49 protein-coding genes (2 of these 49 cut by a window edge) are annotated in these 57671 nt (G+C 55.2%); 24 read left to right on the plus strand and 25 right to left on the minus strand.

Features of this window, described 5'->3' with window-relative positions; translation table 11 throughout:
* Together O5O45_RS30905 and hrpB are read left to right on the plus strand one after the other, a co-directional pair.
* Positions 1-31 carry the 3' end of a dihydrofolate reductase gene (locus O5O45_RS30905; RefSeq protein WP_305903084.1) on the plus strand. Its footprint begins 467 nt before the window's first position, so only the last 31 of its 498 coding nucleotides appear in the window; its start codon lies off the left edge, out of view; the stop codon is at positions 29-31.
* A gap of 11 nt (positions 32-42) precedes the next feature.
* Positions 43-2508, plus strand: a complete 2466-nt coding sequence (gene hrpB, locus O5O45_RS30910) for an ATP-dependent helicase HrpB (protein ID WP_305903085.1) — start codon at positions 43-45, stop codon at positions 2506-2508.
* 114 nt (positions 2509-2622) lie between these two features.
* Here hrpB and ilvD read toward each other — a convergent pair whose 3' ends face one another.
* The gene (gene ilvD / locus O5O45_RS30915) at positions 2623-4467 is read right to left on the minus strand and encodes a dihydroxy-acid dehydratase (protein WP_305903086.1); all 1845 of its coding nucleotides are present in this window, start codon (positions 4465-4467) and stop codon (positions 2623-2625) included.
* Between the two features lie 167 nt (positions 4468-4634).
* Between ilvD and O5O45_RS30920 the strand changes: the two genes are divergently transcribed.
* Complete coding sequence (locus tag O5O45_RS30920; RefSeq protein ID WP_305903087.1) at positions 4635-5900, plus strand: HDOD domain-containing protein; 1266 nt, start codon at positions 4635-4637, stop codon at positions 5898-5900.
* On the opposite strand, the gene O5O45_RS30925 is transcribed toward O5O45_RS30920, so the two are convergent.
* Positions 5897-6754, minus strand: a complete 858-nt coding sequence (locus O5O45_RS30925) for a potassium channel family protein (protein WP_305903088.1) — start codon at positions 6752-6754, stop codon at positions 5897-5899. The genes O5O45_RS30920 and O5O45_RS30925 overlap by 4 nt on opposite strands.
* Positions 6755-6972: 218 nt before the next feature.
* Here O5O45_RS30925 and O5O45_RS30930 point away from each other — a divergent pair, with 218 nt between their 5' ends.
* The gene (locus O5O45_RS30930) at positions 6973-7554 is read left to right on the plus strand and encodes an LON peptidase substrate-binding domain-containing protein (RefSeq protein ID WP_305903089.1); all 582 of its coding nucleotides are present in this window, start codon (positions 6973-6975) and stop codon (positions 7552-7554) included.
* Between the two features lie 25 nt (positions 7555-7579).
* On the opposite strand, the gene O5O45_RS30935 is transcribed toward O5O45_RS30930, so the two are convergent.
* The 3 genes from O5O45_RS30935 to O5O45_RS30945 form a co-directional block, all read right to left on the minus strand.
* On the minus strand, positions 7580-9013 hold the full coding sequence (locus O5O45_RS30935) for a bifunctional DedA family/phosphatase PAP2 family protein (RefSeq protein ID WP_305903090.1): 1434 nt from the start codon (positions 9011-9013) through the stop codon (positions 7580-7582).
* A 212-nt stretch (positions 9014-9225) separates the two neighbouring features.
* Positions 9226-10212: a GGDEF domain-containing protein gene (locus O5O45_RS30940; protein ID WP_305903091.1), complete on the minus strand. Its 987-nt coding sequence runs from the start codon at positions 10210-10212 to the stop codon at positions 9226-9228.
* Entirely contained in the window at positions 10202-11206 is a 1005-nt protein-coding gene (locus tag O5O45_RS30945) for a GGDEF domain-containing protein (protein ID WP_305903092.1), read from the minus strand. The genes O5O45_RS30940 and O5O45_RS30945 overlap by 11 nt, the downstream gene beginning before the upstream one ends.
* Positions 11207-11328: 122 nt before the next feature.
* Here O5O45_RS30945 and O5O45_RS30950 point away from each other — a divergent pair, with 122 nt between their 5' ends.
* The 13 genes from O5O45_RS30950 to O5O45_RS31010 all read left to right on the plus strand — a co-directional run bounded on the left by O5O45_RS30950 (position 11329) and on the right by O5O45_RS31010 (position 24445).
* Entirely contained in the window at positions 11329-12585 is a 1257-nt protein-coding gene (locus O5O45_RS30950) for a glutamate-5-semialdehyde dehydrogenase (RefSeq protein ID WP_305903093.1), read from the plus strand.
* A 30-nt stretch (positions 12586-12615) separates the two neighbouring features.
* Positions 12616-13275: a nicotinate-nucleotide adenylyltransferase gene (gene nadD, locus O5O45_RS30955; protein WP_305903094.1), complete on the plus strand. Its 660-nt coding sequence runs from the start codon at positions 12616-12618 to the stop codon at positions 13273-13275.
* Between the two features lie 106 nt (positions 13276-13381).
* On the plus strand, positions 13382-13735 hold the full coding sequence (rsfS, locus tag O5O45_RS30960) for a ribosome silencing factor (protein WP_305903095.1): 354 nt from the start codon (positions 13382-13384) through the stop codon (positions 13733-13735).
* Positions 13736-13775: 40 nt separating this feature from the next.
* Positions 13776-14246, plus strand: coding sequence for a 23S rRNA (pseudouridine(1915)-N(3))-methyltransferase RlmH (gene rlmH, locus O5O45_RS30965; protein WP_305903096.1), 471 nt, complete (start codon positions 13776-13778; stop codon positions 14244-14246).
* A 284-nt stretch (positions 14247-14530) separates the two neighbouring features.
* A complete protein-coding gene (gene mrdA / locus O5O45_RS30970; RefSeq protein WP_305903097.1) occupies positions 14531-16396 on the plus strand; it encodes a penicillin-binding protein 2 in 1866 nt (621 codons plus the stop codon).
* A gap of 98 nt (positions 16397-16494) precedes the next feature.
* Positions 16495-17646 (plus strand): rod shape-determining protein RodA, encoded by a 1152-nt coding sequence (gene rodA, locus O5O45_RS30975; protein ID WP_305903098.1) that lies wholly within the window; start codon positions 16495-16497, stop codon positions 17644-17646.
* Positions 17647-17698: 52 nt separating this feature from the next.
* Entirely contained in the window at positions 17699-18757 is a 1059-nt protein-coding gene (mltB, locus tag O5O45_RS30980; protein ID WP_305903099.1) for a lytic murein transglycosylase B, read from the plus strand.
* A complete protein-coding gene (locus O5O45_RS30985) occupies positions 18711-19592 on the plus strand; it encodes a septal ring lytic transglycosylase RlpA family protein (protein WP_305903100.1) in 882 nt (293 codons plus the stop codon). Before mltB ends, O5O45_RS30985 begins: the two co-directional genes overlap by 47 nt.
* 139 nt (positions 19593-19731) lie before the next feature.
* Positions 19732-20892, plus strand: a complete 1161-nt coding sequence (locus O5O45_RS30990; RefSeq protein WP_305903101.1) for a D-alanyl-D-alanine carboxypeptidase family protein — start codon at positions 19732-19734, stop codon at positions 20890-20892.
* Between the two features lie 138 nt (positions 20893-21030).
* Positions 21031-21306: an HP0495 family protein gene (locus O5O45_RS30995; RefSeq protein WP_127968676.1), complete on the plus strand. Its 276-nt coding sequence runs from the start codon at positions 21031-21033 to the stop codon at positions 21304-21306.
* A gap of 27 nt (positions 21307-21333) precedes the next feature.
* Positions 21334-22002 (plus strand): lipoyl(octanoyl) transferase LipB, encoded by a 669-nt coding sequence (lipB, locus tag O5O45_RS31000; RefSeq protein WP_305906263.1) that lies wholly within the window; start codon positions 21334-21336, stop codon positions 22000-22002.
* Positions 21995-22993 (plus strand): lipoyl synthase, encoded by a 999-nt coding sequence (gene lipA, locus O5O45_RS31005; protein WP_305903102.1) that lies wholly within the window; start codon positions 21995-21997, stop codon positions 22991-22993. Before lipB ends, lipA begins: the two co-directional genes overlap by 8 nt.
* Before the next feature lie 33 nt (positions 22994-23026).
* The gene (locus O5O45_RS31010) at positions 23027-24445 is read left to right on the plus strand and encodes an ABC1 kinase family protein (RefSeq protein WP_305903103.1); all 1419 of its coding nucleotides are present in this window, start codon (positions 23027-23029) and stop codon (positions 24443-24445) included.
* 90 nt (positions 24446-24535) lie between these two features.
* Here the strand turns inward: O5O45_RS31010 and O5O45_RS31015 are convergent, their stop codons facing one another.
* The 10 genes from O5O45_RS31015 to O5O45_RS31060 all read right to left on the minus strand — a co-directional run bounded on the left by O5O45_RS31015 (position 24536) and on the right by O5O45_RS31060 (position 37375).
* Positions 24536-25027, minus strand: a complete 492-nt coding sequence (locus O5O45_RS31015) for a chemotaxis protein CheW (RefSeq protein WP_305903104.1) — start codon at positions 25025-25027, stop codon at positions 24536-24538.
* A complete protein-coding gene (locus tag O5O45_RS31020) occupies positions 24981-25466 on the minus strand; it encodes a hypothetical protein (RefSeq protein ID WP_305903105.1) in 486 nt (161 codons plus the stop codon). The genes O5O45_RS31015 and O5O45_RS31020 overlap by 47 nt, the downstream gene beginning before the upstream one ends.
* The gene (locus tag O5O45_RS31025; RefSeq protein WP_305903106.1) at positions 25463-28918 is read right to left on the minus strand and encodes a hybrid sensor histidine kinase/response regulator; all 3456 of its coding nucleotides are present in this window, start codon (positions 28916-28918) and stop codon (positions 25463-25465) included. Before O5O45_RS31025 ends, O5O45_RS31020 begins: the two co-directional genes overlap by 4 nt.
* A gap of 131 nt (positions 28919-29049) precedes the next feature.
* Positions 29050-31011: a methyl-accepting chemotaxis protein gene (locus O5O45_RS31030; RefSeq protein ID WP_305903107.1), complete on the minus strand. Its 1962-nt coding sequence runs from the start codon at positions 31009-31011 to the stop codon at positions 29050-29052.
* A 49-nt stretch (positions 31012-31060) separates the two neighbouring features.
* Positions 31061-32272, minus strand: coding sequence for an ABC transporter substrate-binding protein (locus tag O5O45_RS31035; RefSeq protein ID WP_305903108.1), 1212 nt, complete (start codon positions 32270-32272; stop codon positions 31061-31063).
* A gap of 178 nt (positions 32273-32450) precedes the next feature.
* On the minus strand, positions 32451-33071 hold the full coding sequence (locus O5O45_RS31040) for a chemotaxis protein CheW (protein ID WP_305903109.1): 621 nt from the start codon (positions 33069-33071) through the stop codon (positions 32451-32453).
* Between the two features lie 28 nt (positions 33072-33099).
* Positions 33100-33462: a response regulator gene (locus tag O5O45_RS31045; RefSeq protein WP_305903110.1), complete on the minus strand. Its 363-nt coding sequence runs from the start codon at positions 33460-33462 to the stop codon at positions 33100-33102.
* Between the two features lie 3 nt (positions 33463-33465).
* Positions 33466-34227: a response regulator gene (locus O5O45_RS31050; RefSeq protein ID WP_305903111.1), complete on the minus strand. Its 762-nt coding sequence runs from the start codon at positions 34225-34227 to the stop codon at positions 33466-33468.
* Positions 34228-34808: 581 nt separating this feature from the next.
* On the minus strand, positions 34809-36422 hold the full coding sequence (locus tag O5O45_RS31055) for an alkaline phosphatase (RefSeq protein ID WP_305903112.1): 1614 nt from the start codon (positions 36420-36422) through the stop codon (positions 34809-34811).
* Between the two features lie 164 nt (positions 36423-36586).
* Positions 36587-37375, minus strand: coding sequence for a substrate-binding periplasmic protein (locus O5O45_RS31060; protein ID WP_305903113.1), 789 nt, complete (start codon positions 37373-37375; stop codon positions 36587-36589).
* 336 nt (positions 37376-37711) lie between these two features.
* Between O5O45_RS31060 and gloA2 the strand changes: the two genes are divergently transcribed.
* Positions 37712-38098: an SMU1112c/YaeR family gloxylase I-like metalloprotein gene (gloA2, locus tag O5O45_RS31065; protein ID WP_305903114.1), complete on the plus strand. Its 387-nt coding sequence runs from the start codon at positions 37712-37714 to the stop codon at positions 38096-38098.
* A 183-nt stretch (positions 38099-38281) separates the two neighbouring features.
* Here the strand turns inward: gloA2 and O5O45_RS31070 are convergent, their stop codons facing one another.
* The 3 genes from O5O45_RS31070 to nirB all read right to left on the minus strand — a co-directional run bounded on the left by O5O45_RS31070 (position 38282) and on the right by nirB (position 43891).
* A complete protein-coding gene (locus tag O5O45_RS31070; RefSeq protein WP_305903115.1) occupies positions 38282-40951 on the minus strand; it encodes a nitrate reductase in 2670 nt (889 codons plus the stop codon).
* A gap of 99 nt (positions 40952-41050) precedes the next feature.
* Complete coding sequence (gene nirD, locus O5O45_RS31075; protein WP_127968691.1) at positions 41051-41380, minus strand: nitrite reductase small subunit NirD; 330 nt, start codon at positions 41378-41380, stop codon at positions 41051-41053.
* 60 nt (positions 41381-41440) lie between these two features.
* Positions 41441-43891 carry a nitrite reductase large subunit NirB gene (gene nirB / locus O5O45_RS31080; protein WP_305903116.1) on the minus strand — a complete coding sequence of 817 codons (2451 nt, stop codon included), beginning with the start codon at positions 43889-43891 and terminating at the stop codon, positions 41441-41443.
* 479 nt (positions 43892-44370) lie between these two features.
* On the opposite strand from nirB, the gene O5O45_RS31085 reads away from it, so the two are divergent.
* Both O5O45_RS31085 and O5O45_RS31090 read left to right on the plus strand, forming a co-directional pair.
* Entirely contained in the window at positions 44371-45843 is a 1473-nt protein-coding gene (locus O5O45_RS31085) for a NarK family nitrate/nitrite MFS transporter (protein WP_305903117.1), read from the plus strand.
* 61 nt (positions 45844-45904) lie between these two features.
* Positions 45905-47644, plus strand: coding sequence for a bifunctional protein-serine/threonine kinase/phosphatase (locus O5O45_RS31090; RefSeq protein WP_305903118.1), 1740 nt, complete (start codon positions 45905-45907; stop codon positions 47642-47644).
* A gap of 3 nt (positions 47645-47647) precedes the next feature.
* Here O5O45_RS31090 and O5O45_RS31095 read toward each other — a convergent pair whose 3' ends face one another.
* A complete protein-coding gene (locus O5O45_RS31095; RefSeq protein WP_305903119.1) occupies positions 47648-48622 on the minus strand; it encodes an SGNH/GDSL hydrolase family protein in 975 nt (324 codons plus the stop codon).
* A gap of 433 nt (positions 48623-49055) precedes the next feature.
* Between O5O45_RS31095 and O5O45_RS31100 the strand changes: the two genes are divergently transcribed.
* On the plus strand, positions 49056-49601 hold the full coding sequence (locus O5O45_RS31100; RefSeq protein ID WP_305903120.1) for a hypothetical protein: 546 nt from the start codon (positions 49056-49058) through the stop codon (positions 49599-49601).
* Positions 49601-50257, plus strand: coding sequence for a hypothetical protein (locus tag O5O45_RS31105; protein ID WP_305903121.1), 657 nt, complete (start codon positions 49601-49603; stop codon positions 50255-50257). Before O5O45_RS31100 ends, O5O45_RS31105 begins: the two co-directional genes overlap by 1 nt.
* Positions 50258-50308: 51 nt before the next feature.
* On the opposite strand, the gene O5O45_RS31110 is transcribed toward O5O45_RS31105, so the two are convergent.
* The 6 genes from O5O45_RS31110 to O5O45_RS31135 all read right to left on the minus strand — a co-directional run bounded on the left by O5O45_RS31110 (position 50309) and on the right by O5O45_RS31135 (position 55744).
* Positions 50309-51109, minus strand: a complete 801-nt coding sequence (locus O5O45_RS31110; RefSeq protein WP_305903122.1) for a PhzF family phenazine biosynthesis protein — start codon at positions 51107-51109, stop codon at positions 50309-50311.
* On the minus strand, positions 51106-51540 hold the full coding sequence (locus O5O45_RS31115) for a GNAT family N-acetyltransferase (protein WP_305903123.1): 435 nt from the start codon (positions 51538-51540) through the stop codon (positions 51106-51108). Before O5O45_RS31115 ends, O5O45_RS31110 begins: the two co-directional genes overlap by 4 nt.
* 9 nt (positions 51541-51549) lie before the next feature.
* Complete coding sequence (locus O5O45_RS31120; RefSeq protein WP_305903124.1) at positions 51550-52317, minus strand: amino acid ABC transporter ATP-binding protein; 768 nt, start codon at positions 52315-52317, stop codon at positions 51550-51552.
* Between the two features lie 21 nt (positions 52318-52338).
* The gene (locus tag O5O45_RS31125; RefSeq protein ID WP_305903125.1) at positions 52339-53436 is read right to left on the minus strand and encodes an amino acid ABC transporter permease; all 1098 of its coding nucleotides are present in this window, start codon (positions 53434-53436) and stop codon (positions 52339-52341) included.
* A gap of 5 nt (positions 53437-53441) precedes the next feature.
* Positions 53442-54629, minus strand: a complete 1188-nt coding sequence (locus O5O45_RS31130) for an amino acid ABC transporter permease (protein WP_305903126.1) — start codon at positions 54627-54629, stop codon at positions 53442-53444.
* A gap of 95 nt (positions 54630-54724) precedes the next feature.
* Positions 54725-55744: an amino acid ABC transporter substrate-binding protein gene (locus O5O45_RS31135; RefSeq protein ID WP_305903127.1), complete on the minus strand. Its 1020-nt coding sequence runs from the start codon at positions 55742-55744 to the stop codon at positions 54725-54727.
* Between the two features lie 388 nt (positions 55745-56132).
* Here O5O45_RS31135 and O5O45_RS31140 point away from each other — a divergent pair, with 388 nt between their 5' ends.
* Both O5O45_RS31140 and glcE read left to right on the plus strand, forming a co-directional pair.
* Positions 56133-57584: an FAD-linked oxidase C-terminal domain-containing protein gene (locus O5O45_RS31140; protein WP_305903128.1), complete on the plus strand. Its 1452-nt coding sequence runs from the start codon at positions 56133-56135 to the stop codon at positions 57582-57584.
* Between the two features lie 40 nt (positions 57585-57624).
* Positions 57625-57671 carry the start of a glycolate oxidase subunit GlcE gene (gene glcE, locus O5O45_RS31145; RefSeq protein WP_305903129.1) on the plus strand. It continues 1012 nt past the right edge of the window, so the window shows 47 of its 1059 coding nt (coding positions 1-47); it begins with the start codon at positions 57625-57627; the stop codon falls past the right edge of the window.

A 57671-nucleotide genomic window follows, 5' to 3' on the forward strand; every position in this document is an offset into this window, starting at 1 on the left:
CCATGATTTTGTTGTCTTTGAGCGATCATAACGCCTCAGTCCATGCTCCCTATCGACCACATTATCCCCGAGCTTCTAACCACCCTGGAAGCTCACTCCACTGTTCTGTTGCAGGCTCCTCCAGGGGCCGGTAAGACCACTCGGGTTCCTCTGGCGCTGCTGGATTCGCCCTGGCGCGATGAGCGCAAAATTCTAATACTGGAGCCTCGCCGGTTGGCGGCGCGCTCCGCCGCTCGCTTTATGGCGAAACAGCTGGGGGAGCCGGTTGGACGCCGAGTCGGTTATCGCACTCGCCAGGACACCAAAGTCTCCGCAGACACCTGTATCGAGGTGGTGACGGAAGGTATTTTGACTCGCCTGATTCAATCCGATCCTGCACTGGAAGACTATGCGGCGGTGCTGTTCGATGAATTTCACGAACGCTCTTTGCAAGCGGACCTGGGTTTGGCTTTAGTGCGAGAGAGCCAACAGGCGCTGCGCGAAGATCTGAGGGTGCTGGTCATGTCCGCGACCTTGGATACTGCGCCTCTGGCCAAGTTGCTGGAAAATGCGCCAGTGCTGACCAGTGAAGGGCGCGCCTATCCTGTGGAGGTGCGCTATCGCCCCTTGCAGCGGGAGCAGCGACCGGTGGAGAAAGCCGTCGCCGTGGTGCGTGAAGCGCTGGCGGAGGAAAGTGGCTCGCTGCTTGTGTTTTTACCCGGCGTGGGCGAGATCCGACGGGTCCATGATGCTTTGGTGGAGCATTTGCCAGGCGGGGTGCGATTAGCGCCTTTGTACGGCAATCTCAAAGCGGAAGAACAGGATCAGGCGATTCTGCCCTGCGTGGAGGGCGAACGAAAGGTGGTTCTCGCTACGGCTATAGCGGAAACCAGTTTGACCATTGAGGGCGTGCGCGTGGTGATTGACGCGGGTCTGCAGCGTCGCGCGGTCTTTGACGCCAATAGCGGCATGACTCGGCTTACGACGGGTAGAGTGTCGAAAGCGTCGGCGGAGCAGCGCAAAGGACGCGCAGGCAGGTTAGAGCCCGGCATATGTTATCGCCTCTGGTCGGAGACGGAGCAGCAAGGATTGGCGCCTTTTACCCCGGCGGAAATACTGGAAGCCGATTTGGCCCCTTTGGTGCTGGAATTGGCCCAATGGGGGGCGCGTCAGCCACAGGATTTGGTCTGGCTGGACCCGCCGCCGATGGCGCACTGGCGACAGGCGGTCGACACGCTGCAATGGCTGGACGCTTTGGACGACGCCGGCGCCATCACGACCCATGGGGAAAGCCTGCGTAAACTGGGTTTGCACCCCCGTCTGGCCCATATGGTGTTGATGGGGAAAGCGATTGGCGCGCCGGTGCTTGCTGCAGAAGTGGCTGCGCTTCTGGGCGAGCGCGATCTGCTGGGTCGCGATGCAGGCGCGGATCTGCAGCAGCGTGTGCGGGCTCTGCGTGGGGAATACAAGGGCGCCGGGCTGGATCGCCGGCGTTTGGAAAGCGTGCGTCAGGATGCGCGCAAGCTCATAGACGGCAAAGCCTCTGACGAGCTGGGGCTGGATGCGGTCGGCCGTTTGCTGGCGTTCGCTTATCCAGACCGCATCGCCCGGCGGCGCGCTGGCTCAACTCCCCGTTATCAACTCAGCAACGGGCGTGGAGCTGCGTTGGCGGAAGAAGACCCGTTGGGCCGAGAGGCCTGGTTGGTGGCGGCCGATCTTGATGGTCAGGCGAGGGAGTCGCGAATATTCCTGGCGGCGGCGCTGAGCCCTGTCGACTTTGCAGAGGACTTGAGCGCCCATATCGTTACGGAAGAGCAAGCGGATTGGGATGATCAGCGAGGCGCGGTGGTGGCGCGCCGAGTCAAACGGCTGGGCGCTTTGATTCTGGAAGAGCGGCCGGTTGCGGTGGGCCCTGAACTGGTGCGGGAAGCGCTGCTGACCGCCGTGCGCCGCAAAGGCCTGGACAGCATGCCATGGAGCGATGCCTCCCGGCAGTGGCGCGCCCGTGTGACATTAATGCGCAGGCTACAACCGGATGCATGGCCGGAGTTGAGCGATGACGCCTTATTGGCGGAGCTGGAAAACTGGCTTGGTCCTTTTCTCAACGGTGTCTCCAACTGGGCTGGGCTGCAAAAGCTGGACTTGCTATCGGCCCTGAAAACATTGATTGACTACGCCGCGCAACAAACGCTCGACGCCCAGGCGCCGGTTGCGTTGACTATCCCTACCGGACAAAAAGTCACGCTGGATTATCTCCCTGAGAGCGGCCCCGTGCTTGCGGCCAAACTGCAGGCGCTGTTCGGCTGGACGGAAACGCCGCGGGTGGCCGGAGGGCGAGTGCCTGTGGTGATTCATTTACTGTCGCCTTCACAAAGGCCGCTGGCGGTGACCAGCGATTTAGCCAGCTTCTGGCGCAACAGCTACCCGGATGTGCGTAAAGACATGCGCGGCCGTTACCCCAAACATCCCTGGCCGGAAGATCCTCTGACGGCGGAAGCCAAGCAGGGAACCAAGAAGCAACAGTTCTGAAAGGCTGAGCAACAAAGGATGCGTTGGTTGAGGGGAGGCTGCGCTGTATTAGGCGTGAAGTCGAAGTGAAGCCAGTGCGGAGTCAGGCTCCGCACTGGTGAGGACGTTGTCAGATTACTTCAGTAACTCTTTATCGCGCACTGCGCCTTTATCGGCGGATGTCGCCAGCAGTGCATAGGCTTTCAATGCCGTTGTCACTTTACGTGGGCGTGGTTGCGCTGGCTTCCAGGCGTCGTCGCCTTTGGCTTCCATCGCTTGACGACGCTCATTGAGCTGCTCTGGCGTCAGGCTGACATTGATGCTGCGGTTGGGGATATCGATGATGATCTCGTCGCCTTCCTCAATCAGCCCGATGGCGCCGCCCGCCGCTGCTTCTGGAGAGCAATGGCCGATGGATAAACCAGAGGTGCCGCCGGAGAAACGTCCGTCGGTGAGCAGGGCGCAGGCCTTGCCAAGCCCCTTGGACTTCAGGTAGCTGGTGGGATACAGCATTTCCTGCATTCCCGGACCGCCTTTGGGGCCCTCGTAGCGGATGATCACTACATCCCCTTCTTTTACCTGATCGTTCAGAATGCCTTTCACAGCGTCATCCTGGCTCTCGAAGATTCTGGCTTTGCCTTTGAACAGCAGAATGCTTTCGTCGACCCCAGCGGTTTTTACGATACAGCCGTCTTCGGCGATGTTGCCGTACAGTACCGCCAGGCCGCCTTCTTTACTGAACGCATGTTCCGCGCTGCGAATACAGCCGTTCTCGCGATCCAGATCCAGTGAAGACCAACGCGTGGACTGGCTAAAGGCTTGCTGGGTTGGAATGCCCGCCGGACCGGCTTTAAAGAACTTGTGCAGTTCCGGATCGTTGTTGCGCATGACATCCCATTTGTCCAGGGCGTCTTTCATCGTGTCGCTGTGAACTGTGGGAAGGTCGGTATGCAGCAGTCCCGCGCGATCCAGTTCACCCAGAATCGCCATGATGCCGCCGGCGCGATGCACGTCTTCGATATGATATTTGGGCGTGTTGGGGGCGACCTTACAGAACTGGCCGACCTTCCGCGACAGCTGGTCGATGTGGGTCATGCTGAAATCCACCTCGGCTTCCTGGGCCGCCGCCAGCAGATGCAGAATGGTGTTGGTGGAGCCGCCCATGGCGATGTCCAGAGTCATGGCGTTTTCAAAGGCCTTGAAGCTGGCGATGGAGCGCGGCAGGACGGAAGTGTCTTCGTCTTGATAGTAGCGCTTGGTCAAGTCGACGATGCGGCGCGCTGCGGTCAGGAATAGCTGCTCACGATCAGAGTGAGTCGCCAGCGTGGTGCCGTTGCCAGGCAGGGACAGACCGATGGCTTCAGTCAGACAGTTCATGGAGTTCGCCGTGAACATGCCGGAACAGGAGCCGCAAGTTGGGCAAGCGGAGCGTTCGTATTCTTCTGTCAATTCGTCGGAGGCGCTGGAGTCCGCTGCGATGACCATGGCGTCCACCAGATCCAGCTTATGTTCGGACAGCTTGGTTTTACCCGCTTCCATCGGGCCGCCGGAAACGAAAATCGTCGGGATGTTCAGGCGTAGCGCCGCCATCAGCATTCCCGGAGTGATCTTGTCGCAGTTGGAGATGCACACCAGCGCGTCGGCGCAGTGCGCGTTGGCCATATATTCCACGGAGTCGGCGATGATTTCCCGGGAGGGCAGGCTGTACAGCATGCCGTCATGCCCCATGGCGATGCCGTCGTCCACTGCGATGGTGTTGAATTCTTTTGCGACGCCGCCGGCGGCTTCAATTTCCCGGCATACCAACTGGCCCAGGTCTTTCAAATGAACATGCCCGGGGACGAACTGGGTAAAAGAGTTCACAACGGCGATAATGGGTTTGGAAAAATCTTCGGTCTTCATACCGGTGGCGCGCCAAAGAGCGCGAGCCCCAGCCATATTACGGCCTTTGGTAGTGGTACTGGAGCGGTATTCGGGCATGGTTATACTCCGTGGTTATTAAAACAGCTAACGAAAAGCACTCATCGGCTACAGGATAGCAAACTTGCCTGACCCCATAAATTCTTTTGCCGATACAGGTCGCCGCAATCTGGATATAGGTCTAGACTTGCTACTGTAGAGTGTGAGCCAACCGGAATGCGCCTCCCATGTCATCAGAATCCCTTGATCAGGCAAGTTCAGACTTGTCGCGACTGAAGCACTTTTCTCTACTGGCCAAGCTGTCTGACCCGCAGTTGGTGGTTTTGTCCTCCCGAGCGGACTATCGACGCTACTCCAAAGGCGCCAAGATTCTCGACTTGGGAAGTCAGGACAGTTATGACTATTTTCTGTTGGAGGGCGAAGTGGCGCTGACGGCGGAAGATGGGCGTACTGCGTTGATCGCCGCAGCGTCTCAGGCGGCCCGCCAACCCATCGCGCATTTGCAGCCTCGTCGCTATGAGGTCAAAGCCAAGTCGCCCTGTGTGATGCTGGTGGTGGACCAGCCGACCCTGACCCGAATGCTCAAGGACGCGCCGCTGGATTACCAGATTGGCGAAGGCGTGTCGCAGGTGGACCGCACGGAACATCCCGCTTATTCGTTGATCACCTCGTTCTATCAGGACCTGAATGCGCACCGGCTGACCTTGCCAAGTCTGCCCGACATGGCGATGCGTATTCGCCATGTCACCGAACAACCGAATTTTCACCTCAACGATATCTCCAAGGTGATCGTACGAGATCCTGTGCTGACGGCGAAATTGATTCGTTCCGCCAACAGCCCCTTGTACAGAGGCTTCAAGGAAATTGAGTGCTGCGAGGACGCGGTGGTGCGCTTGGGACTGGACACCACGCGGCAGTTGATCACGATTTTCACGCTGCGGGAAATCTTCCGCAGCAAGAACGTCATGCTGCAAAAACGCATGACCAAGCTGTGGCGACACTCCTCCGATGTCGGGGCGATCTCTTTTGTGCTGGCGCGCATGACGCCGGGCATCAAACCGGAGCAGGCGTTGTTGGCGGGTATTCTCCATGACATTGGCGTGGTGCCGGTGATCATGTATGCGGAAGAACATCCGGCGCTGCGGACTCACGAGGATATGCTGGAAACTCTGATTATGGAGCTGCGGCAGGAAATCGGTTGCGCTTTGCTGGAAAGCTGGGAGTTCCCTGACGCTTTCGTGGCGGCGGCGCGTCATGCTGAAGACTACATGTACGACTCCGGCCAGGAAACGCCTACTTATGCGGATCTGGTGATTGTGGCGCAGATACATTCATACATTGGTAAGCCTGAGCATGGCTCCATTCCGCCACTGGACCAGGTTCCCGCCTTCCATAAATTGGCTTTGGGTGAATTATCGCCGCAGCGTAGTCTCCAGGTGCTGCAAATGGCGGAAGAAGAAATAAACAGCGTGAGGCGTTTGTTGACGGACTAAACGTCTGGCGTTTCTTGCGGGTCCGGGTCTTCCGATGCATCGGAACGACCATTGTTTTTGACGTTAACTTCCTCCGCTAACACGGTAATGTGGCGCTCCATCCGCTCCATCTTCATTTCCAGGTCGTTCAGCTTGTTCAGAATTTCCAGGTCGCGGCGTATTTGATCCTTTTCGTCCTGGGAAACGAAAAAGGCGGAAAAACCTGCTGTCAGTAATGAAAACAACGCCATGCCGAGAAGAATCAAAAAGGAGGCGAACAGTCTGCCGACCGTGCTGGTCGGTACGATATCGCCATAGCCGACCGTCGTCACCGTCACCCAGGCCCACCAGACTCCGTCCCAGGGCGTTTCAATGGCCGGGTCCAGTCCCGCGATGATAAACCCCGCCATGACAATCACGATAAAACCAATAAACAGCGTGTTGCCCAGGTTGTGACGAGATAGAAGGCGTCGCGCAGTGCCGGAAATCTGCAGCAACAGGCTGAACATAACCAGCAAACGCAGGGTGCGTAACGCGCCGGCCAGCGGCGAAAACCACCAGATCAGCGGGCAGCCGAACAGAATGATGATCAAATTGACCCAATTATTGCGCAGATAATAGGTTTTTTTGTCCACCAGGGCGGTAAGCAGGAGGGTCTCTACGATAAAGAAAACCCAGATCAGCCAGTCAGTAATGAGCAGCGCGTCGCCGGACAACTCATCGTTGGCCTGTAAATACCACTCGATAATAATCCAGATCGCCAGCATCATCATCGGCCACTCCAGAATCTGCCCCCAGAATCTGGCGCGTGAGTTCTCGGTGGCGGAGACGCCGGCGAGGCCGGTGACGATGGGGAGACGGTCGGATAAAGACATGTTGGATTTGAGTTAACTCTGCTTAGTGCGTTGTTTTCATGATTATGAAACAAATATAGTCAGCGTGGCGATACAAGTCAGGGCCTTTTGTTTCAGTAACTTGCCATTTCACATAGGCGGACTAATATCTGAGATTAGGCCGCTTTGGCGCGTAAGGAGCGACGCAAGGCGAACAGACTGGCGCTGTTCCCCGGCTTAACGGGGTGGATACTGCGATAATGACGAAAGAGTTCCCGATATTTCCGCTGAATTCCGTGCTGTGCCCGAAGGGGCGGTTGCCGCTGCAGATTTTCGAACAACGTTATCTGTCTATGATCAGCCGCTGCCTGAAGTCTCACGAAGGGTTTGTCATTGTGCTGATCAAAAACGGCAAGGAGGCGAGCGGAGAATGCACCTTCTTTGATGTCGGCTCTTACGCTAGAGTCGTCGACTTCCAGCAGCTGCCGAACGGCTTTTTAGGGATTACCGCAGAAGGCGAGTGTAAAGTGAGCATTTCCCACGCGCATCGACAAAGCGATGGTTTATATGTCGCGAAAGTTGAGGCGTTAGGTCTGGAGACGCCGATAGAAACGCCGGATCAATACTCTGAGCTGGCGGATCTTCTGGGAGACCTGTTGCGTCATCCTGTCATTCAGGCGCTGGGCATGAGCGTGGATTTTAATGACGCCCGTGATGTGGGATGGCGTCTGGTGGAGCTGTTGCCGTTGGCGATGGAGGATAAACAGTACCTGTTGACTTTGGATGACCCTGTCTATCGCCTTGAGCAAATCCGTTACCTGATCCATGCCTTGGCGGAGTAGCCCAGGTTGCCCATTTATTTCTGTCTTATCCCCGCATTTGAATGCTGACGGTTTCCGGCATGGTCCAGCCAAGATAGGCGCACGCCGCCATAACAAATCCAAATAGCAGCACATAACGCCAACTGCCTCGCCACATCGGGGTTCTGTCGAAATGGCTCTGCGCCACCCGGGCGAAGCCACAGATTGTCAGACCCAGTAAGGCGCCGCCGACGACATCCGAAAACCAATGTACGCCCAGATACAGACGACTGAACGCTATCAGCAAGGCGGCCATCGCGCCGGAAATATAAATCGGCCAGCGTCGCGGCGGGCTGAACTCCCTCGCCAGCATAGATGTCGCCAGCCCGTAGACCAGTACTGCGCCACTGGTATGGCCGCTTGGATAGGCGAAAGATTCAGGCGCCAACAGCGCCTCCGGCCGTGCAACCTGCAACCAGTGTTTCAGCCCGGTAGTGGCGGCGTGGGTGACCAAGCCCGCGCCAACGCAACACAACATAAGGCGCAGGTTTTTCTGCAGTAGCAACAAGAGGCCGAAGAAGCCGAAGGCGATGTATAGAAATGTGGGATCGCCCAGTAGCGTCAAGCCTATAAAAAGGTAATCCAGAATAGGAGTATGCAGACGCTGCATGTTTTCCGCGATCCAGGCGTTCAAGTGCGACACCGCGTCGGTGTTCATCACCAACAACGTCCACAGTATGAAAAGCAACAATGCGCAGGAGCCCAATAGAAAGGAGCTGATGGGATATTCTTTGACGCCGCTGCGGAGACTGTAGCTGTTGGACCATAAACGACCAACCCCCGGACGCTTAGCGCCGAAACGGAGCAGGGTGCGGTACAGTTTGCCGCTGGGACGCAATTGATAATGAAACTGTGTGAATAAGCTGGCCAGACTCACCAGGACAAGAATGACAACGGTTAATACCGGGTAGAAATGCGGAGGCAATGGCGTGCGCGTATCGATAGCGGCGCCGACCAGAAAGCCGGGCACGACGTAAAAGGGCGCCCAGGCCAGAGCGGACAGCAGATTAAAGGCAAAGAAGCGGCGCGCGCTCATATTGAGCATCCCCGCTACCAGGGGGATGACTGGACGGACAGGGCCTATGAAGCGCCCGATAATGACGCTTTTGCCGCCATGGCGCTGAAAGAAGCTTTCTCCTTGCGTCAGCAGGTCTGGGTATTTCGATAAAGGCCACAGCCCGCGAACGCGGACATCCAGGTATTTACCCAGATAGAAACTCAAGCCATCGCCACAAACTGCGCCTAAAAAGGCCGCGATGATTGTCCATTGCAGCGCCAGCGCGCCGCCGCCGCAAATCGCCGCGAGACCGAACAGCAATACGACACCGGGAATGATAATGCCGGCGATAGCCAGGGATTCCAGAAACGCCACGAGGAAGACGGCGATGGCTAACCAGTCAGGATGTTGTTGCACCCAAATGAGAAGAGAGTTCGGAGACACAGTGTTTCCTTTGCAACTGAATCTATTGGCGCATCGTCCTGTGGCAAGTATCTCCAGGAAAACGCTTTTCGGCGGGCTATTTTAAGCTGCAGGCGGCCGATTTTCTAACTTTCCGCCCTGAAAGACTGGTAATGTTTGGCTTCCTCGCGGCTTGTTTAGCAGACGAGAACAAAGGCCTGTGGCTTAATTGCCTGGCGGCGAAAGGGCCTCGGTTATTTGGACTTGCTTAGCACCACGCGGTTATGGCCAGACTGTTGGGCCTGTTTCAAGGCGGTCAGCGCACGGTCTGTAAGCGCCTGATCATCCGTTTCCCCGGATTTACGCGTCAGGCAGCCTACGCTGACAGTAAGGCTGTCGATGATTGGCCAGGTGCGCTCCTCCACGCTACGGCGTAAGCGCTCCGCGATCACTAGCAACCCCTCTTCCGGCGTCATCGGCAGCATAATGAAAAAACGGCCGTTGTCGACGTAGTAGATGCTGTCGCCAGCCCGGGTCATTTGCAGAAGCTGGGCTCCGAACTGAGAAAGCAGTTCATTAATGAAATTCTGCCCTTGCACTTCCCGTTGCTGGTCGAAAAAGTCGATCTCCAGTACCACCAGAGATAAGGGGTGTGAGGTGGCCTCCGACCGAGAAATCTCCTGCTTGAGCGAAAACTCCAAATGCTTTTGGTTATAGGCTCCGGTGTGCGGGTCCTTGATGGACGCATGCACCAGAAAACGGGATTTATGGTGATACAAATAGGCGTAAACGCCGGCCAAGCCGACTAACAGCGCATAACTGGTGGCGAAACGCAGCGTGCTGTAGAAGGAGTCGCTGTATGACAGGGCGACGCTGCTGATAAGCAGGGTGACGATATTGAAAGTAAAGGCGGGGCGCAGGGGGAGAAGCAGAAAGCTGAACAGCCCGATGCCGTACAGCCAATGAACGATCGCCTTTTGGCCGCTGCTTAGCTGCAGTGCGACTACCACAAGCATGACCGTCAGCACCGCGAGATGGCCGCCATAGGCGTTCAAATCGCTGCGCCGAGCCCAGGCGTAAATGGCTCCGAAAAGCATCGCCGGCGCCAGCAGGATGCTCATATAAAACAGGTCATACAAGCCATAGCGCACATTTTGCACGGACATGAACAACAGCAGGAATAGCGTCGCCAGGTATAAGGCGATGCGCGTACGGGTGCGTAGATAGGACTCAGCCAGCAAGTGTCGCTCCTCCTTCAGATTCCATTTCCAGGAAATCAGTCTGTTGATTCGCGCCTTTATTGCGGGCGAATGTGAGCGCGCGTCGAGCGTTGGCGATTAGGGTTTCCGGAGTATCGCCCACATTGAGCGTCGCCAGCCCAAGGCTGACGGTGACCGTAATCTCACGCGTGCTCAGCGCCTGTTTGGCTTTCACTCTAAGCTGCGACGCCTTCTTCGCCGCCTCTCTGGAGTTGCAGTGGGGCAGCAGGATGATGAAATCCACGTTTTCATAGCGATAATAACTGTCGAACAGGCGCAGGTTTTCGTGCAACATGCGGCCCAGCCTGTGCAGGATGTGATCTTTATCGTCTGTGGAGGCGTGCTCCAGGGAGTTGCTGTCGATGCTCAACGCCAGAATAGACAGGTCGGTGCCTTCCCGCTCGCTGCGCTGAATTTCCTTGTCGAGGTCCTGAGTCAGGTATTCGCGGGTGGAGGCCAGGGTAAGATTATCGGTGCGGCGTAACGGTTTGAGCTGCTGCTCTTTGATTTCTCGCAGATATACAAAAGCCAGAGACATCGCCAGGCTTAATAGATAGATGAAGAAGATCTGCACTTTTTCCGGCCCTTGATAGTAGCCGATAAGCGCCAGCGCCAATGCGATGGAGTAGGCGGAAGTGACAATCGTCGCCACTTGAATCCGATAAATCAGAAAGGCGATCAGCGGCACAATGTAGCACCATTGCTCGGCGGTGCCCGGAAAGCGTACCATCGCCGCCAGGGTGATGAGCACCAGAAATATCACGATGACATGGGACAACCATAACGGGGCAGGCTGCTCTCCATGGCGTTGATTGAGCTTGCCGTTAGCCAGCAACAGACCAGCAAATACGCCGGCGACGCCAGCCATCAACCACTCTGCAAAAAGTGCGGCGCCCAGCGCCAGAAGTGCGGCGACTACCGCTGCGAGAGAATAAGCTTTACTGCGCAGCTGGTTGTTTAGCTCAACGGGCGTCATGTTGTTTTATGTTATGCATCGGGGATTTGAGTATAAGTTGTCAGTATTATTCAGCATTTGCTGATGTATAATAGCCAGTTTACATCATGTTTCGGAAATACCAAGCAGAGGTCTTAGACTGCATGGATATAAATGCCTACATGCACGCAGTGGGGAGCGAAGCCCGCTCGGCGTCCCGTTTGATTGCTAAAGCAGACACCGGCGTCAAGAACAAAGCGCTGATCGCTACTGCGGAAGCTATCGACGCCGCGCGAGAAGAATTGATGGCCGCTAACGGCAAGGATCTGGAATCCGGCCGGGCGAATGGTCTGGACGCAGCGTTGCTGGATCGTCTGGAACTGACGCCAGCCCGTATCGACGCCATGATCGAAGGTTTGCATCAGGTTGCTGCGCTGCCGGACCCAGTAGGCGAAATCACGGGCCTCAACTATCGCCCCAGCGGAATTCAAGTTGGTAAAATGCGCGTGCCGTTGGGTGTAGTGGGCATCATCTATGAGTCTCGTCCCAATGTAACCGTTGAAGCGGCCAGTCTGTGTTTAAAGTCAGGCAACGCCACTATTCTGCGTGGAGGCTCCGAAGCCATTCACTCCAATCAGGCGATCGCTGCTTGCATTGAGAAAGGCCTGAAAGCCGCGGGCTTGCCGGCATCGGTGGTGCAGGTGATCAAAACGACGGACCGGGCCGCGGTGGGCGAACTGATTACCATGCCTGACTATGTAGACGTTATCGTCCCTCGTGGCGGTAAGGGGCTGATCGAACGCATCAGCCGCGAAGCCCGGGTGCCCGTCATCAAACATCTGGATGGCGTCTGCCATGTGTTTATCGACCGCGATGCGGACCTGAATAAAGCCCTGACGATTGCGGTTAACTCGAAAACTCAGCGTTATGGCACTTGTAATACCATGGAGACGCTACTGGTGGATGCGCCTGTCGCTGCTGCCATATTGCCGCAGTTAGCCCAGGCGTACGCCGATAAAGGCGTTGAATTGCGCGGGTGCGAGCGGACCCGGGAAATCCTGCCGCAGGCGCTGAGCGCAGTAGAGACGGACTGGTCCGAGGAATACCTGGCGCCGATTCTGGCGATCAAAGTCGTTGAAGATCTGGACGACGCGATTGCTCATATCAATCACTATGGCTCGCATCATACTGACTCGATTGTGACAGAGAGCTACAGCAAAGGCCGTCGTTTTCTGACGGAAGTGGACTCCAGCTCGGTGATGATCAACGCTTCCACACGATTCGCTGACGGCTTTGAATACGGCTTGGGCGCGGAAATCGGCATTTCCACCGATAAAATTCACGCGCGCGGTCCTGTCGGGTTGGAAGGTCTGACCTCACAAAAATACGTGGTGCTCGGAGATGGCCAAATTCGGCAGTAACGGGCGCGAGGAAAGATTTCCTACCTGATCATGCAGGAACATTCTCCTATAGTGCTGCTCGGCGGCACTTTCGATCCCATACACTTCGGTCACTTGCGTACGGCGCTGGAATTGCAGCAGCACTTCGGCGAGACGGCTGAAGTGCGCCTGATTCCCTGTGGCGATCCGCGTCACCGCGCCGCACCCAAAGCGTCCGGGGAACATCGCCTGGCGATGCTGCGGCTGGCGCTGGAAGGAGAGCCGAGCTTGCGCATTGACGAAATTGAAGTGCGCAGAACCGGCGCCAGCTACACGGTGGATACACTGTTGGAGCTGCGTCAGGAAGTGGGAAATCTACGGCCTTTGATATTCGTTATGGGAACGGATGCCTTCGAATCGTTGCCAAAATGGCGAAGATGGCTGGAAATTATTCAATTAGCCCATATAATGGTGGTTAACAGACCGGGTTGGTCATTTTGTGAGCAAGGTGAGTTGGGAGAATTTTTGCGTCAGCACTCCGCAGAGAGCAATAACGACCTGATACGCCAGCCTGCCGGAAAGGTTGGGTTCATTACGCTTACCCAAATGGGAATCTCCAGTTCCAAGGTGCGTGAGCTGATCGGCTTGCGCCTATCCCCCCGTTTCTTACTACCGGATTCGGTGTGGCGATATATTCGCCAGCATCGTCTGTATGGCGCTGTGAATGCCTAGGGCGCTTTCCTTTAATCTTAGCAACGCGACAGTTATCGGAAACCGCTTGCGGGCGGTGGGCGCCGCATTATTTAAATATTCTTTAACCCCCCCTCTATGAGGCGTTATGGAGACTGAAAATCTGAAAGAGTTAGTCATTAAGGCACTGGAAGATATCAAAGCAAAAGATATTTCCGTGCTGGATGTAAAAGACCGCACTAGCGTAACGGACTACATGGTCATCGCCAGCGGAACTTCGAATCGTCACGTTAAGTCCATCGCGGATAACGTCATTGCTGAAGTCAAAGCCAACGGCGGTCGTCCGCTGGGCTCTGAAGGCGGCTCGGCGTCGGATTGGATCCTGGTGGACCTGGGCGATATCGTTGTTCATGTCATGCTGCCGTCGGCCCGGGAGTTTTATGACCTGGAGCGCTTCTGGCGCGATTCGCCTGTGGCGGAATCCATGTCGCATCACATGTAATTCCGGCAATAAAGTATTTATTGACGATTAAAGAATTACAGTGCGGATAAAGCTAATCGCAGTGGGCGGTAAAATGCCTGGCTGGGTTGAGCAGGGTTATAACGAGTACGTTAAACGTATGCCTCGTGACATGCCCTTGCAGCTCTTCGAAATCCCCATGCCCAGGCGCCAAAAAAACACGGACCCGCAAAAGCTCAAGATCCAGGAAGGAGAGAGCATCCTGCAATCGCTGGGTTCCGGCGATCATGTCGTCGCATTGGAAGTCGAAGGCAAGCCATGGTCCACCCCTCAATTGTCTCAACAAATGGAGCGCTGGCGTATGTCCGGTCAGGATGTCGCTTTGCTAGTGGGGGGACCGGACGGGCTGAGCGATGCGTGTCGAGCGAGAGCGAATCAACAATGGTCGCTGTCGCCGCTGACCTTGCCGCATCCGCTGGTTCGAGTGCTGCTCGCAGAGCAGCTTTACCGGGCCTGGACCATATTGCAAGGGCATCCATACCACCGGGAGTGATCGTCATAGCGACGTCAGACCTGATCAAGGCGGGGGTGATCAAGCGGGCGGGCCGTATCGACGGCCCTGACCCTGATTGGGCTTTAACCCCGAACTAAGGAGATTCCTGGCCTCACCTCGAAAAATGAGAATAAGAGGGTAAGTATGGGAAAAATGGAAAGATAGTAAGTACCGTCCTCGGATAGATAGGACTAAGATAATAGCGCCTGCGTCCGCGATCAGAATAATATCTACCGGCGGAGCCTGACATAACCAGCAACTGACGGTATTGACCACATAGAGCCATGGCTTCCCGAGAGCTGAAAGACCACTTCCGCGAGCAACGCATTTTTTTCCAACGTGCCATCTGGGCTGCTCTGGGAGTGATCGCCCTGAGTCTTGCGCTGTTCGCCCGCTATTACTACCTGCAAATCAGCCAGCACGAAGTCTATAAGACCCTTTCTGACCGTAACCGCATGCAATTGCAGTCCATCACGCCCACTCGCGGTTTGATCTATGACCGCAATGGTGTTTTGCTGGCGGATAATCAGCCCACATTTTCCCTCACATTGGTGAAAGAACGGATAAAAGATCTGGACGCTACAATTGGGGAGTTACAGGACCTCCTTGAGATTACGGAAGATGATGTTGAGTCGTTCCGCAAGCGTATGGGGCAGCGCAGGCGTCCGTATGAGTCAGTGACGCTGAAGTCGCGGCTGACGGAGGAGGAGATCGCTCGCATCGCCGTGAACCGACACCGACTTGCGGGTGTTGAAGTCGAGGCGGAGTTGATCCGCTATTATCCGTTGAGCGACACGCTGGCCCACGTTCTGGGCTATGTCGGCCGCATTAGCGAGCGGGAATTGAAACAGGTCGACCCCGCCAATTACAGCGGCACTCAGTATTACGGTAAGCTTGGCGTGGAGCGCCATTATGAGAGCCTGCTGCATGGTTCCGTTGGCTATCAGACGGTGGAGACTGACGCGCGGGGGCGCGTTCTGAGAGTTCTGGATCGTGTTGCGCCAACCCCTGGCGCGGATATTTCACTGTATCTGGATGTCAATCTGCAACGCGCCGCCATCGAAGCGCTGGATGGCAGACGAGGCGCCGTTGTGGCGATAGAGCCTTCTACTGGCGGAATCCTCGCGCTGGTCAGTACGCCCAGTTTTGATCCTAACCTGTTTGTCACCGGTATCGACTCCGCGACTTATAAAGCGCTGCAGGATTCACCGGACATTCCTCTTTTTAACCGTGCGCTGCGGGGACAGTATCCACCCGGCTCCACCATCAAGCCGTTTCTTGGGTTGGCGGGACTGGATACAGAAATCATCAACGTCAACTCACGGGTATGGGATCCAGGGTGGTACCAACTTAAAAACGACGACCGCAAGTATCGAGACTGGAAGCGCTCCGGGCATGGTTGGGTGGACCTCAATGCGTCTATCGAGCAATCTTGCGATGTCTTTTTCTATGACATGGCCTTCCGTATGGGGGTCGATAATATGTACGCCTATATGGCGAAGTTCGGCTTTGGCGAACAGTTAGTCTACGACATCGACGAAGCTCAGGACGGCATTTTGCCCTCACGGGAATGGAAGCGCGCGGCGCGACGGCTTCCCTGGTTCCCGGGGGATTCGTTGAATATGGGAATTGGTCAGGGCTTTATGCTTTCCACGCCCATGCAGTTGGCCACGGCCACGGCGGTGCTGGCTAATCGAGGCAAGTGGGTGCGTCCCCGTTTGATCAAGACAATTAATGAAAGCGAAGTGACGGATATTGAGTCGCCTCCTGACGTCACGCTCAAGCAGGAGTGGTACTGGAACTATGTAATCAAGGCGATGGAAGGCGTCATGCATGGTCGCCACGGCACCGCCCGCTCCAGCGGTAAGGACGCCTCCTATAAAATGGCCGGGAAAACCGGGACGGCGCAGGTGATCGGCATCAAACAGAATGCCGTGTACGATGCGGAAGCCATCGCTGAACGTCACCGCGACCATGCGCTTTTTGTTGGATTTGCGCCAGTGGATAACCCCAAAATCGCCGTAGCTGTATTGGTTGAAAATGGCGGTGGAGGCAGTGGCGCTGCTGCGCCGGTGGCGCGCAAGATGTTTGACGCTCATCTGGTCGGGCCTGAACTGGAGCCAGGCCAGATGCAGGCGGCCTCGCCCTGAACTAGATTTGTATTGATGCGCGGGTAATTCCCGTAGCGACTATTACTATAAACATTCGTCCCGACCAGTGTCGGGAGACGCAGGTCGATACTTGGGATATGAAAAGCAGCGATTTCGTAAGGCAGTTACCCGGCGGTGAGGCGCATTTCAGCCGACCTCGTACGCTCGCCAGCATTCTTCACATCGACGTTCCGCTATTCACTCTGCTGCTGATTCTGGTGCTTGGCGGTTTGTTCGTGCTGTACAGCGGTAGTGAGAAAAGTATGTCCGATGTGGCCAGGCAAGGCATTCACTTTGCTGTCGCCTCTACTCTGATGCTTATTCTGGCCCGATTTGATCCGCAAGTGTTTCGTCGTTGGGCTCCTTGGGTGTTTTTTCTCGGATTGGCCGGTTTGGTAGCGGTATTGGCGGTCGGTAGCGACGCCAAGGGCGCTCAACGCTGGCTGAAAATTCCAGGCGTCGGCGTACGGGTGCAACCATCTGAATTCATGAAACTGGCGGTGCCGATGATGGTGGCCTGGTATCTGTCGGACCGTATTCTCCCTCCGTCCTTTAAGCATATTATTGGGGCGCTGATTATTATCTTTGTGCCCGCTGCCTTGATCGCTAAACAGCCTGACCTGGGAACGGCCATTCTGATCGCCGCGTCCGGTGTTTTTGTGTTGCTGTTTGCAGGGCTTGGGCTGCGGTGGATTCTCGGTTGTCTGGCGGGCGTTGCGGCGCTGGCGCCGGCGATGTGGTTTTTCGTCATGCACGACTATCAAAAACAGCGGGTGTTGACGTTCCTTGACCCCGAGTCGGACCCTTTACGCACTGGCTGGAATATTATTCAGTCCAAAACGGCGATTGGCTCCGGCGGTTTTGGAGGCAAAGGCTGGCTGGAAGGCACTCAGTCCCATCTGGACTTCCTGCCGGAGAGCCACACGGACTTTATTATCGCAGTACTGGCTGAGGAGTTCGGTTATATCGGCGTGGCGTGTATTCTTACGCTGTACATGATGATTATAGGTCGCGGGCTGTATATTGCAGCTAACGGTCAGGATACGTTTTCCCGTCTGCTGGCGGGATCGCTGATCATGACGTTTTTCGTATATGTTTTCGTCAATATGGGCATGGTGAGCGGTATTCTGCCCGTCGTCGGCGTGCCCTTGCCATTGGTCAGCTATGGCGGTACGTCCGTGCTTACTTTGATGGCGTCGTTCGGCATACTGATGTCGATTCATACTCATAAGAAAATGCTGTCCAGATAAACTCACAAGGCCGTCCCGCGTAGCGGGGGCGCCTCCGAGACGAAGGGGATCTATGCAATCCTGGAATGACATTCCGCAAAGAATAAAAAAGTCCGCGTTGGCGATGCTTATGTTTAGTGCATTGGGGGCAAGCGCAGTGAATGCGGCGGAAGAAAGCGTCGCATATAAATCTCACCCTGAAGCCAAGAAATTTATCGCCAGTATGGCGACCAAACATGGCTTTGATAAAACGCAGCTGCAGCAGATTTTCGCAGGAGCGGAAAAAAAACAGGAAATTATCGACGCAATGAAGCGGCCGGCGGAGAAAGTGCTGGAATGGAAGGATTATCGCCGGATATTTCTCACCGATCAGCGTATTGCAGGCGGTAAGCAGTTTATGAAGGAGAACAAGGACGCGTTGCTTCGGGCTGAAGCGGAATATGGCGTTCCTGCGCAGGTTATTACGGCGATCATCGGCGTAGAAACTCTGTATGGTCGTCATAAGGGGCGTTATCGAGTCATTGACGCCTTGTCGACGCTGGCGTTTGATTACCCGCCACGCAGCAAATTCTTCCGCAGCGAACTGGAGCATTATCTGTTGCTTGGACGGGAGCAGGGCTTCGATATCATGAGCTTGACCGGCTCATACGCGGGAGCGATGGGGTATGGGCAGTTCATACCTAGCAGTTACCGCAGCTATGCCGTTGATTTTAATGACGATAAGATTGCAGATATTCTGACTGACAAGATAGATGCGATTGGCAGCGTGGCGAATTATCTGGCGCGGCACGGCTGGCGTAAGGGGGATGACGTTGCTATGCAGGTCGAGATGAATAAAGCTCCGCCAGCATCGCTGCTGCCGAAGAAGCAGAAACCGGCGCATAGCGTCGGTAAGTTAAAAAAAGCAGGCGTGCCCGTCCCTGCAACATTGGATGATAAAACTCGCGCCAGACTGATGGCGCTGGAGGCGGAATCCGGCAAGGAATATTGGCTGGGGCTACAGAATTTTTATGTGATAACCCGCTATAACCACAGCGATTTATACGCCATGGCGGTGTTCCAACTCAGTGAGGCGATACGAAACGATGATTCGAGCAATACGGACGGGCCGACGGACGCGACTGGGGCTTAACGCCCTGGCGTTGCTGATGGTCTTGCTGGCGGCGGGGTGCTCCACGACGCCTTCCTCCCGCTATCATATTCAACACGACCGGGGACCGGACGGCGACGTGGACCTGAGCCACCTGAAAGAACCGACTCCCCGTAAAGAGCCGCGTAGTCGTGGCGGTAATAAGAGCCCTTATTCTGTTTGGGGTAAAACCTACTATGTAATGAACTCCAGCGACGGCTATGTGGAAGAAGGCGTGGCTTCCTGGTACGGAACCAAGTTTCATGGCTATAAAACGTCCAACGGTGAAACATACAATATGTATGAATATACCGCTGCTCATAAAAGCCTGCCGTTGCCAACTTATGTACGGGTGACCAATCTGGAAAATGGCCGCAGCGTGATTGTGCGGGTGAATGATCGCGGCCCATTCCACGGTGGTAGATTGATTGATTTATCGTACGCAGCGGCGAAAAAACTGGGCTATGACAAGAAAGGCACCGCACGCGTGCGAGTGGAAGTGGTGACGGAAGCGACAACGCCCGCCCAGGTGGCGCACGCGGCGACTTCCAAGCCGGTTGTGACGTCGGCTCCGACGCCGGATGCCGCGGAAGGATACTTTTTGCAGGTAGGGGCGTTCAGCTCGGAGCTGGGGGCAATTAAAGTTCGCAACCATATCAGCTCACTGCTGGATGCGCCGGTCTTTGTCAGCAAACCGGATGCAGGCTCTATTTATCGGGTAAGAGTGGGGCCGTTCGTCAAAGAGAAAGAGGCTGCTCGTTTTCTGGATATTCTGCAGCGCGCGGCCTATCCGGAAACCATGCTGATCAAGCGGGCGCTGAATAATCCCAGCATTTAAAGCCGCGTTACGGGTTACCGCAAGTTAATGCGACAGTGTTTTAGTTCGGGGTGAATTAACCCCGGCTTTCCGTTACTATTCAGCAGCAAAACCGCGACCTAATCACACACAAATCCAAGTAAAAGCCAGAGAACCAATCATGTCATTACCAAGGATGCGAGTTTATATTGCATTTTTCCTGTGCTGGGCCGTCAGCGCAGCCTGGGCGGACCAAGCTTCCCTGATACCCTCGGCGCCGCAAATCGCAGCCTCTTCGTACATTCTGATGGACGCTGAAAGCGGCGCCATTATCGTTGAGAAAAATTCTGAAGAACGTCTTCCCCCCGCCAGTTTGACCAAGATGATGACGTCTTATGTGCTGGATTACGAAGTTGACCAGGGCAACGTCAGCTTCAACGACGAAGCGCCGATCAGCGTCAAAGCATGGAAAACCGGCGGCTCAAAAATGTTTGTGCGCGAAGGCACCAGCGTTCGTCTGGGCGATCTGATCAAGGGCATTATCATTCAGTCCGGTAACGACGCCAGCGTCGCCGTTGCGGAGTTTCTCGCCGGCAGTGAAGACGCGTTTGCTTCCATGATGAACCAGCACGCGCAGCGTCTGGGCATGAACAACACCAATTTTGAAAACGCCACGGGCCTCCCTTCGGAGAATCATTACTCCTCTGCGCATGACTTGGCGAAATTAGCGAAAGCGATTATCAACGACTTTCCTAATCAGTATCCGATCTATTCCGAAAAATACTTTACTTACAACAACATCCGCCAGCCAAACCGCAACCTGTTGCTGTGGCGCGACAAGTCTGTAGACGGTTTGAAAACCGGTCATACGGAAGAGGCTGGATATTGTCTGGTGTCTTCCGCCGTGCGCGACGGCATGCGTCTGATCAGTGTGGTGATGGGCACCAAGAGCGAAGAAGCCCGCGCTCGCGAGACGCTGAAGTTGTTGAATTATGGTTTCCGTTATTTTGAAACCCACAAACTGTATTCCGCCGGACAAAAGCTGGTGGATAGCGATATTTGGGCTGGCTCCGCTGACACGGTTCCGCTTGGCCTGAGCAAAGAAATTGTAGTGACTATTCCACGCGGCAAAAAAGATGCGCTGGAAGCCACCGTCGATATCGATAAAGTTATTAAAGCGCCGATCGAAGTGGGCGCGGAGCTGGGCAAGCTAACTCTTAAGCTGAACGGCGAGTTGCTGCTGGAGAAGCCGGTGGTGGCTCTGGAAGCGGTTGAAGAGGCGGGCTTCTTCAAGCGCATCTGGCACGCTATCGTGCTGTTCTTTATGGGATTATTTGAATAACGCAAACGCCGGGACAAGGGCGAGCCAAAACGCCCTGTAAAAGCGTATAATAAGCAAACCTCTGGCCGCGTGGCGACCAGAGGTTTTGTTCATTTTTAACCCAGGCGGTTTGTCTTGGTTGCTGTTAAAGGTGCTCTCATGACCGATAGCCAAAAAGAGGCTCCCAAAATTGAATTTCCTTGCGACTATCCGTTGAAAGTCATCGGTGTGGCGGGGCCTGATTTTCAGGAAACCGTGGCGACAATTGTACGCGCTCATGCGCCTGAATTTGATGCGTCTTCGATTGACGTGCTCGACAGCCGCAACGGTAAATATCTTTCATTGCGCTTTAGCATTCAGGCCCAGAGCGAAGAGCATATTCGTCGCCTGTTTCTGGATCTGAAAGCGCACAGCGCTGTGCAAATGGTGCTGTAAGTCGTGACGCAGCAGGACCCTGTCGAGATGGAAGCTGTGGCGTCGACACAGACGTTGATCGTGCGGCGTTTTAGTCTGATGCCTTATGAGCCGGTTTGGCGGGCGATGCAGGACTTTACTCAGCAGCGCGACGCTGAGACTACCGACGAAGTCTGGTTGTTGCAGCATGAGTCAGTATTCACCCAGGGACAGGCTGGCGACGCCGAGCATGTGTTGTTTCCCGGCGATATCCCGGTTGTGCAGGTGGATCGCGGTGGCCAGGTGACCTACCACGGTCCCGGCCAACTAATGGTGTATTTACTTTTGGATCTGCGGCGACTCAAAATGGGCGCCCGAGATCTGGTGACAATGATCGAAAACACGCTGGTGGATACGCTGGCGGGATATGGTATCGAAGCCCATGCCCGCAAAGACGCGCCCGGCGTGTATGTGGGAGACGCGAAAATAGCGTCCCTGGGGTTGAGAATTCGGCGCGGTTCCTCATTCCATGGTCTGGCCTTGAATGTGGATATGGATCTGGAGCCCTTTTTGCGCATTAATCCCTGCGGCTATCAGGGATTGCGGATGACGCAGATAAAAGAATTCGTACCGGATGTGAGCTGGGCATCAGTCGCCGATGCGTGGCTGAGCCAATTTGTCCGCGCAGCGGGCTTCCAATCAGTTGTAGAGCAGAGAGGGTTACCCGGAGATGAGTGAAACCAATGTACAAGGTTCTCTGGCTGAGGCGCCGAAAGCGGCGGTCAAGCGGGTGGAGCAGGGCGTCAAACTACGCGGTTACGATAAAGTATCCCGCAATCCCGTCAAGATTATCGCCACTGACGCTGTGCCCAGAAAACCGGACTGGATTCGGGTGCGCCTGTCCTCCTCCCCCAGCGTGGAAGCCATCAAGCAAAAGCTGCGCAAGCTGAATCTGCATTCTGTCTGCGAAGAGGCGTCCTGCCCTAACCTGAGCGAGTGCTTCAGCCATGGCACCGCTACTTTCATGATCATGGGCGACATTTGTACTCGCCGTTGTCCTTTCTGTGACGTCGCCCATGGCCGTCCCAACGCACTGGACGAAAACGAGCCAACACATTTGGCGCAGGCCATTGCTGAAATGAATCTTAAGTACGTGGTCATCACTTCTGTGGACCGCGACGATCTGCGCGATGGCGGTGCAGGGCATTTCGCCCAGTGCATCAGCGAGTCCCGCAAATACAGTCCCAACCTGAAAATTGAGGTGCTGGTGCCTGACTTCCGGGGGCGCATGGACGTGGCGCTGGATATTCTGCGCGAGTCTCCGCCTGACGTGTTCAACCATAACCTGGAGACGGTGCCCCGCTTGTACAAGCAGGCGCGTCCCGGCGCTGATTATGCGTGGTCATTGTTGTTGCTGAAGCGCTTCAAAGAAGCCGCGCCGGATGTGCCGACCAAATCCGGTCTGATGCTGGGTATTGGCGAGGAGATTGAAGAAGTGAAGCAGGTCATGAGAGATCTGCGCGCGCACAATACCGATATGCTGACCTTGGGCCAGTACTTGGCGCCTTCCAAAGACCATCTGCCGGTCGTGCGTTTCGTACATCCTGACGAGTTCAAGGAACTGGCGGATTACGGCTACGAAATCGGCTTTAAACAGGTGGCGAGCGGCCCGTTGGTGAGATCTTCCTATCACGCGGACAAGCAGGCCGCCGGCGAGAAAATCTCCTGACGCGGAACGGTTAAAGGGAATATTGAATGCGGCATGAGTGATAAACCAGACGCCAAGAACAATGCCCGGGAGGTTGATCGTATCAAGACAGGAAGCTTTGAACGACGCCTCAGCCTGACGCGGGCGGGTTTGGTCGCGGGATCGCGGTTGGCGGGCAATATGGCCGCCAATCTGTTCAAGTCCCGTGAAAAACGTGAGGAAAGCCGTCGCGAAGCGCTGTCCCGCCAGGCTCAGTATCTGGTGGAGGAGCTGGGACAGCTTAAAGGCAGCGTCGTTAAAATCGGCCAGGTCATGGCGTTGTACGGCGAACACTTCCTGCCTGTAGAAGTGACCGAAGCCCTGCATACTCTGGAAGACCGCACTACCGCTCTGGGATGGAGCAAAATTCATCAGGTACTGTTACAGGAGTTGGGTGCGGATAAGCTCAAAGAGCTGGACGTTCAGCATGAGCCTATCGGCGCCGCCTCGCTGGGGCAGGTGCATCGGGCGCGACGCAAGTCCGATGGCCGGGAGCTATGTCTAAAAATTCAATACCCCGGCGTTGCGGAGGCGGTGGATTCGGATCTGGATTCCGTCGCCCGCTTGTTGAAGGTCGCCCGCATGGTATCCTTCGGCCCTGACTTCGACGAGTGGCTGGAAGAAGTCCGCGTCATGATGCACCGGGAAGTGAATTACAGTCTTGAGCTGGAAACCACCCGCCGCTTCGGCGAAATGCTCAAAGACGATGACCGCTTTGTCGTTCCCGAGGTGTTCCCCGAATATTCCACTTCCCATGTCATGGCGACATCCTATGAGCCGGGCCTGGGCGTCACCCATGCGCAAGTGCAGGAGTTGTCCCTGGCGCGTCGCAACCATCTGGCGCAGGCGGCTCTGGAATTATTCTTCCGCGAGCTGTTTGTCTGGGGCGAGCTGCAGACTGACCCCAACTTCGGCAATTATCGCATTCGCCTCGGCGCTAACACTGGCGAGCCGGACCGCATCGTATTGCTGGATTTCGGCGCTGTGCAGAAATACCCGGATTCCTTTATCCGTCCTGTGTGCGACATGATCCGGGCCTCCTATGAACGGGATCTTGAACGGGTCATCGAAGGAGCGGTGAAACTGCGCTTCATGCGTCGGGATTGGCCGACCAGCGTGCTTGATGAATTCGGCAAAGTCTGTATGGCGGTGCTGGAGCCGTTGGCGGCGGACGCGGAGGATGTCCCGGATTTCGCTCTGAATGCGGATAAGGAATACTGCTGGCGTCGCAGCGACCTGCCGACCCGTATCGCCAAACGCGCGGCAAAATCGGCGATCAACCGCTATTTCCAGATTCCACCGAAGGAGTTCGTCTTCCTCAATCGCAAGCTGGTAGGGGTTTACACCTTTGTTTCGGTGCTGGATGCGGAGTTCAACGGCAGCGCTATTCTCGAACGTTACCTCTATCCGCATACCGCCGCGCAAGGCGTTTAGTCTTCAACTCTGTTCAGGACGGGTCAAAGGCGTAAAAAAGGCCCCCGCGTCGTCCACCCTGAAAATAGAACGCGGGAGCCAGGAAGCGCATCACGCCGTCAGGCGCAAATGTTTAATGAAGTATGAGTTAGCGGTGCTGACAAAGCCTTTGGCGCATAGCAAATCCGGGTGCACGATGGGAATGGATTCACCGTCGCGGACAAAGCCCGAAATCAGCGCCTCCCGCCACAAAGGGCGTTCGTTGGCGTTAAATGCTTCGAATTGATCGTCGGTGATCTCCACTTTCACCGGCGCGTTACGGGTTTCCAGAGCGATATAGCCGTTTTCATGATTGGCGGCGGCGCGCAGCACCACCACGTTGACATGCTCATTGCTATTGCTGGGTCGAAGACGAAACACCGGCACCACATGCCCCATCCACTCCACTACATGCGAACAACTCGGTGCGGAAGTGGGCAAATCCTGCACTTCCACATCCTGCAGATATTCGCAAAGCGTATCGGCGACGAAGGCGATATTCTGGCGCTCGCCGGCGTCAGCTAACCAAACGAACATTTTGAAATTGGAATTGGGGGAGTTCATAGCGTAATGCCTTCTCAAAGTATTCGATCAGTTGATGGGCGCTGGTGTAGCACTCCCAGCCGGTGTTGTGACGCAGGACGCCTTCGATCGGGCTGGAGCCGACCATGAAGTCCGGCAGGCGACGCGGCCGGTGATTGGCGCGCAGCTTATAAATAGCGCGGCAGGACAGCGCCAGCGCCGGTTCGGTCCCGCTTTCGGGACTGCATATCAGGGCGGCGCGGGAATCGCCGCCCTGTAATCCGGGCTGAGGAATGAACCCTTCGCGAAATCCGTAAACGGGATACAGCTCGCCGTTAAAACGGATGCATGGAATGTGTTCTATATCCAGCACTTCTTCCTTGCCCGCCAGATAAAGAATGTCGCTGGCGGGCAGATACAAGGTCCTGCCCGCGGCGACCAGTGAGTAATACGCGGTTAAGCTCGACTTTTCTCCAATCATGTCAGCAACTCCCTGATGGTATCCATGAGCTCGTTGTCGTTGTAGGGCTTCGTGGCGTAAGCCGTCACCCCGGCCTTGTGGGCCAGACTACGATGTTTTTCGTGGCTGCGTGAGGTCAGCATAACCACAGGCATGTTGGCCCAGTCCTGCTGCTGACGCAGGTGTCGGGTCAACTCCAGTCCGTCCATGCGCGGCATTTCCATATCCACCAACAACAGGTTGGGAGTGATGTGCTGCAGTTTCTCGACTGCGTCGAGGCCATCGCTAGCGGTGACGACTTCAAAGCCGCAGTCCTGCAGCAACTGCTTGAGGGTGCTGCGGACGCTGAGGGAATCGTCTACTACCAGTATTTTCGGGGAATCAACCTGGCTCTCGGTGATGATGTGAGCGGTTTGATACGCCTGCTTGGACTGATTCTGCTGCAACAGATCCGACAGGTTCAGCACGGGCACCAGCGAACCGTCGCCGAGGATGGTCAGGCCGAAAACGCCGCGCAGACCGGGGATCAATTTACCTGGCGTCCGCACGACCAGCTGTTCGCCGGTGAGCAGCATGTCCACGGCGATGGCCACAGTGCGCTCGTTGAGTTCGGCGATCACCACCGGTTTGCCGGCGCCTTCCGGTGCAGGTTGCCCGTAAAGGCGCTGCGCCAGATCGATATAAGGGTAAAGCTGACCGTCGTATTCCAGATAGGGCTTGCCGGCTACTTCTTCCAGTTCGCCAGTGTGCGTCGGCAGAATCTGCTTCAGCACGGCGGTGGGCAGCGCGAAGCGTTGTGCGCCCACCAGCACCAGCAACATGTATTGGGTGATTTCCTTCACCGGCACGCGGATCAGCAGCCGGCAGCCGCCTTCGCTATCGAAGCTGAAGCGAACCGTACCGCCAAGCAGTTCAACCTGGCTGCGTACAGCGTCCATGCCAATGCCGCGACCGGACAATTGGGTGGCTTTGTCTTTGGTGCTGAAACCGGGGAGCCAGACCAGCTGCGCCAATGATTGATTGTCCGGGCGTCCGCCATCGGCGGGCAGCAGACCCCGTTGCTTGGCCTTCTCGTAGATACTGTCGAAGTTGAGGCCGCGGCCGTCATCGTTCAGGCTGATTTCCAGAAAGCGACCGTCCTGACGATAGTTCAGGCTGATCAGGCCTTGCCCGGACTTACCGGCGTCGATGCGTTCTTGTTCGTCTTCGATGCCGTGGTCGACGGCATTACGCAACAAGTGCATCAGCGGGTCGGCCAGCTTCTCTACCAACTCACGGTCCACCTGAATGTCTTCGCCGACAATGGTCAGATCGGCCAGTTTGCCGGCGGCGCGGCAGGCCTGTCGCACACAGCGCTGCAGGCGGCCGCTCAGTACTTGCGCGGCAACCCGTTGGCGCGACAGCAATTGGTGTTGCAAGGTGTCGATGTGGCGATGCTGCTGACGCATCAGGGCGTCCATCATGGCCAGTTGGTCCTGCAGTTTCTGGTTCAGCTCGCGTACGTCGGCGATCGCCTCGAACAGCTGGTGAGAGCAGCGATGCATATCGTCGTAGCGGTCCATCTCCAGTGGGTCGAGATCCAGCGCATGTTCACTGTCCGGGCGCAGTTTGCGCGCCATGCTGCGGCTGTCGATCAGGCCTTCCAGCTCCAGACGGGTCTCGTTCAGACGGGTGTCATGGCCTTTCAGGTCAAAACCGGTGATCTGCACCCGCTTGTACAGTTCCTGCGCCTGTACGGTGTTGATGCTCATCTCTTCCGCCAACTGCAACAGCTGCTCCAGGCCAGCGTTGTCCTGAGGGGCGGCGAACTGTTGCTGCGCGGGCGCCGTTGCTTCTTCCGGCGCAGACTGTACAGGCGCGGCCGGCGCGCGGTCAGCGGTGTTATCGCGAGACGGTAGCGCCACCACTTTGTCATCCACTGGCGTGGCGGCGACGTCCGTTTCCACATGATGCTCCTGCATCGCCGCCCAGGCGGCTTCGGCTTTTTCTGGAGAACGCCAGTGCACCAGCGCGTTGAGCAGGGGCAGGGCGTCTTCCGGCGGCTGATCCCGTCCCAGCAGATGATCGATCATGCTGCTGACGCAATCCGCGGCGCTGAGCAGCATGTCTTTCATTTCTGCGCTCCACTCCGCCTTGCCGTCCGCCAGGGCTTCGAATATTTCCTCCATGGCGTGGCTGATGTTGGCGACGCCTTTGATGCCGATCAGGTTGGCGGCGCCTTTCAATGTGTGGCTGGCGCGCTGAGCCTGCTGTAGAAAGGCTTTCTTGTCCGCCAGATCGCCATGCAGGGAGGACAGCGCGTGGAATAACGCATGAGTATGGTTGGGCGAGTCCAGCAAAAACGCCTGGAATACCTCCTGGTTGGCGCCGTCCGATGGAACCAGGGAGATATCTTCAGGGGTTAACACGGCGTCTTCCGCCGCCTCGTCCATAAACTCGTCGTCGCTGAGCTGGAAGTCCACCAGATTTTCCAGAATCGCTTGCTGCGTCTCTTCGTCCAGACGTTCGCCCCAGGTGGCGTCGTCGATAAACTGCATCAGGCACAGGCAGCTTTCTTCTGAGGCGCCGCTTTGCAGGTATTCGTGCAGCAAGGCGGGCCATTGTTCCAGTAAATCCGCCAATTCAGGATCCACCTGATCGATGGATTGCAGGCGAATCGCCACCATATCGAAAAGCAGCTGCAAGCCGGACAATCCCAGGTAGGCGCAGGTTTCGCCCAGGGTTTGCAGCAGCTCGCAATAGCAATGGCGGGCTTTGATCGAATCCCGCATTTTTACCGCCTGCTTGGCGAACTCCGGCAGCAGGGCGGCGGTTTCTTCCCACAGCGACGCCAGAATTTCCTGGTGAGGTTCGGGGAGGTCAGAGGGGGGCGTGAAATCAGAAAGGTCGAATGTTATTTCCGGTTCGTCTTCCGTGATTTCCGCCACATCCATCGCTGGCAAAGGGGCGCTGAGTTCAGTGGCAATGTCGGCGAAATCTTCTTCATAGACTTCCGCGACCAGCTCGTCGGCGTCGTCTGTTTCCGCTACTTCCATTGAGGGGATAGTCTCGGTGGAGGCGGTTGTGTCCGCAGCGGCGCCCTCAGGTTGCGATGGACCATAGTCATTCCAACTATCGGGGCCGGCGGCGTTTTGCTGCGCTTGCAGTAATAATTGTTCTTCCGCCAGGGGTTCCAGTCTGTGCAGCCAATCGATGATGGACCAGACCTTTTTCGCCTCAACCGGGAAATTCGGCATGGTTTCATTGCTTCGCGGGTCTTTGGGGCCGTCGCTGGCGATGTTCGCATACAGGCGTTGCAGGCGCGCCTGCAATTCCGGCATGGTCGCCATCTCCAAAGCGTCATTGACGTTTTCCAGAGCGGCGAAGACTAATTCCGCATCGACGGTCCGTTGCGTCGCCGCCACGTCCTCCAATTCCGCAGTAAAGGTGCGAATGAGTTCGACGGTGGGTGAAACAGGGTCTTGCTTGTGCATAGACGGAATCCATCCTGGTTAGTGGTTGCGGGCGCTCCCGGGGGAGCGCGCCAAACATCAGGTTTAAACAGCAACCTTTTCCCGGCGGCTGGCGCATCTTGCGAAGGCGTCAGCCGCAATCCTCCTACTTCCTAGCTGGCCTGCTTGAGGCGTCCCGGCTCTTCTTTCGCCGGTGCGCCTGCGCTGGGAATCATCAGCTTGCTTGGCGCGGAGGCGCTGGTTTCCAGCGACTCCGTGGACAGCTCCGGTATCCGGATATTGGTGGAGACGGAAGCCGGCAAGGTGAACAATTCCACCGTTTGTTGCAGTACTCCAGAAGCAGTACGCAGTCTTTCTGTGTGCAAGGACTGGCGTTTCAGCTCCATGTCGGTGACGCGGGTGCTGGCTTCGATTTCGCCGGCCTGTTGACACACATTCTGGGTTTCTTTGGCCTGGGCCAGAGAGTTCTGCGCGATCTTCTCTACCGCTGTTACCAACTCGCGGGTGGTCTTCTGCGTTTCCTGCATCTGAGAACCGGCCTGGGTGGCGCGTTTAGAACCGTTGACCACCTGGGTGATACTGTTGTTCATGGTGTCCACCGCATCCGCCGTTTCGGTCTGGATGTTGCGAATCAAGCTGCTGATCTGGGATGTGGCGTTACGTGAGCTTTCCGCCAGACGCTGCACCTCGTCTGCAACCACCGCAAATCCGCGACCGGCTTCACCTGCTGCCGCCGCCTGCATACTGGCGTTCAAGGCCAGTACGTGAGTACGTTCCGCGATGCTGTTGATGATGTCGATGATGCCGCTGATCTCCAGAGAACGTTCTGACAGACGCTTGATGCGTTTTTCCGTTTCGCTGATGGAGTCGCGAATTTCGTCCATACTCTCGACGGTATTTCCTACCGCCTCATAGGCTTTGTCAGTGGAAGAAGAAGCGCTTTGCGCAATCTGGTTACAGGACTGACACCACTTGGCGATTTGCGCCATGTGTTTGGCCACGCTATCCAGTTTCTGGATAGTTTGCTCGATCAGTTGCCGCTCTTGATCGGCGACGCCGACAACCTTGCGGGTCTGCTCATCCACCATGACGCTGGAGGCGCTGACCAGGTTACTGACGTAACGGATTTTACCCAGTGCTTCGGAGGTTTCCTTGGTAACCAGGTTCAAGGCGTCTGCAACCGGCCCAGTGATGTCTTCGCGTACAGTCAGTTTGGTGGTGAGATCGCGATCGCTGAGTTTGGAGGTGCCTTCCAGCAGTTCGATAACCGAGTTGTTGAGGACATCGTTTTCTCTTTCGATGCGAATCAAGGTCGCCACTTTCTCGTTCAGCAGCTGGTCGAGGGCCTGACCCAGCGTAACCAGCTCGTCGGTGCCGGTGAGGGCGGTGCGGGCTTCGGAATCGCCTTGCTTGACCTTGTCCACGGTTTCCGCGATGACGTTGACCGGACGCAGGATGGAGCGACGAATGTACTGCGATAGACCGATAGCGCCGCCTAAGCTCAGCAGAATAATGGCTGAGCCGGCGATCAGGGCGACATTCAATACGCCTTCGGAGGTTTCAAACGCGACCTGCGCTTGTTGGGTCAATTGGTCCGCGTAAGCGGTGGAAGCGTCGTTGAATGGCCCGATATACTCAGACAAGTCGTTCAACAGGAACAGTTCCAGGTCGGCGCGGGACTGGTTGCCGCCCATGGCTTTGAACTGGTCGAAGGCGGTGAATACGCCGGAAACGGTTTTCTGCATGTCGGCGAAGCCGGACTGCTGTTCACCGCCCTGATTGGACGTGGAGGCGCTCAAAGCCTGCCAGTCCGATTCAAACTGCTTGCGGGCTAACGCCAGTCTGGCGTCAGCATCCGCCCAGGTGACCACACCGGTATTCAGACTGTTGATGGTGTCCACCATGCCTTCCTGCAGGGTGTTGATCAAATGCGTCAATCGTGATGTTTCGTTGACCTGATTATGCAGTTTCTCGGATGAGTTTCTTGCATAGGTCAGGGCGAAGAAGGCCAGTGATCCGATGACCACCAGCGTTAACGCCATAACCAGCGTTTGCGACAACAGTCGTTGTCCGACGCTGAGTTTGCTGAGAGAAAAAGTACGGTTCAATTTCATGATAATGCTCCTGCTTTTCGAGCCTGTATAACCCGTTGCTTCATGCCATTCAGAACAATCTGGCCAACTGCGAGCCTTCTATGGGGAGGTAGGACTTATTGTTGAAATAAGTCATTGTCACCAGGTCCGAGCCCTGATTGTCGCCGCGGAAGTCGAGGGAGACGCCGCCGATGTTGAACTCCGCATTGCGAGTGGCGCGCACAAAGCTTTCCCGGGTCAGGTCGCCTTTAATGCTTTGCATGATGGCTACGAACATCTTGCCGACGATATAGCCTTCCAGGCTCACTACGTTCAGGCGTTCGCCAAGCGCGGATCTGGCTTCTTTTACGAGCGGCAGGTCGGATTCCAGGTCAGGCACCACCTGGGTCAGGATGACTTTGTCCGTTACCCCGAAGCGGTCCAGAGTGTCGCGCAGGTTTTCCGCGCCAGTGAAGGATACCGCGCTGATCAGCCAGTCTTCGCCCCGCTGTTTGGAGTAGGCGGCGAAGCGGCCGATGGCGTTGTAAGTGCCTACAGTAACCACCAGACGGCAGCGGCTGTTGCTGGCTTTTTCCCACTCTTTAAGAGACTCGAAACCGGCGCGGGAAGTCAGAGTATTGCGTTGATAGACGCCGACAGGACCGATGCCGTTGCGCTCAGGGGAGTCCCCGGATTTGGCCAGGATAGTGTCCAGTTTTTCCACGATGTCGCGGGAACGGACGTTGTTTTGCAGGGCCAGTTTGATGCCTTCAACCCCCGCCATGCCATAGGCGTCGTTCTGCACGTAGGCGCAGATTTCGGACGCTTGCAGGCCGGCGCGGAAACCTTGTTCGATTACCTTGGCGGTTTCCTGCACATAGCTGGCGCGGAAGTTGATGACGTCGCCGATGCCGGGACGCAGCAGACCTGCGCCGGTGAAGAAGCCGACGGCGGGCACTTTGTTGTCAGCGAGGATAGGCAGCGCCACCTGCGCGGTCGGGGTGCCGACATTGCCGATCATGGCGAACACGCCGTCTTTGATCAGACGGTTGGTCTGCTCAACGGTGAGATCTGGGGTGTATGAATCGTTGAGGGTGACGTACTCAAGGCGTCTGCCCTTGATGCTGACGCCTTCGAATGCCGCGAGCACACCGTCGCGCATGTTAAGGCCCAGGCCGCGTGACTGACCTTCCAGGTCCAGTACGCCGCCGACGACAATACGATCTCCGTAGACGCCGGGTGATTGTGCGGCGACAAGTTGGCTCAGGGCCAGACCGAATAAGAGTGAGATGGTCTTTCTCATGTTATCCTCCCATGGGACTCCTTTTAATAACGCTTCCGAAGGGGGCTTTTGGGCGTAGCCAACCCTCTCCGGTCCTGACTTTCCCGGAAATTCCGTTTAAGCAACCAGGGTTCAGCCTGCGCCTTGAGGGGCGGATGTTTACTGCTATCGCTGACAGGCTTGTCTATCGGGGTAAGGCTTAACTCGTGCTCAGCATATCGGTCAGCCTCCTTTTGAATGTTTCCAGATTCCATTCACACCAAATGCCGTTCTGTCTGTAGACCCCATTGACGCAGGCCATCAGAGCGTTGGAAAGGGGCGGGGGCTGAGTCATGCGCTCGTCCGCCGTCATCATCAGTTTGTTGGGAAAACGACGCACTTTAATGGCGAAGGATTCCTGTCCCTGATCGAAATACAACAGATAAGAGGGGCTGGCCCGCTGCACGACTTTGCGTTGCGGCGCGACGGCTTCCGCGTCTTCGCGCAGGCCGAAAAATATCTCCAGGTCGACAACCGGCGTTACCTGACTGCGGACATTCACGAAACCGCTCAACCACTTGGGAGCGTAGGGGACCGGGCAGATTTCCGGGGACTCCAGCAGCTCCTTGTAGCAGTCCTCGCGAATCAGCAGGCCCAGGTTGCCCTGATCAGCTGTTTCCGCGTCGGCTTCCTTCACGGCCAGCCGCAGGGCGAACCATGCGGTGGCCTGGTTTTCGCGGACTTCCTCCCGGGTTTCCGCGTTAATTTGCCGGAGCAGGGCGAATGCTTCGGAAGGCCGTAGTATTCGCTTGCTCTCTACCGGGATTGACACGCTGTTCATGGCGTCTCACCTCGTCCCTGAATCGGCTTCAGGCATAGCTGTGGAGTTGACTGATGATTTCTTCATTTTTGTAAGGCTTGGACACCAACGCCTTGGCGCCCTGCTTGGCCGCCCAGATGTGGTCCACCTTCTGGTTCTTGCTGGAGACGAACACCACGGGGATCTTGGACAGCTCAGGGTCCTGGGCGATCTCCCGACAGGTGCTGAAGCCATCCATGTCACCCATGATGATGTCCATCAGAATCAGGCTGGGCTTTTCTTTGCGCGCCTTGCTGATGGCTTCTTCGCCGGAACGGGCGGTCACCGTTTGATAGGCGGCGCCGGAGACGATCTGCTCCAGATGTTTCAGATCGGTTTCGCTGTCATCGACGATAAGTATTTTCTTGTTCATAGGTTATCTCCCTAGAGCTGCTAATTGTGGAAATATGAGCGTTTCCGTTTTGGTTGCGCCGAGATAGCGGCGTACGACTTCCGCCAGTTCCCGGTCTTCCGGGGGCTTGGTGATATAACCGTCACACCCGGACATTTTTGCTTTGACGCGGTTTAACGTGGATGATTTGCTGGTCAGCATCACCACTTTGGTTTTCACTTGTTGCTTGATTGAGCGGCAAGCCTGATAACCATCCATGCCAGGCATCATCACATCCATGAACACCAGGTCGTAGCGGCAGTCACGCACTTTCAGCAGCGCTTCCTCTCCGCTTTCCGCCACATCCACGCCAGCTTCGAAATCCAGGATTTCGTGCAACTTCTGTTTCATGAAGGTGCGCACCGGCAAGTTGTCGTCGACAACGAGAATGTTCTTTACGTGGGTCTTCGCTTCTTGTTGGTCCGATTGCGTGGCCTGCTGCAATGCTTCGCGCAGGCGACGAAAAATCAGAGGGCGAGTCAGGTGAATTGCGTCGTCGTCAACAGGCTGTTTGCTACGGCTGATGACGATGGTCTTTTCGAAATGGGAGGCGGCCTTCATTCTTTGCCAAAGGCTGCGGCTTTCTGGCTTATCAACATCCACCAGTAGAATCTGACCTTCCATGGTGCCTGGCTCGCTGGCCAGCTGGAAGTTTCCGAACCAGGTTTCGTCCAGATGAGACAGGTTCCGAAGCAGGACCAAGTCTTTCTCCATTAGCCCCACATGCGAAATAATAATCTTGTCCATGAAACCCTCTCCTCGACCTTGCGGCCTTTCCTTTGGGTCTGATTACGAAACGACTAAGTGAACTGCTCCGATGTGATTAAAAACTAATCACTGTTGCCTGGATTATTGGAATGAATGTTAAATTTGTCAAAAACATGCTCGTAAACAATGGTAATAAACGTCGATAAATTGACGTTTCAATTCGCGGTTCCCGTTGCGCGATGTAATTGGAGAGGGAAAATTGTTACGAATGGTGAAAGCGTGTCCCTATTCACGTTCGCGCCTAACTTGTTGTTTTACTGGAAGTCATGGAAACTGGGGTTAATAACGGGTGAGATATCGCCGCAATTCGCCGTACATTGCGGTGAAAAACTTTGCAAAATTAAATATGCGTTTGCGCCTGAAAATGAGGCTTGGAAGTAGGTCTTAGTCGGCTTTCGAGTGCGCGCAATCATGCTGTTTCGAACGTTGAAGACGTCTGAAAGAACATTTGCGAAAAGAACCCGCAGAGATCAGAAAGGCGGGAGGATAACATTGAGGTGTTAAAAAGGAGGCTCAAGGCCTCCTTTTATAATTATCGGCTTATTATTCCGTGGAACGGATTAATGAATGGCGCTCTTGGCCAGTTGTCCGATATCAGTATGGTGCAGCATCTTGGAGAAACCCTCCGTCGCGCTGGCGGGACCAAACGCCACAACCGGCACAGGCGTGCTGGTGTGAGTGCCGGTAGCCCAGACGATGTTCTGGCTTTCGGCCATGGCGCGACCCAACAGGTCGTGGCGCACTTCCTGGCCGTACACGTAGAACGACTTGAAGTCATTCACTTTCGGGAACATCTTGGCGCTCAGGTAATCGTGGCCGTCAACCTGAAAGTAGTTAGGCTCTTGCTCCAGAACCGCTTTGGCCTGCTCCAGGGTGATGGGGAAGGCGTTGTTAGCGTTCACAAGCTTCATCAGTGCTTCCGGGGATTGTTTGTCGCCGTCGTACTGAGCGAACAGGTCCGGGAAGCTCATTTTTTGCTGGTACAGCTTGCTCAGGGTCTCGAACGAACCAAAGTTGAAGTTAGGCGCGTAGGCCGCCTCTTTGAACGCTTCGCCGTTCAGCGGTTCGCCTTCAGGGATGTCGGAACGCGAGTAGCTGAAGCCAAAGCCGCCGGTTTCATGGTCGGCGGTGATGATGACCAAGGTGTCCTGACGGTTCTTCACCCACTCGTAAACGTAGTTGATGGTTTCGTCGAACTTGAGCATCTCATGCAGCATGGTGCCTGCGTCGTTGTCGTGGCCCGCCCAGTCGATCTGGCCGCCTTCGATCATCAGGAAGAATCCCTTTTCGTTACGGGACAGAATGTCCAGCGCCTTCATGGTCATTTCTTTCAGTGACGGTTCGGTGCGCTTGGGATCGTCTTTGCTGTGTGTGTAACGGATGCCGTTCATCATGCCGGAGTAGTTGAACAGGCCCAACAGCTTATCGCCCTTGGCGGCGTCTAGCTGATGACGGTTGAACGCCAGCTGATATCCCATTGAGTCAGCTTCCGCCAGCAGGTTTTTGTCGTCTTTACGCTTGGACTTCAACTGCACGGCGCCTTCGGTTTGCTTCTCCAATTGGTGGTACAGCTCGCCTTTGTCGTTCACGGACTTGGGCAGCCAGTGACGCAGTCCGCCGGACAGCATGACGTCCACCTGGTTGGCCAACATATCTTCCGCGATCTGGTTTTCCATGGAGCGATGCGCGCGGTGAGCGGCGAAAGACGCAGGCGTGGCGTGAGTCAGACGGGTGTCGGAAACCAAGCCGGTGGATTTACCCATACGCTTGGCTTTCTCCAGTACGGTTTCAACATGGTTACCCACTTTGTCTACGCCGATGACTTCGGATGGCGCAGGTTCGCCAGTCGCCAATTGCGTGGCGGAACAGGCGGAGTCGACAACCAGATTATAAGCGGGAGTGTGGCGGGACAGACCCAGGACGCCGGCGCCCATGAACTTCTGCATGCCGGTGAGCTGACCGTGGTAAATGGAATCAGGCGCATTGACGGCGTATTCGTGCAGCAATCCGATCTGCTGCGGCCCCATGCCGTCGCCGATCATCATGATCACGTTTTTAACTTCCGGTTCCTTGGCGGTGGTTTTTTTGTCCATGGTGGACTGACATCCCGCCATCAAGGCCGAAATTGCTGCTGCGCTGGCCAATAGTTTCCAAGAATGTATTCTTCTTAGCATAGACTTCCTTATTGCATAGTCGATTGATGTGATAATGGAGCTTGCGCCCCTTTAGTCAGGCGTTTTTGTTGTTATCGCCCAATTCTTTTGATCCGGTCACAGCATACCCACGCCGGGACGACACTTTCCCTGTCGGAACCAGCGTGAGTCGATCGGGTTCTTTGTTATTTCAGATACTTGGCCGTCAGCGCGCTCATATACTCAGGGTCATCCCGCAGACGCGAAATCTCTTTCCAGATGGCGGTTTGTTCTGCGGTGGTGAGGGGCGAGCCTTTGGCGAAAGTAAGATGGTAGGATTTACTGCTGAGGGGGTTGAGGTCGGATTTCAGTTTGGTTTTGTATTCCGCCTGCCGCATCAGGTGTTGGTAAACTTCCGGGGTGGTGATCACCGAACCGCTCCCCAGCTTGGCCAGCTTTTCGATGTTGCGCAGTTCTCCGGTCTGGCTCTCATATATGCGCCGGTTGGACTCCCGCAGCGTACTGACGATGGAGTAACCGCGGGCGACGCGCACCGGCTCCGGCAGCGTGTTGAGATCGCCCTTGTATTCGTATTTGGCGTCGCTGGACACCACGACAATATATTCCACTTGCGCTACCCGCGAGGCGGAGCGCTGCGCGGTGGCGGCGTCGGCGGGGTAGTTCATATATTCCGCGCGCTCTTTTTTGTAAGAGGCGGTGACGACGCCGTGCACCAGGTTGCCACGGGCGGAATCCAGACACTCCTGCCACAGCATAGGTTTGAATTCGACTTTATAGCCCAGGCTTTCGGCGGCTTTTTTCACGATGTCTACATGCATGCCTGCGGCTTCGCCTTGCTCGTCTACGTAGGTGAATGGGTACCAGTAGTTGTTGTCGCTACAGAAGACGATATCTGTTTGCGCGGCGGCGAGATTGGAAAGGAAGAGAGTAGTAAGAAAAAGCGCCAGCGCTCTGAAGGCATTGTATGTCGACATATGTTTTCCTTATGGGAAAGTGAATACAGATTGTGTCTTAGCAGGCTCTGTTTTGAGATCTGATTATTATTCTGCACATACGCTGATTTTATTATTTATTTCGACATGTTAGCTGATGTAGGTCTAATGGCAAGGGCTTGTTGGGGATAAGTTACACAGTGTTACCTTGAATGAAATACATGGGGTGGACGTTAGATTTTCGCCGCGGGGGCGACAGGGCGCTTCTGGTTAGGGCGTCGCGGGGAAGATGCTTGCTGGCGGGAATTTTGAAAAGCGTTGGTAAAGTCGCGAGAATAGGAGGCTTGTCTGACATTCTATTTCGGGACTTCGCGTTATATGAAACTCACCGCCATTCATCATGCCGCTATTATTTGTTCGGACTATGCGGCGTCAAAACGCTTTTATGCGGAAGTGCTGGGGCTGAAAATCCTGGCTGAGAATTTTCGCGCGCAACGAAATTCATACAAATTGGACCTGCAACTGCCGGACGGTTCTCAGGTTGAACTATTCTCCTTTCCTGATGCGCCGCCTCGTCCCAGCTATCCCGAAGCGCGTGGATTGCGCCATCTGGCCTTTGTCACGCCGTCGGTAGAGGAAGCCAAGGCGTATCTGGAATCCCAAGGCGTGGCGGTGGAGGATATCCGAGTGGATGAATACACCGGTAAGCGCTTCACTTTTTTTGCAGACCCGGATGATCTGCCGCTGGAGTTATATGAGGCGTAAGGCGGCTTGGAGATGGAAAGTAGACAAGTCAGGTTCGCGGCAGGTTAAAAAAGGGAGCGCTAAGGCTCCCAAACGCAGAGGAGCAAGGGTCGTTGCTTTTGCTTCTCCTCAACCGGGGCGAGGATTTCTCCTCAAACTAAATTTCTCTTCCAACGATTGCGACGTCCACCCGGATGAACTCCGCTACAGCAGCTTTTGCAGCTCCGGGATACAGGAGCCGCAGTTAGTGCCGGCGTTCAGGCATTGGCCAATGGCTTCCACCGTTTGCAGCCCCTTTTCCCGAATCGTCTGACGCAGGGTATTTTCTCCTACGCCGAAGCAGGCGCAAATGGTGCGGCCAGCCTGGGGGGCGTCGGAGCGAGGAACACCGGCGAGCAGGCCGAGGCGGTCATTGTGGGTCAGTGCATCCAGATCGAACAAGCTCGCCAACCAGGAGCGTTCAGGCAAATCTGGCGTAGGACCGATAAACAGACACGCTGTCAGACGGTCGCCAGTAAAGCAGGCGCTGCGATATTTGCCCGTCGCGCAGTCCTGATACTCCAGCCACTCGTTCTCACTCTGTTCCGACGGACTCAGCAGGGCGCGCGCCCATTGGTTCCAGTCCTCAATGGGCGCAGTCCCTGCGATCTCATAACGGTAGAAGCGGGCTCCGCGGATTTTGGTCCAGTAGGGCGCGCCTTCCAGGTTTATTTCTTCCCGGGAGAAAATAAAGCCGTGCCAGGCCGCTTCAAAGCGCTCCGCTGTTACGGGGGTATGTTTACTCTCGGGCTGTCCGGAATGAGGGTCGGTCACAGGGTTGACCAAGGCGCCGACCCGTCCCGCCGCACTGTATTGCGCCGTCCAATGCATGGGGACGAACAGTTGTCCGGGTTGTTGCTCGTCCGTCAGGTCGGCTCTGGCGATGAGAGCGCCATAATGGGAGCGGAGTCTGACCAGATCATTTTGCTCGATTCCAAGCCGCTGTGCGTCCTGCGGATGCATGGCGCAATAAGGCTCGCCCAGGTGAGCGTTCAGTTGCGGCGCCAGGGCGGTGCGGGTCATGGTGTGCCATTGATCGCGAATACGGCCGGTGTTGAGTGCGAAAGGCAGGCGCTCATCCCGTTTTCCCTGCGGCGACTGTGGCGTAATCGGCAGCAGGAGCGCCTTGTGATTCGGATTAAAATAACCGCCGTCCTGAAACAATCTGGCGGCGCCATGGGGCGTGGCGGCGTTAACCGGCCACTGTATCGGTTCTAGCGCGTCATAAGCGGCGTCAGTCAGAGTTTCCAACGCGGAGATATCAAAAGCGCGTTGTGTTTGCTCTGGCGTATTTTCGAACCCGGACAAGGCGGCGTGCTCAATGAAAATATCCCGGCTGTTGCGATAATTGAAGGCGGCGCCGAAACCCATGCGTTGCGCCACCGCGCTGACAATCCACCAGTCCGCTTTAGCCTCGCCGGGAGCGGGCAGAAAGGCGCGCTGGCGGGAGATGCGCCGCTCGGAATTGGTGACGGTTCCGTCTTTTTCGCCCCAGCCGAGGGCCGGCAACAGGATGTTGGCGTATTCCGTGGTGTCGGTGCGCCGCATACAGTCGGACACGATCACTTTGTCGCAGCGGGAAAGCGCCTGGGCGACCTTGTCCGCATCCGGCATGCTGACCACAGGATTAGTGCCCATGATCCAGATGGCCTTGATGCGGCCGTCCGCCACGGCGTCGAACAGATCCACGGCTTTCAGGCCGGGCTGGCTTGCCATGCGTGTGGCGTTCCAGAAGCGGCCGACCCGTTCGATATTATCCGGGGTAAAATCCATATGCGCGGCGAGTTGATTGGCCAGCCCGCCCACTTCGCGACCGCCCATGGCGTTGGGCTGGCCGGTGAGAGAAAATGGTCCCATGCCGGGCTTGCCTATACGTCCGGTGGCCAGGTGGCAATTGATGATGGCGTTGACCTTGTCGCTGCCGCTGCTGGACTGATTGACGCCTTGGGAATAGGCCGTCACGGTTTTGGGCGTTCTACGGAACCAGTCGTAAAACGCCGCCACTTCGCCTTCTTTCAAGCCGCAATGCCGGGCCACGGAGACGATATCCGCCGTACCTTCGGCGCGGGCGGTCTTGATCGCGCGACCGAATCCCTCGGTATGTTGCTCAAGGTATTCGTAATCAAGCGCGCCCAGACGCGCCAGATAAGCCAGTAAGCCGTTAAACAGCCAGGCGTCGGTTCCCGGCTGCAGAGGTAGATGCAGGTCAGCGATGTCGCAGGTGGCGGTGCGACGGGGATCAATCACCACCACTTTCATTTGTGGGCGCTGCTGTTTGGCGGCTTTAACGCGTTGATAAAGGATCGGATGACACCAAGCAGTATTGGAGCCGGTCAGGATGATCAGGTCGGCCTGCTCCAGATCCTCGTAGCATCCCGGTACGACATCCGCGCCGAAAGCGCGTTTGTGTCCTGCCACGGATGAGGACATGCACAGACGTGAATTGGTGTCCACGTTGGCGGAGCCAAGGAAGCCTTTCATCAGCTTGTTGGCGACGTAATAGTCCTCCGTCAGCAATTGGCCGGAGAGATAGAACGCGACGGACTCGGGGCCATGTTCGCGCACGGTGGCGCTGAGAGTGGTTGCGACAAGGTCCAGCGCGGCGTCCCAGGACACGGTTTCGCCGTTGACCTCCGGCTGCAGTAAGCGGCCCTGCAAGGTCAACGTGTCCGCCAGCGCGGCGCCTTTCGAGCACAAACGTCCGAAGTTGGCGGGATGGCTGCGATCGCCGGCAATGCGGGCCTGACGCGTCGTTGAATCGATCACTTGCGCCTGAATGCCGCAACCCACGCCGCAGTACGCGCATGTCGTGTGTAGAGTGCGATTAGAAGTCATAAACTCGGGCCTGATGCAAAAAGGGTGAAACGGCGAAACCGCGGCGGGGAGTGCGGTCCCGCCGTTTCAATGGGAAAAGAGTCCCCAAGCTCACCATTTTCAATCGCTCTCTTCCGTGGCGGTGAGGGCCACGAATATTTGCCGGCCTTCCATACGCACCTGGAAAGTTCGCGTACAGCCGGTGTCATAACCCTGGGCTTCGCCGTTCTGCAGGCTGATTACCCAGTTATGCAGCGGGCAGGTGACGTTGTCGCCGTGCACAATCCCCTGGGACAACGCGCCGCCCTTGTGCGGGCATTTGTCGCGCAGGGCGAACACTTTGTCGTCCTTGGTGCGAAACACCGCCAGATCGCCGAAACGGGACTGCACTACGCGGGCGCCAAGACGCGGTATTTCTTCAAGACTGCCTACCTCGATCCACTGTGTCATAGTTGATATCTCTTCTGTCTTACGTCTCAGGAGTTTTCAGGTTCAGTTGTCTGCGCGGTTTTAGTTCAATTGAGTGAGAGGAATGAACTCCTGTTTCTCCACGCCTTGCGCCGCCCGTTCCGCCCAGGGATCGATCTGCGCCAAAGTCTGCGAGGCCAGGAAGCGGGTGTGAAACGCCTTGCGCTGCTCCGGGTTGTCCACCAGCTCGGACTTGATATAGCTGAGACCGACACGTTCCACCCAGGGCGCTGTGCGTTCGTTGTGATGGCCCTGCTCTCGGTACATCTGCATGAAGGCGCCGGCGTACTCCATGACGTCATCCATGGTGGCGACTTTCACCAGGAAGTCGGAAACGCGCACTTTCATTCCGCCGTTGCCGCCCACATAAAGCTCCCAGCCGGAGTCCACCGCCACCACGCCGAAGTCTTTGATGGTGGCTTCGGCGCAATTGCGCGGGCAGCCGGATACCGCCATTTTCACTTTGGCGGGCGTCCAGGAGCCCCAGGTCATTTTCTCCAGCTTGACGCCCATGCCAGTGGAGTCCTGGGTGCCGAAGCGGCAGAACTCCGAGCCGACGCAGGTCTTCACGGTGCGCAATGCTTTACCGTAAGCGTGACCGGAAACCATGCCGGCGTCGTTCAGGTCTTTCCAGATATGGGGCAAGTCTTCTTTCTTGACTCCGAGCAGGTCAATACGCTGGCCGCCGGTGACTTTTACGCAGGGCACTTTGTATTTGTCCGCCGCATCGGCGATAGCGCGCAGCTCGTTGGGAGTGGTGAGGCCGCCCCACATGCGCGGCACGACGCTATAGGTGTTGTCTTTCTGAATATTGGCGTGCACCCGCTCGTTGATGAAGCGGGAACGTGGGTCGTCCACTTTCTGGTCCGGCCAGGCGCAAACCAGATAGTAATTGATGGCAGGACGGCAGACGTGGCAACCGTCCGGCTTGCTCCACTCCATGAAGGCGGCGACTTCATGGAAGGTTTTCAGGCCGTTATCGAGAATGGTTTTGCGGACAGTGTCATGGCCGTAGCCAGTGCATTTGCAGAGCGGCTTTTCGCTGGGCGCGGTGCTGTAGTCGCCGCCCACGGTGGCCGCCAGAACCTGCTCCACCAGCCCGGTGCAGGAGCCGCAGGACGCGGACGCCTTGGTGGCGGCGCGCACATCGTCCAGGGTAAAGAGCTTGTTGTCGGTGATGGCTTTGACGATATCGCCTTTGCAAACGCCGTTACAGCCGCAGATTTCCGTGTCGTCAGGCAGTTCCGCCACGGCGTTGATGCCCTGGCGGCCCGAGTCGCCCACCAGGTGCTGACCGAACAGCAAGGTGTCGCGGAAGTCGCTGATGTTGGTTTTGTCGCGCATCAGCTGGAAGTACCAGGAGCCGTCGCCGGTATCGCCGAACATCACAGAACCGATGATTTTGTCCTCTCTGATCACCACCTTTTTATAAACGCCGCGTTTGGGGTCCTGAAACACGATGTTTTCGCTGTCGTTGTCCCCCAGGAAGTTGCCGGCGGAAAACACATCGATGCCGGTGACTTTGAGTTTGGTGGAGACTTCCTTCTGTTTGTAGATGCCGATGCCGTAGCCCGCCAGATGGTTGGCGCAGACTTTGGCCTGATCCCAAATGGGCGCCACCAGGCCGAATAATTCTCCCCGGTGCTGGACGCATTCGCCAATGGCGTAGATGCTGGGGTCGAAGGTTTGCATGGTGTCGTTGACCACCACCCCGCGTTCACAGTACAAACCACAGGATTGCGCCAGCTCGGTGTTGGGACGAATGCCGACAGCCATCACCACGATATCCGCAGGAAGCGTCTCGCCGGTGTCGAACTTGATGGCTTTGACGCTGCCGTGCTCATCGCCTTCCAGGCAAGAGGTGTTGGCGGACATGCGGAACTTCATGCCGCGCTCTTCCAGGGCCGCTTGCAGAAAGCGGGCGGAGGGACCGTCCAGCTGGCGATTCATCAGAATTTCCAGGTTATGCACGACAGTGACGTCCATACCGTGCTTCAACAATCCGTTGGCGGCTTCCAGACCGAGCAGGCCGCCGCCGATAACGATGGCGTGTTGTTTGGATTTGGCGGCGGACAGCATGGTGTCCACATCGGAAATATCACGGAAGGTGATGACGCCTTTCAGGTCTTTGCCTGGTACAGGAATAATGAAGGGGTTGGAGCCGGTGGACAGCAGCAGCCTGTCATAGGCCGCTTCTGTCCCGTCCGCCGCATACACAATCTTATTACGGCGATCCACTTTCAGCGCCCGCTTCTCCCATCCGGCGTGCAAGGTGATGTTGTGAGTTTTGTACCATTCCATGTCGTTGATCATGATGTCTTCGAGCGTCTTTTCTCCGGACAACAACGGCGACAACATGATGCGGTTGTAATTGCCGTGAGGCTCTGATCCGAACACGGTGATGTCGTATTTATCCGGCGCTATTTTTAGCAACTCCTCGACAGTCCGCATTCCAGCCATTCCATTTCCGACGACGACTAATTTTTCTTTCATGGACCTTCTCCAGCTCGCTGAATCCGCTACAGGCTAATTGACGGTGATAGAGCATGAATGGCGCCAACCAAAATCTCGTTATTTTTAAGTAACTGTAATTAAAGAGATAAAAAGTGGTTTTCGATGCATTTCGAGGAGTTTTGCTTGTCAATGGTGCGGAATGACGCCTGAGTTTTGTTCTAAAAAAGTGCGCAAATTTTAGCTGGCGCCCAACAAGAGTGATTAATTTGGTGCGGGATTGGTTTTTTGTGTTGCGCTTATTTGGTGCGTTATGTGGCGGAAAAAAGCCTAACGGTCTTCCTGATAAATTTAATTATTTGATATACATGGGGATTTATGTTTCTTCATGGTTGCGAAAGAGATATCAGGACAGGCTGAAAGGAGGTTAAACAAGCCTGTTTTATCGGTTGGCACAGCTTTTGTAGTTCCTGTGGGTGCTTTTCTACGAGAACTCAACTGCCAATAAGACAGGAAGATTTATGTCATCCGATAAACTCAATATTTTGGATCTGTCCCAAGGGGGCGTCCGAACCTTGCATTACACCTGGTTCGCGTTTTTCCTCACGTTCGTCATGTGGTTTTCCCACGCGCCGATGAAACCATTCATTGTGGAAGCATTCAATATGTCCAATGAGCAGTGGAAGGCGCTGTTGATTTTGAACGTGGCGCTGACCATTCCCGCGCGTATTGTCATTGGCATGTTGGTGGATAAGTTCGGCCCGCGTGCGGTGTACAGTCTGTTGTTAATGATTTCCGCTTTCCTGTGTTGGGGATTTGCGTTTTCCACCACCTTTGAGCAGCTTGCTCTGTTCCGGTTTTTGTGTGGATTCATCGGCGCGGGTTTTGTCATCGGCATCCGTCTGGTCGGAGAGTGGTTTCCCGCCAAAACCGTTGGCGTGGCGGAAGGCGTCTATGGCGGTTGGGGGAATTTCGGCTCCACCGCGGCGGCCTGGACGCTGCCATCAATCGCCGCTTATATCTATGGCGGAGATGAAGGATGGCGTTATGCGATCGCCACCACTGGGGTCGTCGCCTTCTTCTATGGACTGCTGTTTTACCGCAAAGTTCGCAATACCCCAAAAGGCTCTACTTATTTCAAACCCAAGAAGAGCGGGGGACTGGAGGTCAGTTCCTGGAAAGACTTCTGGTTTTACATCGCCATGAACCTGCCCATGTACATAGCTTTGGCGGTGTTGACCTGGAAGCTGTCTCCCGCCGGTCTGGGACTGCTATCCGACTCTACGGCTTCGATTTTGTGGGCGGGGCTGGTGGCGTTATTTATCGTCCAGTTCTGGCAGATCTACAACGTCAATCATGAGCGCCTGAAGCAAGGCGTGCCGGAAATGCAGCGTTATAAGTTCAAGCAGGTGGCGGTGTTGGACTGGGCGTACTTCGTGACCTTCGGATCGGAGTTGGCGGTAGTGTCAATGTTGCCCGCTTTTTTCATGGAAACCTTTGGTCTGTCGCCAGTGCAGGCGGGTCTGTTGGGAGGCGCTTTCGCCCTGATGAACTTGGTGGCCCGTCCTGGCGGCGGTCTGTTGTCGGATCGCTTTGGCCGCAAGAAAACCTTGTCTATCCTGATTGCGGGCCTGGCGGTGGGGTATTTGCTGCTGAGTCAGATTTCTGCAGCCTGGATGATCCCGGCGGCGGTGGCGGCAGTCATGCTGTGCTCCTTCTTCGTGCAGGCGGGGGAAGGGGCGGTGTTCGCCATGGTGCCGCTAGTGCAGCGCCGTATGACCGGACAAATCGCGGGTATGGCGGGCGCCTACGGCAATGTGGGCGGCGTGACTTTCCTGACGGTGTATTCATTCGTCGATGCATCCACATTTTTTATGGCCATTGCAGGAGCGGCGGCAGTTTGTTTTCTCGCCGTGCAGTTTCTCGATGAGCCTGAAGGGCATATGGTCGAAGTGGGCGAAGACGGCAGCGTGCAACTGATTGAAGTGAACTGATTGACATGGGTCTATTGCTGCGGCGTACTACCTTTAATTTTTGCAGCAGGATGAGTGGCGCATGATATTCGCCAGCGATTTGTCGCTATCCGTTGATCAACACAGCATTGCCGGCGTGAAACCCCGCAATGAAGACTGCATCGGCGTGCGTATTCCTGATCGGGAGACGTTGCAATTGAAAGGCGCTGTGGCGGTCATCGCGGATGGCGTCAGTGCGGCGGAAGCGGGCAAGGAAGCCAGCGAAGCCTGCGTCACCAACTTTTTGAGCGATTATTTCTGCACTCCGGATTCCTGGTCGGTGAAAAACGCCGCGCAGAAAGTGCTGCAGGCGTTGAACCGCTGGCTTTATGGACAAAGTCTACGCACCTTGAATGACGACAAAGGATATGTGTGCACTTTGTCCATTCTGGTATTGAAGTCGACGCAGGCGCATATCTTTCATGTGGGCGACAGTCGGATTTATCTCTATCGGCAGGGCGAGCTGGAACAGGTCACTACGGATCACACCGCCCGCGTTGATGCAGAACGCACTTATCTGGCTCGGGCCATGGGATTTTCCGCCAATCTGGACATCGACTACCGCGTGTTGGAGATACAGGCCGGAGATGTGTTCCTGCTGAGCACGGATGGCCTCCATGATTTTATCCCGCATCATCAATTGCGGGAGCGGCTGCGAGACGCCGCGCAAGCGTCTTTTCAGGGGCTTGCTGCAGACCTTTTACAGGCAGCTCTGCAGGCGGGCAGTGACGATAACCTGAGTTGTCAGATACTACGGGTGGAGAGTCTCGGGTTACGCGATGCGGACGCCTGCTGCCGCGAACTCAGCCGCCTCCCGTTTCCGCCGCCGTTGGAAGTGGGGCAGAGCCTGGACGGCTATCGCGTCGATCGTATTCTGCATGAAAGCGCGCGCAGCCAGGTCTATCAGGTCACTGATATGGAAACCGGGGGGCGTGCGGTAATGAAAACGCCCTCTCTCAATTTCGTGGATGATCCTGCTTATATCGAACGTTTCACCATGGAGGAGTGGATTGCGCGACGGGTGCACAATCCCCACGTGGCGGGTTTGGTTCCCTGCAAACGAGCGCGTAGCTGTCTGTATTATCTGACGGAGTTCGTACCAGGCGCGCCCTTGTCCCGGTGGATTCGCGATAACTCTCGCCCGGATATTCACCGGGTGACCCGCATTCTGGAGCAGATAGTCAAAGGCGTGCGGGCGTTACATCGCAAAGAGACTTTGCATCAAGATATCAAGCCGGACAATCTCCTTATTACCAATGACGATCACGTCACTTTGGTGGACTTTGGCTCCTGCCGTATTCCGGGTGTGGAGGAAATGTATCTGCCCATTGCGCGGGAAAGGGCCTTGGGCACCGCCAGTTATAGCGCGCCGGAATACGTATTGGGGACGAAAGCCACGACACGCTCCGAGCTGTTTTCCGTGGCGGTGATCGGGTATGAAATGTTGACTGGGCATTTGCCATACGGTGAAGCCTATGAAAAGGCCGCGTCGCCGACCGCGTTGGCCAAATTAAAATATACGCCGGCCTATCATCACAACCCGATGGTTCCGGTGTGGATGGACGGCGCCTTGAAGAAAGCCCTGCAACTGGACCCGCGTCGTCGCTACGACAGCTTTTCCGAATGGTTGCAGGACATGACTCATCCCAACTCCCGGCTTATGCCGGATAGCGCGCTTCCCATCGTCGAACGCAATCCTTTGGCCTTCTGGCGCGGGCTAAGCGGGATACTGTTATTTACTCAACTTGCTACGCTGCTGTGGTTGCTGCATCTGTTGCGGTAACAGTTAGGATCCCGCCGGAGCAGGGATTTCCGCCGCCACTTTCTCCCCGATCAGGCGATGGGTCTTACCGGAAGGGTGAATGCTGTCGAAGTAATAGAAATTATCGAATTGCTCTTCGCTACAGATGTCGCTGAACTCCAGGTCTTCCGTCACATAACAGCCGTTCGTGGTGTTAGTGAAGCCGTAGTCCGTTGCATTATTGAGAATATCCAGAGCGATTTGGTAAGAGTTGATCATCGTGACTTTCGCCTCGCCCATGTTCAACGCTGATAGCTTCAGCTCCACTTGGTTATTGAAGTAAACGGTCAGGTCGCTGACTAGTTGCGAGCGACCTTCCTGTCCGGGCTCTGCTGATTCTTTCAACACTTTTGGGGTTTTGCCCACATCCGGTACGGTAAGCACAACGATGTTTTTCCCGCCCTTGTCTATCACCTCCTGAACATTGGCGGCGACTTTGTCCGCGGCAAGATCCAGGGCGTTGGTGTTGTTGGGGGACGTCTCTCCACGTTGCTCAAGAATATCGTTGCCGCCGATAAAGAACAGGTAGAGCGCTTTCGGGGACGCCTCTTCGGAATGGTATTCCATATAGGTGTCCACCTGGAAATCCAGGTCGATATTCTGATCTGCGTCCGCCTGAGCGCCGGCCACGGCATAGTTGGTGCCGTCGGTAATTTCATCCAGGTATAGGGACGGTTCTACCTCTACATTCAGAGACTCCGCCACGTAATCCACGATCAACTTACCGTTGGAAATCCGGTTGTCGTAAAAGGGGGAGGGCAGGTCTGTCTCCAGAGAGAGGTAGCCGCCCAGATTCCCGGTATCAGAAAGACTATCTCCAAATACATAGAGCGCGCTGTAGGGGCGAGACTCAGAGGTCTCCTTCTCTTCATCATCGCTCAGTTGACAGCCCGACAGGGCGACTGCGCACGCCAACGGCGCCAAAAAGGTTTGTTTCCAGGTTCCTTTCACCGTGTTCATTATGCTCATCCTATTTCTACAGTTAGCTCTCTTTTTTCATTCGGACGCCGAAACCGGGCTTTTAGCGTCCGTTCTACTCAATCCCAACGCTCCGCGTGAGCCTGAGTCGTTATCCCTCTATCGCAGGATCCGTGCCTGAAATGAGAAATGTCGTCTCAATTAGCGGAAACCACATAAAATCATTGGGTTAGCGTGGAATTGACGAAGAGTAAACAGAAACTTTCTTCACTGAACACGATTCATTTTTTTGTAAAAACGGCTACTGGAATTTGTAAAATTAGGTGTGGAAGATGCCTAAATAATTCCTTCATCCAAGTTTTGATGAATAGGTGTTAGGCTGATTACCTGCATGCTGTGTTAATAACCAAAGACAAATAAGCATCTAGCGGCATGAGTTTGGTAACTCTGCGGACGATAAGGAGTGCTCTAAGTAATGGATGAAGAATTTAAGAAAGAGATGGGTAACAAATCTTCCTTGGAGAAAATTCACGGAACCTGCCCAAGTAGTGAGGATAACGCAGATTTAGCTCCAAAAGATTGCGATCATGATTGGGAAGCTATTTCGCAACCGTCAGTTGCAGAAGCCACTGAGGCTAATAAGAAGCTAATAGATAAGCTTGGTAATAAGGCGAGTAGGTCTGGACAAAAAAGAGGCTATGCGTTCGAGAACAGAGCTATAGAAGACAACCTTCCAAAGATGAATCTTGTAAGTGCAGGCGCTGAGTATAAATGTAAAAAGTGTGGCCAAGACCAGGAGGTGGATGTTGTTGGTGATAGGCAAATAGGCGAGGCTAAGAGTACAAATGTTAAGCAGTATCGGAAGAAAGGTAAACAACGGAGGCGATTAAGAGATATTCAATCCAAACTTTTTGACCCTTGTTTGCCTCCGAGAGCCAAGATTGATGGACAAAATGAAGATCACCAGAAACTAAAAGAAATGTACGAAGAGTCTGGATTTGAAGTGGAGGTGGTTAACTAATGGATACTAAGCTAACAGCGTGCTTCCTTGTACCGAATATCAAACTAGTTGCGCTAAGCCGAGAAACGAATCGGCTCCTTTATACATTAGGGTTTTCAAAGACGCCAGGGATTTACTCTGTCACATTAGATGAAGACAGAAATGTAATTGATGAACACGGTGATGAAGTATTTCTTGACGGAGACTCACTAACTGAGTTCTTGAAAAAACACGACGGCTACTCTCAGGAATTTATATGGAATGAGCGGACTCAGTATTGTGTTTTTTTTGAGCGGGATTCGGTCGGTTATGTCTATATAGACTTTGACATAGTTTCGGTTAAAAAATACATGGATAGTAGAAATATAAAAGCTTTTGGCGACATGCTTTCGTATTTGTGTCGTGCATTAAAAGCTTTCGGCGTGATAGTTGATCTCGATTTACCGTTTAGCTTAAGAGATGAAGTCAGTCTCATCGAAGACTTTTTAAGAAATCCGGATAACGAGAGTCAGCCGTGCCCTTTAGGAATATTTCGAGTGCCCCTTTTTGAGCATCAGCTCAATGAGCTAATAAGTGAAGGAGAATGGTGTATTCACAAAGTCGAGACTCCCTATGTTCTGTACTTGAGTTGCGACTTGGAGCAAACCCTTCAGCTTTTCGGAGGACATTTACATTGAAAGTAAAACAGCGCTTAGATTTGTCTGGCAAGCGCTGCTTTACTTGGGTTATCAACTCTCGCCAGGAACGTTAATCACCCCTTCGAGATAAAGTCGCGCCTGGCCGACCAGCAGTACATTCGGGCCGCGATAGTGGCACATGACTTCGCCGCCGCGTTGGGAGATTTGGCGGGCAGTCAGCTCCACTTTGCCCAGTTTTTCTGACCAGTAAGGCGTCAGTGTGCAATGGGCGGAGCCGGTGACGGGGTCTTCTGGCACGCCGACTTTGGGAGCGAAGAAGCGGGATACGAAGTCGACCTTATCGCCTTTGGCGGTGACGATGACGCCCAGGGAGTCGATAAGTTTCAGCATGCGCATGTCTGGATAGACGGCGCGCACGGCGGCTTCGTTTTCTAACACGACCATATAATCCCGGGACTTCAGCACCTCCAGCGGTTTCACTCCGCCGAGCGCTTCCAGCAGGGCCGGTTCCGGCTCAACAGGCTCGCCCTTGCGGCTTGGGAATAGCATGGCGTAGCCCCCTTGCTTATGAGGGGTCACTTCCAGCGTGCCGCTGCGGGTGTGGAATTGAATGCGAGGTCCCTTGAAACCTTTCAGCTCGTAAAGCACAAAAGCAGTGGCCAGCGTAGCGTGGCCGCATAAATCCACTTCTGCTTCCGGCGTGAACCAGCGCAGATCGAAGCCGTTGGTGCGCGGTACGTAGAACGCCGTTTCCGATAAGTTGTTCTCTGCGGCGATTTTGCAGAGCGTGTGGTCCGGCAGCCAGTCGTCCAGGCTGCAAACCCCGGCGGGGTTTCCGGAAAATATGTTGGAAGTGAATGCGTCAACCTGAAAGTACTGATGCTTACTCATAAAGTGATCTCAAACCAGTGTTGTGTCTTGATGCGGGTAAAACCCAGACCCTCGTAAAACTGGTGAGCCTGCTCCCGGTGAATTCGCGACCCTAATCGAATTTTAAATACTCCCTGTTGTTTTGCCCACTCCTTCTCGGATTCGATCAGCTTTCCGCCGACGCCTTGTCCCCGTGCGAGCTCATCAACCACCAGACTGACAATCTCAACATAGCCCCCTGCCACCAGGGTGCGTTTGAGATTGCTCTGAATGAAGCCGAGAATTTTATCGCCGCTGACGGCGACCATAAAATGCGCGTGGGAATCGTGGAGTAAAGTAGAGAGAGTATGATCGAGCTGAGTCAGGGTAAGGGAGTACCCCAACTGCTCAATCAGGGGTAGAAGAGCGGGGGCGTCAGCCGCCTCCGCTCTGCGCAACATCAATGTTTGCAAGCTTTGTCCTTAGTGTTGCAGGATCTGGCTGAGGAACAGTTTGGTCCGCTCGTTCTGTGGATTGTTGAAGAACTCGTGCGGCTCATTTTCCTCAATGATCTGACCGGCGTCCATAAAGATTACCCGGTTGGCCACGGTCTTGGCGAAGCCCATTTCGTGGGTGACGCAGATCATGGTCATACCGGATTCCGCCAGCTCGATCATGGTGTCCAACACCTCTTTGATCATCTCTGGGTCGAGCGCCGAAGTCGGTTCGTCGAACAGCATGATTTCAGGGTTCATACAGAGACTGCGGGCGATTGCCACGCGCTGTTGCTGACCACCTGACAACTGCCCCGGATATTTGTGCGCCTGATGCGGAATCTTCACCTTTTCCAGATACATCATCGCCGTCGCTTCCGCTTCTTTCTGCGGTACTTTGCGCACCCAGATTGGAGCCAGCGTACAGTTCTGAAGCACCGTCAGGTGAGGGAACAGGTTGAAGTGCTGGAACACCATACCGACTTCCCGACGCACGCTGTCGATGTTCTTAAGGTCGTTGGTCAGAGGAATATCTTTAACGATGATGTCCCCCTGTTGATGCTCTTCCAGACGGTTGATGCAGCGGATCATGGTGGACTTGCCTGATCCTGATGGGCCGCACACAACGATACGTTCGCCCTTGTACACTTCCAGATTGATGTCTTTCAGTACATGGAACTTGCCGTACCATTTGTTGACGCCGCGCAGGTTGATCATGCTCTTGCGGGATTCTGCGCTGTTAGTATTCGTATTCATGTCGTACTCCAGAAAACTTGCCTATCGGTGACTGGTATTCAGTTTACGCTCCAGCGCCTGGCTGTAGCGGGACATTCCGAAGCAGAACACCCAGAATAAGAAAGCCACGAAAATATAACCTTCAACGGAGAAGCCTAGCCATTTGGGATCGTGCAATGCTGACTGCACAATAGCGAGCAGGTCGAACAGGCCGATGATCAATACCAGACTGGTGTCTTTGAACAGAGCGATAAAGGTATTGACGATACCGGGAATCATCAGCTTGAGCGCTTGCGGGAGAATGATGAAGCACATCATTTTCCAGTAGCTCAGGCCCAGGGAATGAGCCGCTTCATACTGACCTTTGGGGATCGCCTGCAGACCTCCGCGTACGACTTCCGCCATATACGCGCTCTGGAACATGATGACGCCGATCATGGCGCGCACCAACTTGTCGGTTTCCGTGCCTTCGCTCATGAACAACGGCAGCATGACCGAGGCCATGAACAGCACCGTGATCAGGGGAACGCCACGCCAGAACTCAATGTAGACCACACTGATGCTCTTCACGATGGGCATTTCAGAACGGCGACCCAGCGCCAGCGCGACGCCGATTGGCAACGAGACAACGATGCCGACGGTAGCGATGACCAGCGTGAGCGTCAGTCCGCCCCATTTATGGGTTTCCACCACTTCCAGACCGAAAGCGCCGCCATACAGAAGGAAGTACGCAATGACGGGGAAAACGACCAACATAAACAGTGCAATCCACCCTTTTTTGGGTGTTTTGTCGATCATCAGTGCAACGATGCCGATGATGGCGATCGCGAACATTACGTTGATGCGCCAGATTTCATCCGGCGGATAGAAACCGTAGATGAACTGCGGCAGACGGACGGATATGAATACCCAACAGGCGCCGCCGGAGGTGCAGTCTTCCCGTGAGGTTCCAATGACGTCTGCGTTAATGACTCCCCAGGAGACAAACCAGGAGATACCCGAATAAATCAGGTAAAAGGCGATAATGGTCAGAATGCTGTTCATCGGACTGCTGAACAGATTGCTTCTGAGCCAACCGACGACGCCTACCGTATTGGATGGCGGGGGCAAGTCGGGCAATGGAACAAATTTATTGCTCATTTCGATTACCTCTCAACCAATGAAATACGGCTGTTGTACCAGTTCATCAGAGCGGAGGTGCTCAAGCTGAGGAACAGATAGACGGCCATTGTCATAAATATAATCTCTATCGCCTGACCGGTCTGGTTCAGGGTTGTGCCCATGAACACGGACACCAGATCCGGGTAACCGATAGCGGTCGCCAACGAAGAGTTTTTGGTCAGGTTGAGGTACTGGTTGGTCATTGGTGGAATAATGACCCGCATTGCCTGAGGAACGATAACCAAACGCAGACGTTGTCCATTCGACAACCCTAAGGCGTTGGCCGCTTCGCTTTGACCTCTTGGAATCGCTTCAATACCGGAACGCACCACCTCGGCGATGAATGCAGCAGTATAGACAGTCAGCGCGATCAGCAACGCAATCAGCTCTGGGATAATCGTCAAACCGCCTTTGAAGTTGAAGCCCGCCAACACTGGATAATCCCAATGCATGGGAGAACCCGCGAGGAAGTAAACAATCAGAGGGAGGCCGAACAAAATACCAACGGACGGCAGGAACAGGGGGAACGTCTTTCCTGTCTCACGCTGTCTTTTACGCTCGAATCTCACCAGACCGATAATAATGCAGATGGCGACCACTATTGCAAAAGCGACAGCGCCAAAACCATCTTCATAGACGGGGCCAGGAAGGTATAAGCCGCGGATATTGAAGAATACAGACTCGCCGATGCTCATACTGTTGCGTGGGCTTGGAAGGCCTTGCAATACAGCGAAATACCAGAAGAAAATCTGCAGCAGAAGGGGGATGTTCCGGAAAGTCTCGATATAGGTCGTCGCCAGCTTTGAGATTAGCCAGTTGTGCGACAGGCGTCCGATACCGATGAAAAATCCAAGAATAGTCGCCAGGATAATGCCCAACACAGCGACCAGCACTGTATTCAGCAGACCGACAAAGAATGTACGGCCAAAGGAGTGGGTCTCGTCATATTCAATTAATGACTGGAGAATCCCGAATCCGGCTTGATCGCCAAGAAAAGCGAAACCGGTAGTTATCCCGCGCTGTTCCATATTGGTAAGCGCGTTATTAATAATGTACAGGAAAAAAGCGACTACGGCGCCCACAGCAAGTACTTGGAAAAATACAGAGCGTACTGCAGGATCGTTCCAGATTTTTGTTTTCGCTTTATCCTGTCCTTTGTTTTGAATATCCACTCAATGTTCTCCAGAGGATCGGCAAGGAGTTATTAAATTGGGTGTTTAGAACAGGATAGGGCGCACGGACGTGCGCCCAGACACTAAGGCTTGTATTAGCGGATAGGTGGAGCGTATTGCAGACCGCCTTTGGTCCACAGTGCGTTCAGACCGCGCTCAATGCCCAGCGGAGAGGATTTACCGACGTTACGCTCGAACATTTCGCCGTAGTTACCGACTTGCTTAACGATGTTGAAAGCCCAAGTATCGTCCAGACCCAGGTTTTTGCCCTGGCCGGCTTCGGAGCCCAACAGACGTTGTACGTTCGGATTGGTGCTGGATTTCATTTTGTCTACGTTATCGGAAGACACGCCCAGTTCTTCAGCGGTAATCGCTGCGAACAGAGACCACTTCACGATGTTGAACCACTGGTCGTCGCCTTGACGAACAACCGGGCCCAAAGGCTCTTTAGAGATAACTTCCGGCAGAACCATGGCTTTGTCCGGGTTGGAAAGCTGAATGCGCAGGGCGTACAGCTGAGACTGGTCAGAAGTCAGAACGTCGCAACGTCCGGCTTCGAAGCCTTTTACAGTTTGGTCGGAGGTATCGAATACCACTGGCTGGTATTTCATGCCGAACTCACGGAAGTAGTCGGCCAGGTTCAATTCGGTAGTGGTTCCCGCCTGGATACACACTGCTGCGCCGTCCAGTTCTTTCGCGCTCTTCACGCCCAGATCTTTACTTACCAGGAAGCCCTGACCGTCGTAGTAGTTGACGCCAGCGAAGTTCAGGCCCAGTGAGCCGTCGCGAGTCAGTGTCCAGGTAGTGTTACGGGAGAGGAGGTCGATTTCGCCGGATTGCAGAGCTGTGAAGCGCTCTTTGGCGGTGAGTGGGATGTATTTTACTTTTGAAGCGTCGCCTAGCGTCGCAGCTGCAACTGCGCGGCACAGGTCAACGTCGAGGCCCATCCAGTTGCCTTTGTCATCCGGGTTGGAGAAGCCGGGAAGGCCAGTGCTCACACCACACTGAACAAACCCTTTTTTCTTTACAGCGTCCAGTGTGCCGTCAGCCATCGCTGCACCGGTAGCTGTCATAAACCCAAGCGCTGCAACTGCAGAAACGAATGTCTTCTTCATTTTTTACCCTCGGTTGGTTGTTTGTTGTTCATTGTTATTACCGGATTTAACTTAGCATAGTGTTTTCGCAAAAACGAGAATGCGTAAACACAAAAATTCGGGCATTTCGGTAATTACGTATCCAATGAACTTCGCCTTGGTTAATGCAATTGTAATGCCGTAACTCCATGATTTTATTGATGTCGTGGCGTTTCATAAATTTGGCTGCAGACCACGGACTAATTCCAAAGTAAAGTGTAGATGATGAAATACGGTTGTGCTTAATGTTGGTGCGCGATAGGGAAAAAGATTAAATTACGGTGCAAGCCAGTCCGTTTTTATGCTAAAAAATACGTGTTTTCCGAAGGGAAACTGTTGGCGAGAGACCTTCCATCATAATCGGCTTTCCATGTATTCATCCGTTACTTCCGCAAGCTCATTTGAAACCCGCAAAAAGTTGCTCATTGAAGAAATGGCGAAATTCTTGCCTTCGGATTCCATCATTGCAGATGAGGAAACGTTGCGGGTGTATGAGTGCGACGGCTTGTCCGCCTACTGCGAACGCCCGTTGCTGACTCTATTGCCGGACTCCGTGGAGGACGTGCAGAAGATTCTCAAGCTCTGTCATCGCTGGGGCGTGCCGGTGGTCGCCCGTGGCGCCGGAACTGGGTTGTCGGCGGGCGCCACGCCGAGCCCGGACGGGGTTTTACTTTCTTTGGCCCGCTTTAATCGGATACTGCGCATTGACCCGGAAGCGCGCACCGCTACGGTGCAGCCGGGCGTGCGAAACCTTGCGATCAGTCAGGCGGTGGAGCCTATGGGGCTGTTTTACGCGCCTGATCCGTCCTCGCAAATCGCCTGCACCATCGGTGGTAATCTGGCGGAAAATTCCGGCGGCGCCCACTGTCTTAAATACGGGCTGACCGTGCATAACGTGCTGGCGTTTGAAATGCTCACGGCAGAAGGCGAGAGAGTGCGCGTCGGCGGACAGGGGCTGGATAATTGCGGCTTCGATCTTTTGCCGTTGATCATTGGCTCGGAAGGACTATTGGGCGTCATTACCGAGATTACCGTCAAGCTACTGCCATCTCCTGACTCCGCGCAGGTGATCATGGCGGCGTTCGACAGCGTGGAGAAGGCGGGCGACGCGGTCGCGGGGGTTATCGCCAAAGGGATAATTCCCGCCGCGCTGGAAATGATGGATCGTTACGCTATTCAGGCGGCGGAAGATTTCGTGCACGCCGGTTATCCGACTAATGCGGAAGCGCTCCTGCTATGTGAAATTGATGGCGTGAGAGAAGAGGTGGTGGAATACGTGGAGCAGGTGGAAAACCTGTTTCGCGAGCTCGGCGCGGTCGCCGTGCGGACGTCCCAGAGCGATGCGGAACGCGCGTTATTATGGAAGGGCCGCAAATCCGCGTTTCCCGCGGTGGGGCGCATTTCTCCCGACTACTATTGCATGGACGGCACCATTCCCCGCAGTCAATTGTCCTATGTATTGACGCGAATGCGGGAAATGTCGGAAGAATACGGGCTGCGCGTAGCGAATGTTTTTCACGCTGGCGATGGCAATTTGCATCCGTTGATTATGTTTGACGCCAATGTGCCGGGCGAGTTTGAAAAGACAGAAGAGTTTGGCGGCAGAATTCTGGAGTTGTGCGTCGCCGTCGGCGGCTGCATCACTGGCGAGCATGGCGTGGGTCTGGAAAAAATACGGCAGATGCGCGCGCAGTTTTCAGAGGCGGAGTTGGAGCAGTTTCACGCTGTAAAGGAAGCGTTTGATCCTGGCGGGGTTTTGAATCCAGGCAAAGGCGTTCCCGTGCTGCGCAGATGTCAGGAATATCGCTCGATAGGCAATTAATAGTGTGGGCGGAAGCGCCGTCCCGGATGAATATATATAAATGACGGACATAGCTGACAGACTGGTCGACCAAGTGATGACCGCCAG

The sequence above is a fragment of the Hahella sp. HNIBRBA332 genome, assembly GCF_030719035.1.
Classification (GTDB): Bacteria; Pseudomonadota; Gammaproteobacteria; order Pseudomonadales; family Oleiphilaceae; genus Hahella.

Bases quoted from the DNA above. Each gene is read 5' to 3' on its own strand.
- O5O45_RS31045 (WP_305903110.1), bottom strand. From the start codon at position 33,462: ATGAACAAGAAAATACTTATCGTCGATGACAGCGAAACCGATCTGAAA.
- O5O45_RS31040 (WP_305903109.1), bottom strand. From the start codon at position 33,071: ATGAACAGCGTGTCAATCCCGGTAGAGAGCAAGCGAATACTACGGCCT.
- O5O45_RS31025 (WP_305903106.1), bottom strand. From the start codon at position 28,918: ATGCACAAGCAAGACCCTGTTTCACCCACCGTCGAACTCATTCGCACC.
- O5O45_RS31030 (WP_305903107.1), bottom strand. From the start codon at position 31,011: ATGAAATTGAACCGTACTTTTTCTCTCAGCAAACTCAGCGTCGGACAA.
- nadD (WP_305903094.1), top strand. From the start codon at position 12,616: ATGCAGGAACATTCTCCTATAGTGCTGCTCGGCGGCACTTTCGATCCC.
- O5O45_RS30945 (WP_305903092.1), bottom strand. From the start codon at position 11,206: ATGACGCCCGTTGAGCTAAACAACCAGCTGCGCAGTAAAGCTTATTCT.
- O5O45_RS31100 (WP_305903120.1), top strand. From the start codon at position 49,056: ATGGATGAAGAATTTAAGAAAGAGATGGGTAACAAATCTTCCTTGGAG.
- O5O45_RS30920 (WP_305903087.1), top strand. From the start codon at position 4,635: ATGTCATCAGAATCCCTTGATCAGGCAAGTTCAGACTTGTCGCGACTG.
- O5O45_RS30995 (WP_127968676.1), top strand. From the start codon at position 21,031: ATGACCGATAGCCAAAAAGAGGCTCCCAAAATTGAATTTCCTTGCGAC.
- O5O45_RS31105 (WP_305903121.1), top strand. From the start codon at position 49,601: ATGGATACTAAGCTAACAGCGTGCTTCCTTGTACCGAATATCAAACTA.
- O5O45_RS31035 (WP_305903108.1), bottom strand. From the start codon at position 32,272: ATGAGAAAGACCATCTCACTCTTATTCGGTCTGGCCCTGAGCCAACTT.
- O5O45_RS30990 (WP_305903101.1), top strand. From the start codon at position 19,732: ATGTCATTACCAAGGATGCGAGTTTATATTGCATTTTTCCTGTGCTGG.
- O5O45_RS31070 (WP_305903115.1), bottom strand. From the start codon at position 40,951: ATGACTTCTAATCGCACTCTACACACGACATGCGCGTACTGCGGCGTG.
- O5O45_RS30985 (WP_305903100.1), top strand. From the start codon at position 18,711: ATGATTCGAGCAATACGGACGGGCCGACGGACGCGACTGGGGCTTAAC.
- nirB (WP_305903116.1), bottom strand. From the start codon at position 43,891: ATGAAAGAAAAATTAGTCGTCGTCGGAAATGGAATGGCTGGAATGCGG.
- O5O45_RS31095 (WP_305903119.1), bottom strand. From the start codon at position 48,622: ATGAACACGGTGAAAGGAACCTGGAAACAAACCTTTTTGGCGCCGTTG.
- O5O45_RS30925 (WP_305903088.1), bottom strand. From the start codon at position 6,754: ATGTCTTTATCCGACCGTCTCCCCATCGTCACCGGCCTCGCCGGCGTC.
- O5O45_RS31090 (WP_305903118.1), top strand. From the start codon at position 45,905: ATGATATTCGCCAGCGATTTGTCGCTATCCGTTGATCAACACAGCATT.
- O5O45_RS31085 (WP_305903117.1), top strand. From the start codon at position 44,371: ATGTCATCCGATAAACTCAATATTTTGGATCTGTCCCAAGGGGGCGTC.
- O5O45_RS30950 (WP_305903093.1), top strand. From the start codon at position 11,329: ATGGATATAAATGCCTACATGCACGCAGTGGGGAGCGAAGCCCGCTCG.
- gloA2 (WP_305903114.1), top strand. From the start codon at position 37,712: ATGAAACTCACCGCCATTCATCATGCCGCTATTATTTGTTCGGACTAT.
- O5O45_RS31120 (WP_305903124.1), bottom strand. From the start codon at position 52,317: ATGAATACGAATACTAACAGCGCAGAATCCCGCAAGAGCATGATCAAC.
- hrpB (WP_305903085.1), top strand. From the start codon at position 43: ATGCTCCCTATCGACCACATTATCCCCGAGCTTCTAACCACCCTGGAA.
- O5O45_RS31125 (WP_305903125.1), bottom strand. From the start codon at position 53,436: ATGAGCAATAAATTTGTTCCATTGCCCGACTTGCCCCCGCCATCCAAT.
- lipB (WP_305906263.1), top strand. From the start codon at position 21,334: ATGGAAGCTGTGGCGTCGACACAGACGTTGATCGTGCGGCGTTTTAGT.
- mltB (WP_305903099.1), top strand. From the start codon at position 17,699: ATGCAATCCTGGAATGACATTCCGCAAAGAATAAAAAAGTCCGCGTTG.
- O5O45_RS31010 (WP_305903103.1), top strand. From the start codon at position 23,027: ATGAGTGATAAACCAGACGCCAAGAACAATGCCCGGGAGGTTGATCGT.
- rsfS (WP_305903095.1), top strand. From the start codon at position 13,382: ATGGAGACTGAAAATCTGAAAGAGTTAGTCATTAAGGCACTGGAAGAT.
- nirD (WP_127968691.1), bottom strand. From the start codon at position 41,380: ATGACACAGTGGATCGAGGTAGGCAGTCTTGAAGAAATACCGCGTCTT.
- lipA (WP_305903102.1), top strand. From the start codon at position 21,995: ATGAGTGAAACCAATGTACAAGGTTCTCTGGCTGAGGCGCCGAAAGCG.
- O5O45_RS31110 (WP_305903122.1), bottom strand. From the start codon at position 51,109: ATGAGTAAGCATCAGTACTTTCAGGTTGACGCATTCACTTCCAACATA.
- O5O45_RS31015 (WP_305903104.1), bottom strand. From the start codon at position 25,027: ATGAACTCCCCCAATTCCAATTTCAAAATGTTCGTTTGGTTAGCTGAC.
- O5O45_RS31135 (WP_305903127.1), bottom strand. From the start codon at position 55,744: ATGAAGAAGACATTCGTTTCTGCAGTTGCAGCGCTTGGGTTTATGACA.
- O5O45_RS30930 (WP_305903089.1), top strand. From the start codon at position 6,973: ATGACGAAAGAGTTCCCGATATTTCCGCTGAATTCCGTGCTGTGCCCG.
- ilvD (WP_305903086.1), bottom strand. From the start codon at position 4,467: ATGCCCGAATACCGCTCCAGTACCACTACCAAAGGCCGTAATATGGCT.
- O5O45_RS31060 (WP_305903113.1), bottom strand. From the start codon at position 37,375: ATGTCGACATACAATGCCTTCAGAGCGCTGGCGCTTTTTCTTACTACT.
- O5O45_RS31050 (WP_305903111.1), bottom strand. From the start codon at position 34,227: ATGGACAAGATTATTATTTCGCATGTGGGGCTAATGGAGAAAGACTTG.
- O5O45_RS31140 (WP_305903128.1), top strand. From the start codon at position 56,133: ATGTATTCATCCGTTACTTCCGCAAGCTCATTTGAAACCCGCAAAAAG.
- O5O45_RS31020 (WP_305903105.1), bottom strand. From the start codon at position 25,466: ATGATTGGAGAAAAGTCGAGCTTAACCGCGTATTACTCACTGGTCGCC.
- mrdA (WP_305903097.1), top strand. From the start codon at position 14,531: ATGGCTTCCCGAGAGCTGAAAGACCACTTCCGCGAGCAACGCATTTTT.
- O5O45_RS31055 (WP_305903112.1), bottom strand. From the start codon at position 36,422: ATGCTAAGAAGAATACATTCTTGGAAACTATTGGCCAGCGCAGCAGCA.
- rodA (WP_305903098.1), top strand. From the start codon at position 16,495: ATGAAAAGCAGCGATTTCGTAAGGCAGTTACCCGGCGGTGAGGCGCAT.